55 protein-coding genes (2 of these 55 cut by a window edge) are annotated in these 55,762 nt (G+C 69.4%); 28 read left to right on the top strand and 27 right to left on the bottom strand.

What is annotated here, in order from left to right; translation table 11 throughout:
- Positions 1-734 carry the 3' portion of an ABC transporter ATP-binding protein gene (locus OED01_RS12975; RefSeq protein ID WP_264155700.1) on the top strand. It extends 22 nt beyond the left edge of the window, so the window shows 734 of its 756 coding nt (coding positions 23-756); its start codon lies off the left edge, out of view; it ends in the stop codon at positions 732-734.
- A complete protein-coding gene (locus tag OED01_RS12970; protein WP_413231586.1) occupies positions 731-1,465 on the top strand; it encodes an ABC transporter permease in 735 nt (244 codons plus the stop codon). Before OED01_RS12975 ends, OED01_RS12970 begins: the two co-directional genes overlap by 4 nt.
- Before the next feature lie 48 nt (positions 1,466-1,513).
- Here OED01_RS12970 and OED01_RS12965 read toward each other — a convergent pair whose 3' ends face one another.
- From OED01_RS12965 to OED01_RS12945, 5 genes are all read right to left on the bottom strand, one after another.
- Positions 1,514-3,133, bottom strand: coding sequence for an SPFH domain-containing protein (locus OED01_RS12965; protein WP_264155698.1), 1,620 nt, complete (start codon positions 3,131-3,133; stop codon positions 1,514-1,516).
- 471 nt (positions 3,134-3,604) lie between these two features.
- Complete coding sequence (locus tag OED01_RS12960; protein ID WP_264155697.1) at positions 3,605-4,957, bottom strand: HNH endonuclease; 1,353 nt, start codon at positions 4,955-4,957, stop codon at positions 3,605-3,607.
- Positions 4,958-5,020: 63 nt separating this feature from the next.
- The gene (locus OED01_RS12955; RefSeq protein WP_264155696.1) at positions 5,021-5,449 is read right to left on the bottom strand and encodes a MarR family winged helix-turn-helix transcriptional regulator; all 429 of its coding nucleotides are present in this window, start codon (positions 5,447-5,449) and stop codon (positions 5,021-5,023) included.
- Between the two features lie 196 nt (positions 5,450-5,645).
- Complete coding sequence (locus tag OED01_RS12950) at positions 5,646-7,214, bottom strand: MFS transporter (protein ID WP_264155695.1); 1,569 nt, start codon at positions 7,212-7,214, stop codon at positions 5,646-5,648.
- A gap of 106 nt (positions 7,215-7,320) precedes the next feature.
- Positions 7,321-7,953 (bottom strand): methyltransferase domain-containing protein, encoded by a 633-nt coding sequence (locus tag OED01_RS12945; protein ID WP_264155694.1) that lies wholly within the window; start codon positions 7,951-7,953, stop codon positions 7,321-7,323.
- Positions 7,954-8,039: 86 nt separating this feature from the next.
- On the opposite strand from OED01_RS12945, the gene OED01_RS12940 reads away from it, so the two are divergent.
- On the top strand, positions 8,040-8,636 hold the full coding sequence (locus OED01_RS12940; protein ID WP_264155693.1) for a helix-turn-helix domain-containing protein: 597 nt from the start codon (positions 8,040-8,042) through the stop codon (positions 8,634-8,636).
- Positions 8,637-8,744: 108 nt separating this feature from the next.
- Here the strand turns inward: OED01_RS12940 and OED01_RS12935 are convergent, their stop codons facing one another.
- The gene (locus OED01_RS12935; protein ID WP_264155692.1) at positions 8,745-9,431 is read right to left on the bottom strand and encodes a hypothetical protein; all 687 of its coding nucleotides are present in this window, start codon (positions 9,429-9,431) and stop codon (positions 8,745-8,747) included.
- A gap of 93 nt (positions 9,432-9,524) precedes the next feature.
- Between OED01_RS12935 and OED01_RS12930 the strand changes: the two genes are divergently transcribed.
- The 4 genes from OED01_RS12930 to OED01_RS12915 all read left to right on the top strand — a co-directional run bounded on the left by OED01_RS12930 (position 9,525) and on the right by OED01_RS12915 (position 13,423).
- Entirely contained in the window at positions 9,525-10,559 is a 1,035-nt protein-coding gene (locus OED01_RS12930; RefSeq protein WP_264155691.1) for a helix-turn-helix domain-containing protein, read from the top strand.
- Positions 10,560-10,619: 60 nt separating this feature from the next.
- Positions 10,620-11,735 carry a sensor histidine kinase gene (locus tag OED01_RS12925; protein WP_264155690.1) on the top strand — a complete coding sequence of 372 codons (1,116 nt, stop codon included), beginning with the start codon at positions 10,620-10,622 and terminating at the stop codon, positions 11,733-11,735.
- Entirely contained in the window at positions 11,732-12,415 is a 684-nt protein-coding gene (locus OED01_RS12920) for a response regulator (protein WP_264155689.1), read from the top strand. Before OED01_RS12925 ends, OED01_RS12920 begins: the two co-directional genes overlap by 4 nt.
- 144 nt (positions 12,416-12,559) lie before the next feature.
- Positions 12,560-13,423: a CPBP family intramembrane glutamic endopeptidase gene (locus tag OED01_RS12915; RefSeq protein WP_264155688.1), complete on the top strand. Its 864-nt coding sequence runs from the start codon at positions 12,560-12,562 to the stop codon at positions 13,421-13,423.
- On the opposite strand, the gene OED01_RS12910 is transcribed toward OED01_RS12915, so the two are convergent.
- Positions 13,402-13,896 (bottom strand): DinB family protein, encoded by a 495-nt coding sequence (locus OED01_RS12910; RefSeq protein WP_264155687.1) that lies wholly within the window; start codon positions 13,894-13,896, stop codon positions 13,402-13,404. The two genes, OED01_RS12915 and OED01_RS12910, sit on opposite strands and share 22 nt — an antisense overlap.
- A 77-nt stretch (positions 13,897-13,973) precedes the next feature.
- Between OED01_RS12910 and OED01_RS12905 the strand changes: the two genes are divergently transcribed.
- The 5 genes from OED01_RS12905 to OED01_RS12885 all read left to right on the top strand — a co-directional run bounded on the left by OED01_RS12905 (position 13,974) and on the right by OED01_RS12885 (position 18,867).
- Entirely contained in the window at positions 13,974-14,549 is a 576-nt protein-coding gene (locus OED01_RS12905) for a helix-turn-helix domain-containing protein (protein ID WP_264155686.1), read from the top strand.
- 120 nt (positions 14,550-14,669) lie between these two features.
- Positions 14,670-16,145 (top strand): deoxyguanosinetriphosphate triphosphohydrolase family protein, encoded by a 1,476-nt coding sequence (locus tag OED01_RS12900; RefSeq protein ID WP_264155685.1) that lies wholly within the window; start codon positions 14,670-14,672, stop codon positions 16,143-16,145.
- A gap of 45 nt (positions 16,146-16,190) precedes the next feature.
- Positions 16,191-16,928 (top strand): alpha/beta fold hydrolase, encoded by a 738-nt coding sequence (locus tag OED01_RS12895; RefSeq protein WP_264155684.1) that lies wholly within the window; start codon positions 16,191-16,193, stop codon positions 16,926-16,928.
- 92 nt (positions 16,929-17,020) lie between these two features.
- Positions 17,021-18,424, top strand: a complete 1,404-nt coding sequence (gene thrC, locus OED01_RS12890; protein WP_264155683.1) for a threonine synthase — start codon at positions 17,021-17,023, stop codon at positions 18,422-18,424.
- Positions 18,425-18,483: 59 nt separating this feature from the next.
- On the top strand, positions 18,484-18,867 hold the full coding sequence (locus OED01_RS12885; RefSeq protein ID WP_264155682.1) for a VOC family protein: 384 nt from the start codon (positions 18,484-18,486) through the stop codon (positions 18,865-18,867).
- 2 nt (positions 18,868-18,869) lie between these two features.
- Here the strand turns inward: OED01_RS12885 and OED01_RS12880 are convergent, their stop codons facing one another.
- On the bottom strand, positions 18,870-19,943 hold the full coding sequence (locus OED01_RS12880; RefSeq protein ID WP_264155681.1) for an S-methyl thiohydantoin desulfurase domain-containing protein: 1,074 nt from the start codon (positions 19,941-19,943) through the stop codon (positions 18,870-18,872).
- Positions 19,944-19,965: 22 nt separating this feature from the next.
- Complete coding sequence (locus OED01_RS12875; RefSeq protein WP_264155680.1) at positions 19,966-21,606, bottom strand: OPT/YSL family transporter; 1,641 nt, start codon at positions 21,604-21,606, stop codon at positions 19,966-19,968.
- Between the two features lie 175 nt (positions 21,607-21,781).
- Between OED01_RS12875 and OED01_RS12870 the strand changes: the two genes are divergently transcribed.
- Positions 21,782-22,552, top strand: coding sequence for an IclR family transcriptional regulator (locus OED01_RS12870; protein ID WP_264155679.1), 771 nt, complete (start codon positions 21,782-21,784; stop codon positions 22,550-22,552).
- A gap of 12 nt (positions 22,553-22,564) precedes the next feature.
- On the opposite strand, the gene OED01_RS12865 is transcribed toward OED01_RS12870, so the two are convergent.
- Together OED01_RS12865 and OED01_RS12860 are read right to left on the bottom strand one after the other, a co-directional pair.
- Positions 22,565-23,248 carry an AroM family protein gene (locus OED01_RS12865; protein WP_264155678.1) on the bottom strand — a complete coding sequence of 228 codons (684 nt, stop codon included), beginning with the start codon at positions 23,246-23,248 and terminating at the stop codon, positions 22,565-22,567.
- Between the two features lie 67 nt (positions 23,249-23,315).
- Positions 23,316-25,046: an L-aspartate oxidase gene (locus OED01_RS12860; protein WP_264155677.1), complete on the bottom strand. Its 1,731-nt coding sequence runs from the start codon at positions 25,044-25,046 to the stop codon at positions 23,316-23,318.
- A 71-nt stretch (positions 25,047-25,117) separates the two neighbouring features.
- On the opposite strand from OED01_RS12860, the gene OED01_RS12855 reads away from it, so the two are divergent.
- Positions 25,118-26,047 (top strand): LysR family transcriptional regulator, encoded by a 930-nt coding sequence (locus OED01_RS12855; protein WP_264155676.1) that lies wholly within the window; start codon positions 25,118-25,120, stop codon positions 26,045-26,047.
- On the opposite strand, the gene OED01_RS12850 is transcribed toward OED01_RS12855, so the two are convergent.
- From OED01_RS12850 to OED01_RS12820, 7 genes are all read right to left on the bottom strand, one after another.
- Entirely contained in the window at positions 26,048-26,314 is a 267-nt protein-coding gene (locus OED01_RS12850) for a glutaredoxin family protein (protein ID WP_264155675.1), read from the bottom strand.
- Positions 26,315-26,352: 38 nt separating this feature from the next.
- The gene (locus OED01_RS12845) at positions 26,353-27,351 is read right to left on the bottom strand and encodes an FUSC family protein (RefSeq protein ID WP_264155674.1); all 999 of its coding nucleotides are present in this window, start codon (positions 27,349-27,351) and stop codon (positions 26,353-26,355) included.
- Between the two features lie 4 nt (positions 27,352-27,355).
- Positions 27,356-28,141: a 23S ribosomal RNA methyltransferase Erm gene (erm, locus tag OED01_RS12840; RefSeq protein ID WP_264155673.1), complete on the bottom strand. Its 786-nt coding sequence runs from the start codon at positions 28,139-28,141 to the stop codon at positions 27,356-27,358.
- A gap of 210 nt (positions 28,142-28,351) precedes the next feature.
- Complete coding sequence (locus OED01_RS12835) at positions 28,352-29,164, bottom strand: acyl-CoA thioester hydrolase/BAAT C-terminal domain-containing protein (RefSeq protein WP_264155672.1); 813 nt, start codon at positions 29,162-29,164, stop codon at positions 28,352-28,354.
- Positions 29,165-29,168: 4 nt separating this feature from the next.
- Positions 29,169-29,909 (bottom strand): SDR family oxidoreductase, encoded by a 741-nt coding sequence (locus OED01_RS12830; RefSeq protein ID WP_264155671.1) that lies wholly within the window; start codon positions 29,907-29,909, stop codon positions 29,169-29,171.
- A 12-nt stretch (positions 29,910-29,921) separates the two neighbouring features.
- Positions 29,922-30,326: a VOC family protein gene (locus OED01_RS12825; RefSeq protein ID WP_264155670.1), complete on the bottom strand. Its 405-nt coding sequence runs from the start codon at positions 30,324-30,326 to the stop codon at positions 29,922-29,924.
- 37 nt (positions 30,327-30,363) lie between these two features.
- Complete coding sequence (locus OED01_RS12820; protein WP_264155669.1) at positions 30,364-31,131, bottom strand: siderophore-interacting protein; 768 nt, start codon at positions 31,129-31,131, stop codon at positions 30,364-30,366.
- A gap of 78 nt (positions 31,132-31,209) precedes the next feature.
- Here OED01_RS12820 and OED01_RS12815 point away from each other — a divergent pair, with 78 nt between their 5' ends.
- The 4 genes from OED01_RS12815 to OED01_RS12800 are packed head-to-tail and all read left to right on the top strand — an operon-like array spanning position 31,210 to position 34,996.
- Entirely contained in the window at positions 31,210-32,226 is a 1,017-nt protein-coding gene (locus tag OED01_RS12815; protein ID WP_264155668.1) for a siderophore ABC transporter substrate-binding protein, read from the top strand.
- A 16-nt stretch (positions 32,227-32,242) separates the two neighbouring features.
- On the top strand, positions 32,243-33,262 hold the full coding sequence (locus tag OED01_RS12810; protein ID WP_264155667.1) for an ABC transporter permease: 1,020 nt from the start codon (positions 32,243-32,245) through the stop codon (positions 33,260-33,262).
- Positions 33,252-34,244, top strand: a complete 993-nt coding sequence (locus tag OED01_RS12805) for an iron chelate uptake ABC transporter family permease subunit (RefSeq protein WP_264155666.1) — start codon at positions 33,252-33,254, stop codon at positions 34,242-34,244. The genes OED01_RS12810 and OED01_RS12805 overlap by 11 nt, the downstream gene beginning before the upstream one ends.
- Complete coding sequence (locus tag OED01_RS12800; protein WP_264155665.1) at positions 34,241-34,996, top strand: iron ABC transporter ATP-binding protein; 756 nt, start codon at positions 34,241-34,243, stop codon at positions 34,994-34,996. Before OED01_RS12805 ends, OED01_RS12800 begins: the two co-directional genes overlap by 4 nt.
- 4 nt (positions 34,997-35,000) lie before the next feature.
- Here OED01_RS12800 and OED01_RS12795 read toward each other — a convergent pair whose 3' ends face one another.
- Genes OED01_RS12795 through OED01_RS12785 form a run of 3 tightly spaced genes read right to left on the bottom strand, consistent with a single transcriptional unit; the run spans position 35,001 to position 36,930 of the window.
- A complete protein-coding gene (locus tag OED01_RS12795; RefSeq protein ID WP_264155664.1) occupies positions 35,001-35,213 on the bottom strand; it encodes a hypothetical protein in 213 nt (70 codons plus the stop codon).
- 15 nt (positions 35,214-35,228) lie between these two features.
- Positions 35,229-36,185, bottom strand: a complete 957-nt coding sequence (locus OED01_RS12790) for a DNA-3-methyladenine glycosylase family protein (RefSeq protein WP_264155663.1) — start codon at positions 36,183-36,185, stop codon at positions 35,229-35,231.
- Positions 36,186-36,234: 49 nt separating this feature from the next.
- Complete coding sequence (locus tag OED01_RS12785; protein ID WP_264155662.1) at positions 36,235-36,930, bottom strand: winged helix-turn-helix domain-containing protein; 696 nt, start codon at positions 36,928-36,930, stop codon at positions 36,235-36,237.
- 326 nt (positions 36,931-37,256) lie between these two features.
- Here OED01_RS12785 and OED01_RS12780 point away from each other — a divergent pair, with 326 nt between their 5' ends.
- From OED01_RS12780 to OED01_RS12765, 4 genes are all read left to right on the top strand, one after another.
- Positions 37,257-37,565, top strand: a complete 309-nt coding sequence (locus OED01_RS12780) for a GNAT family N-acetyltransferase (protein ID WP_264155661.1) — start codon at positions 37,257-37,259, stop codon at positions 37,563-37,565.
- A 192-nt stretch (positions 37,566-37,757) separates the two neighbouring features.
- The gene (locus tag OED01_RS12775; RefSeq protein WP_264155660.1) at positions 37,758-39,209 is read left to right on the top strand and encodes an MFS transporter; all 1,452 of its coding nucleotides are present in this window, start codon (positions 37,758-37,760) and stop codon (positions 39,207-39,209) included.
- An 81-nt stretch (positions 39,210-39,290) separates the two neighbouring features.
- Positions 39,291-40,445, top strand: a complete 1,155-nt coding sequence (locus OED01_RS12770) for an exonuclease SbcCD subunit D (protein WP_264155659.1) — start codon at positions 39,291-39,293, stop codon at positions 40,443-40,445.
- Positions 40,445-43,480 (top strand): AAA family ATPase, encoded by a 3,036-nt coding sequence (locus tag OED01_RS12765; RefSeq protein ID WP_264155658.1) that lies wholly within the window; start codon positions 40,445-40,447, stop codon positions 43,478-43,480. Before OED01_RS12770 ends, OED01_RS12765 begins: the two co-directional genes overlap by 1 nt.
- Positions 43,481-43,486: 6 nt before the next feature.
- On the opposite strand, the gene OED01_RS12760 is transcribed toward OED01_RS12765, so the two are convergent.
- The gene (locus OED01_RS12760) at positions 43,487-44,440 is read right to left on the bottom strand and encodes an aldo/keto reductase (RefSeq protein ID WP_264155657.1); all 954 of its coding nucleotides are present in this window, start codon (positions 44,438-44,440) and stop codon (positions 43,487-43,489) included.
- A gap of 124 nt (positions 44,441-44,564) precedes the next feature.
- Between OED01_RS12760 and nadE the strand changes: the two genes are divergently transcribed.
- The gene (gene nadE, locus OED01_RS12755) at positions 44,565-45,392 is read left to right on the top strand and encodes an ammonia-dependent NAD(+) synthetase (RefSeq protein WP_264155656.1); all 828 of its coding nucleotides are present in this window, start codon (positions 44,565-44,567) and stop codon (positions 45,390-45,392) included.
- Positions 45,393-45,462: 70 nt separating this feature from the next.
- Positions 45,463-48,936 (top strand): TM0106 family RecB-like putative nuclease, encoded by a 3,474-nt coding sequence (locus tag OED01_RS12750; RefSeq protein WP_264155655.1) that lies wholly within the window; start codon positions 45,463-45,465, stop codon positions 48,934-48,936.
- Positions 48,937-48,997: 61 nt separating this feature from the next.
- Here the strand turns inward: OED01_RS12750 and upp are convergent, their stop codons facing one another.
- A complete protein-coding gene (gene upp / locus OED01_RS12745; RefSeq protein ID WP_264155654.1) occupies positions 48,998-49,630 on the bottom strand; it encodes a uracil phosphoribosyltransferase in 633 nt (210 codons plus the stop codon).
- 44 nt (positions 49,631-49,674) lie between these two features.
- Here upp and tadA point away from each other — a divergent pair, with 44 nt between their 5' ends.
- Positions 49,675-50,130: a tRNA adenosine(34) deaminase TadA gene (gene tadA / locus OED01_RS12740; RefSeq protein ID WP_264155653.1), complete on the top strand. Its 456-nt coding sequence runs from the start codon at positions 49,675-49,677 to the stop codon at positions 50,128-50,130.
- Positions 50,131-50,164: 34 nt separating this feature from the next.
- Here the strand turns inward: tadA and OED01_RS12735 are convergent, their stop codons facing one another.
- Positions 50,165-51,136: a cation diffusion facilitator family transporter gene (locus OED01_RS12735; RefSeq protein ID WP_264155652.1), complete on the bottom strand. Its 972-nt coding sequence runs from the start codon at positions 51,134-51,136 to the stop codon at positions 50,165-50,167.
- Positions 51,137-51,216: 80 nt separating this feature from the next.
- On the opposite strand from OED01_RS12735, the gene proC reads away from it, so the two are divergent.
- Positions 51,217-52,056: a pyrroline-5-carboxylate reductase gene (proC, locus tag OED01_RS12730; RefSeq protein ID WP_264155651.1), complete on the top strand. Its 840-nt coding sequence runs from the start codon at positions 51,217-51,219 to the stop codon at positions 52,054-52,056.
- 1 nt (position 52,057) lies between these two features.
- Positions 52,058-52,345, top strand: coding sequence for a DUF1905 domain-containing protein (locus OED01_RS12725; protein WP_264155650.1), 288 nt, complete (start codon positions 52,058-52,060; stop codon positions 52,343-52,345).
- A gap of 18 nt (positions 52,346-52,363) precedes the next feature.
- Here the strand turns inward: OED01_RS12725 and OED01_RS12720 are convergent, their stop codons facing one another.
- Positions 52,364-53,035 carry a potassium channel family protein gene (locus OED01_RS12720; protein ID WP_243232707.1) on the bottom strand — a complete coding sequence of 224 codons (672 nt, stop codon included), beginning with the start codon at positions 53,033-53,035 and terminating at the stop codon, positions 52,364-52,366.
- Positions 53,028-54,458 carry a TrkH family potassium uptake protein gene (locus tag OED01_RS12715; RefSeq protein ID WP_264155649.1) on the bottom strand — a complete coding sequence of 477 codons (1,431 nt, stop codon included), beginning with the start codon at positions 54,456-54,458 and terminating at the stop codon, positions 53,028-53,030. The genes OED01_RS12720 and OED01_RS12715 overlap by 8 nt, the downstream gene beginning before the upstream one ends.
- A gap of 87 nt (positions 54,459-54,545) precedes the next feature.
- Here OED01_RS12715 and OED01_RS12710 point away from each other — a divergent pair, with 87 nt between their 5' ends.
- Positions 54,546-54,953, top strand: a complete 408-nt coding sequence (locus OED01_RS12710) for an ArsR/SmtB family transcription factor (RefSeq protein ID WP_264155648.1) — start codon at positions 54,546-54,548, stop codon at positions 54,951-54,953.
- Between the two features lie 57 nt (positions 54,954-55,010).
- On the opposite strand, the gene OED01_RS12705 is transcribed toward OED01_RS12710, so the two are convergent.
- On the bottom strand, positions 55,011-55,762 hold the 3' portion of the coding sequence (locus OED01_RS12705) for an ABC transporter permease (protein ID WP_264155647.1). The gene runs 64 nt beyond the window's last position; only the last 752 of its 816 coding nucleotides appear in the window; its start codon lies off the right edge, out of view — the gene reads right to left on this strand; the stop codon is at positions 55,011-55,013.

Below are 55,762 nucleotides of genomic sequence, written 5' to 3'. Positions count from 1 at the left end.
TCGTCGGACTCCACGTCCGGCGCGGGCGCACCCCGGTCTTCGACGGTCTGGATGTCGCGATTCCGCGCGGGCAGATCACGGGGCTTCTCGGACCATCGGGCTGCGGCAAGACGACGCTCATGCGGTCGATCGTCGGAGTGCAGCGCATCGCGTCCGGTACGGTGACGGTGCTCGGCGAGCCGGCCGGCGCGCGTCGGTTGCGCACCAGGGTCGCCTACGACACGCAGGGTGCCGCGGTCTACGCCGACCTGACCGTGCGGCAGAACCTGCGGTATGTGGCGCGCCTGCTCGGGGCCGCGCGCAGCGACGTCGACCGCGTCATCCGCGAGGTCGGGCTCGGCGATCAGGCGTGGCAGACGGTCGATTCGCTCAGCGGCGGTCAGGAGACGAGGGTGTCGCTGGCGATGGCCCTGCTCGGCTCTCCGGAGCTCATCGTGCTCGACGAGCCGACGGTCGGACTCGACCCCGTCCTGCGGGCCGAACTGTGGGCCATGTTCCGAGCGCTGTCGGATCGGGGTGTGACGCTGCTGGTGTCCAGCCACGTCATGGACGAAGCGCTGCGCTGCGACCGCCTGCTGCTCATGCGCGCCGGGCGCATCATCGCCGATACGACGCCCGCGGCGCTGCTGGCCGATACGCAGGCGGATGACCCGGACGCCGCGTTCCTGGCGCTGATCGAGCGCGACCAGCGGTTGCATGCGCGCCGCGAGCGGCGGACGGAGGGCGAATCGTGAACGGCGGGCGGATGGCCGCGACGGCCGGGCGGGTGCTGGCGCAGCTGCGGCACGATCCGCGGTCGATCGCCCTGATGCTGATCGCGCCGAGCCTGCTGGTCGGCCTGTTCGCGTGGCTGTTCAGCGATCAGGAGGGCGTGTTCGATCAGTTCGGGGGAGCGATCCTCGCGCTGTTCCCGTTCATCGTGATGTTCCTGATCGCGTCGATCACCACGCTGCGGGAGCGTCGGTCGGGGACTCTGGAGCGGCTGATGACGACGCCGCTCGGCAAGGCGGACTTCATCCTGGGCTACGCGCTCGCATTCGGGCTGATGGCGCTCGTGCAGGCGGTCGTCACGGTGTCGTTCGCGGTGTGGGTGTGCGGGCTGGGGGTGGACGGTCCGCTCTGGCAGCTGGGGCTGGTCGCCGTCGTGGATGCCCTGCTCGGCACGGCGTTGGGGCTGCTGGCCAGCGCGTTCGCGCAGACCGAGTTCCAGGCGGTGCAGTTCATGCCGTTGCTGGTGTTCCCGCAGATCATCCTCGGCGGGCTGTTCATGCCCCGCGACCAGATGCCGGACGTGCTGTATGCGATCTCGGACTGGTTGCCGCTGAGCTACGCGATCGACACGATCAACGCCGTCGCGGCCGGTGACGAGGGCTGGGACCTGTTCGGTCCGCTTCTGGTCGTCGTCGCCTTCGCGATCGGGGCGCTGGTGTTGGCGTCGCTCACGCTTCGGCGCCGAACTCCGTGACACGACGAAGGCGCCGGCCGCATGATCGCGACCGGCGCCTTCGGACGCTCACTCCGCTGTCGCGGGGGAAGCGACGGGGGATTCGACGGCGGTCTTCGCGCGCTTCTTCGTCGCGGCGGTAGCCGGTGCCTGGGGCTGTGTCTGTTGCGCCTGTGCGACGCCTTCGCCGATGCCGCGTCCGACGGCCTGGCCCTGGATGATCGCGGCGAGGTCGAGGCCGGTGGCGGAGCTGACGCTGTCGAACACCGACTTCAGCGCCTTCGCGCTGTCTCCGCCGATGACACCGGATGCGCCGTCCTCGCCGGAGCTGCCGATGATCGAGATGTTGCCGATCGCCGCGTAGCCCTTCGCGAACTCGCCCATGATGGTCGGCAGCACGTCGATCACGCGCTGCGAGAGGAAGGCGTCCTGGTTCGAGGCGATGGCCTTCGCCTCGGCCTCGACGGCGGCCGCGCGGGCTTCACCCTCGGCGCGGATGGCGTCGGCTTCGGCGTTGGCGCGCAGGCGGCGTGCCTCTGCTTCGGCTTCGGCCAGGGCGCGCAGCGCGACGGCCTCACCTTCGGCTTTGGCCTGTGCTGCCGTCGCCTCACCCTGGGCGCGGGCTTCGTCGGCCTTCGCCTGCTGCTCGGCGATGCGGGTGCGCGCCTCGGCCTGCTTGACCTGCTCGATCGCGGCGGCTTCGGCGGCGCGCTCACGCGTGTAGAGCTCGGCCTGCGCGCGGGTCTCGGCCTCGTAGCGCTGCGCGTCGGCGACGCGCTTGACGTCGGCGTCGAGCTGCGCCTGCTTGTTCTCGGCCTGCTGCTGCAGGACGGCCTGCTCGGCCTGCGCCCTGGCCAGGTACTCGGCCTGCTCCGCTTCGGCGCGGGCGCGGCCGATGCCGGCATCCGCGTTGGCCGTGTTCGTGTCGAGCGCGGTCTGCTCGATCAGGTTGGCTTCCTTGTTGGCGATGTTCTTCTGGTTGATCGCGCGGTCGGCGTTCGTCTGCGAGATCTCGGCGGCCTGGCGCTTGGCCTGGATCTCGGGGGCGCCGAGCGATTGGATGTAGCCGACGGCATCCGTGATGCCCTTGATCTGGAACGAGTCCAGGATCAGGCCCTGCTCGGCGAGTTCCTGCGAGACGTCGGCGGCGATCTGGTCGGAGAACTTCTTGCGCTCGCGCATGAGCTCGACGACCGAGAGGGTGGCGACGATGCCGCGGAGGGCGCCCTCGAGCTGCTCGGTGGTGAACTGCTCGATGGCGGCGTCCTGCGATGCGAAGCGCTCGGCGGCGCGGCGGACGTAGAGCGGATCGGAGCCGATCTTGACGATCGCGACGCCGTCGACGTTGAGCGTGACGCTGTCGAGCGACTGCGCTTCGGCGTTGAGCGAGACCTGGCGCGAGCGCAGCGAGATGATCTCGTGCCGCTGCGTGATCGGGTTGACGAGGGACTTGCCGTTCACGATAACGGTGACGGGCGATTCCGACATCTCGGAGCTGCTGGTGCCGTCGGCGGCGATGATCGCTCGCTGCACCTTCTGCTTGCGTCCTGAGATGACCAGCGCCTCGTCGGCGCGTGCGACCTTGATCCAGCTGCGTGCGAACAGCAGCGCGATCAGGGCGAAGACGATCAGGATGACGACCCCGATGCCGACGAGAACGAGGATGCCGACGATTCCGGCGAGCTCCATGTTTATGTCCCTCCCAGCCGATCGCGGTCGTCGCGATGGCTACATATGGTGTCGACTATGCCAGATGGGTCGGCGGGGCGTCGGAGGCGGACGTCGTGCATATCGCTGGCACGGGCCTGCGGTCCGGGGCCCGGGGCGGCTGCGTTTCCCGCGAGATCAGTGTCAGGCGACGAGATTGTGGTGGGCGGTGCCGCCGGGGCGTGGGGTGCGCGCGGCGCCGCCGGGGCGTGGGATGCACGCTGGCCGTGGGGGCGGGTGGATGTGTGCTGGCCGTGGGGGCGGGTGGACGTGTGCTGGCCGTGGGGGCGGGTGGACGTGTGCTGGCCGTGGGCGTGCCCCGACCGTGGAAGTGACTCGACCGTGGAAGTGACTCGACCGTGGACGTACCCCGATCGCGGGTGCGCCCTGGCGGTGGCGTGCGCGCGGGGCTGTGGAGGTGTGCTCTGGCCGCGAGGCGCGCTGGCGGGGTTGTCAGGCGGCGAGGTTGTAGCGGGCGGTGCCCCCGAGGCGTGGGGTGCGGGTGGGGTCGATGTGTGGGGGTGGGATGAACCAGACGTGGGCGGCCAGGCCGGTGCCGTCGATGCGGATGTCCCAGTCGTTGTCGTGGATGCGGTGGTGGCAGGACTCGCAGAGGAGGATGCCGTTGTTGAGGTCGGTGGGTCCGTTGTCGCGTTGCCACCAGTCGATGTGGTGGGCGCGGGTCATGGATGGGGGCAGGGTGCATCCTGCGCATCCGCCGTCGCGTTCGGCGAGGGCGAGTCTTTGCGCTCGGGTGAAGAGGCGTTTCTCGCGTCCCCAGTCGAGGATCTCGCTGTCGGTGCCGAGAACGGCGGGGATGATGCCGCCGCCCGCGGCCATGCGGCGGGCCGCTCCGATGCTGACGGGCTGGTCGATGCCGTCGATGGTGGCGTATCCGGTGCCGGTGGTGAGGTCGTGCAGTCCGACCCGGACGATCACGGTCGCCCCGGCCAGCAGGGGCGCGTCGTTGTCGCAGCCGAGGGCGTGGGCGCAGAGATCGGCGAGCCCGTCGGCCTGGATCTGCGCGACGGTGCGCCGGTCGGCGTCGGGGGCGTCGGGGTCCAGTGCCTTGGCGCGTGCGTGGAACACGGCGGTGACGTATCCCTCGAGTGCGGTCTTGATGGGGGCGGCGGTGGCGACGTCGATGTCGGCGTCGAGGTGCAGGCGCCCGTCGCGTTCGTAGATGACCATGCGGTTCTGCGCGCGTGCGGCTTCTTCGCGGGGCAGGACCCCGTCGGGGTCGAGGTGTGCTTCCGCGTGGGTGAGGAGCTTTCGGACTTCGTCCAACGACAGCCCGGCCGCTTTCTCGGCCAGCAGGGCCTCCACCTCGACGAGTCGGTCGGTGTCGATCTTCAGCCGCACCCGGTCCAACAACCCGATGATCAACCCCGCTGCCGGGGCACCGATCGCACCGGCCGCCAGAGCCCCCTGCACGGCCGCGTACTTCGCCGGCAACCGTGCCCCGAGCAGGTCCGTGCGGGGGGCGGGCGCTTCACCGACCTTCACCAGCCGCGACGCCTCGCCGGAAGACCTTCCGGTCACCGTCGCGACGAACTGGGCCGCCGTGCGGAACCCCTGCTCCTTCGCGAGCGAAGCGGCCCCGAGATCGGCACGCGACTCCCGAGCGATTCCGGCGGCGACTTCGGCCTCGAGCGCATCCACCAGCCGATGCAGGGCGCCCAACGCCGCATTCGCCGCGACCAACCCCGCCCGATCCAACTCCGTCGCATCCGCGGCCTCCGCCCACACCGCATCGAGGCGGGTGACCGCCTCGTGCAGAGCATCCAGATGCGTCGTCGTCGACATGCTCCCAGACTACCCCGCCCACGACGAAATGGGAAGATATTTTCGGAAGAAATATTCGAAAGTCTAGCGCTTGCGGAGTCGCTCGGTCAGCGCGAGGAGTGTACGCAGCTCGTCGTCATCGAGGCCTGACATGCGCTCGGCGATCGAGCGCCCGTGGATCATGGCGATGCGACGGAACGCGCGCGCCCCGGCATCCGTCGCGCGGATCAGCGCACCCCGGCCGTCCTCGGGGTCGGGGTGCTTGGTGACCAGATGGCGGCTCACCATACGGTCGATCAGGCGGGACACGCTGGGCTGGCTGATGAGCATGTTCTGCGTGACGTCTCGGAGCTTCGCGGTCATGTCGGGCGCGCGGGTGACCGTGAGGAGGACGTCGTACTCGCCCTGTGCGAGGTCGGAGCCGTCGAAGTCGGCGGACATCTGCGAGAACAGCTCGTGCTGGGCGCGGAAGAGGCTCTCCCATGCGGCGATGGCGAGGTTCCGGTCGGTCACGATCTCAGCGTAGCGGCAAGGTGAAGGGCCGGTCGGAGAGGCTTCCGACCGGCCCTTGTCCCTTGCACCAAGAGTGTCCTGCAATCACATGCGGTGGATGCCACAGCAAACATTCACCGTGCGATAACTGTATAACGGGGCGGTAACGAATGCAACGGTTTGATTACGGAAATCTCGCCGTCGAACCCACTGATGGCTATCTCGATTCCGCGATGGTCGACTCCGAGGGCGTGGATGAGCCGGGGCCGCGGAAGAGGACGAAGATCACCAGAACCGTCATCACGGCGACGCCGACCCACATCGCCTGCTGCCAGCCGGCGATGAACGCCTCGTTCGCGGCGGTGATGATCTGCTCCGCATGCGCTCCCGCGTTCCGGCTGATCGCGGCGGCGTTGGCGAGGCCCTCGCGTGCTGTCGCCGCGAACTCTTCGGGTACACCCGAGAGACGTCCGACGATCGCGCTCTGGTACCCGGCTACCAGCACACCGCCCAGGAGCGCGATGCCCAGGGCTGCTCCGAGTTCGCGAGAGAGGTCATTCAGAGCCGAGGCGACACCCTGCTGCTCGCGAGGAAGCGATGACGTGATGGCTTCGGTGGAGGGCGTCATCGCCAGGCCAGCGCCGAGTCCCATCGCGATGAGTCCGGGGAGCACGCTGAGGTATCCGCCGTCGGCGGACACGAGCCAGGCCATGAGTGCGAGCCCCGCGGTGGAGATGGCGAGTCCGACGACCATGCAGGCCCGGGCTCCGATGCGGGCCGCCAGGCGAGGGGCGAGTCCGGAGGCGAGCATCATCAGCAGCGCCATGGGCATCATGCCGAGTGTGGAGAGCAGTCCGCTCCATCCGAGAGCGACCTGGAAGAACGGGTACAGCACCAGGGATACTCCGCCCAGGACTCCGAACCACACGAGCAGGACCGTGGTGCCGGAAGAGAGGCCTCTGGTTCGGAAGTGTCGGATGTCCAGGAGAGGCGAAGGGGTGCGCAGCTCCCACAGAATGAACCCGGCGGTAGCGAGCGCCGCCGCGATGAGCGCGATCGAGACGATCGGGTCGGCCCAGCCGTGAGACGGTGCTTCGTGCAGGGCGAAGGTGAACCCGACGGTCGCGACGATCGAGGTCAACGCACCCAGGGCGTCGAACCGGCCGGAGGCTTTCTCGCGCGAGTTCGGAACAGCGCGGGCGCCGATCAGCAGTGCCGCGACGGTGAGTGCGATGGGGAGTGCGAACAGCCACCGCCAGGTTGCGATGTCGACCAGCACGGCCGAGAGGTACATCCCCAGGATGCCGCCGCCTCCGGCGACTGCGCTCCACATCCCGATGGCTCGGGATCGGTCCTCGTCCGGGAACGAGGAGGTGATCACCGACAGGGTGACGGGCATGATCAGGGCCGCACCGATGCCGCTGAGCATGCGTGCAGCGATCATGACCTCCATGACCGGGGCCACGGCGGCGGCGGTGTTCGCGATCCCGAACACCGCCAGCCCCACGATGAGCACCGGCTTGCGACCGAGCCGGTCGCCCAGCGCTCCCAATGGGAGGAGGAGGGCGGCGAGGGTGAGGGTGTAGGTGTTGATGATCCACAGCACCTGCCCCTGGGAGGCGTCGAAGGTCGTCGCGAGCTGCGGCTGAGCGACGTTGAGACCGCTGACGGAGGCGACGACGGCCATCAATGCGATGCAGACGGCCCACAGGATGGCGCGTCTGCGTCGTGCATCTTCGATGACAGGCGCGGCATCCTCGGCACCGGCGCGAATGGTGGAAGTCATGGCGGATTGTGTTTCCTTTCGTGGGGTGTTCCGCCCGACGCTGATCGCGGGCAGGCTGAAGCAGCGCCGCTGCGGAGAGGCCGCGGCGCGCGAAGGGGGAGATGGGTCAGGTAAGTCGGTGGACGCGGACGATCACGTCACGCAATTGCATCGCGGAACCGCCGGGATGGACGGTGCGGGTGTGCTCGTAGGCCGAGTCGATCCGCCATCGCGGAGAACCGAACAGGTTCGTGATCCCATCCAGCGTCGCTGTCGCTGCCTCGGGATGGTCATGGCCGTGGTGGACGTCGCGGTGCTGGCCGTGGAGGTGCGCCACGATGAGGAGCGTTCCACCGGGGGCGACCCAGGAGGAGATGCGCTGGTACAACGGAAGCTGCCCGATCTCCGCGTGGGCGTAGTTGGTGACCACGAGGTCCCAGGTCTGTTCCGGCTCCCAGCGCGACAGGTCGGTTTCCACCCAGTCGACGTGCTCGCCGGCATCGGCGACAGCGGCGCGAGACTTGGCCTCCGCCAGCGCGGTCGCGGAGATGTCGGCAGCCGTGACGGCCCAGCCCTGCTCGGCCAGCCAGAGCGCTTCGGTTCCGGTTCCACAGCCCGCATCCAGAACCGTGCCGACCGGCAGGTGCGCGATCTCGGTCATCAGGTAAGGGTTGACGGGGAGTCGGCGGTCGCGGCCCGCCGCGGACGGGCCCCACTGATCCTCCCAGTATTCCTTGTCGAAGTCGTGTGTCGCGCCCATCGCGATGCCTCCCGCTCGTCGGTGATGTCCGTATCAAGGATCATCCAGATCCACGCAACTGGCAATCTTTCTTGCCGAATGGCAAAATGGAGGACGTGAGCGAACACGCCGATCAGACCCTCGACACTGTGGGCCCCCGCCTGAAGCACCTTCGTCTCCGCCGCGACATCACGCTCACGACGCTCGCCGAGGAGACCGGGATCTCCACGAGCACGCTGTCCCGGCTGGAGGCGGGCCTGCGGCGCCCCACTCTGGAACAGCTGCTGCCGCTGGCCCGCTACTACGGCGTCACGCTCGACTCTCTCGTCGATGCGCCGCGCACCGCCGACCCCCGAATCGATCTCCGTCCCATGGCCTGCAGCGACGGGTCGATCATCATCCCGCTCACACGCCGCCCCGGGGGCATCCAGGCGTTCAAGTTCGTCCTCCCGACGGGCAGCGACGACACGGCTCCGGACCTGCGCTCCCATGAAGGGTTCGACTGGGCCTATGTGCTGAACGGCACCCTCCGCCTGGTGCTCGGCGACCAGGACCTGCTCCTGCAGGCGGGCCAGGCCGCCGAGTTCGACACCCGCACCCCGCACTGGTTCGGAGCCACGAGCGCCGGCCCGGTCGAATACCTCAGCCTCGTCGGACGCCAGGGCCAGCGCGCCCACGTGCACGCCTCTGTCGGCGACCATTGACACCGTTCGTCCAACGGCACGACTATCTATCTGCACGTTCGGTCGGCCGGGGGCGGCGCTGAGATAGCCGACGCGCGACGCCGTCGCCGAGCGTCTACGCGCACGTCGTCAGTCGTACGTCGTCAGCGACAGGTCGATGAACGGCAGACTTTCTCGTGGAAGAACACTCGTGCAGACGATGTGCTCATCGATGCGGAATCCGGCGGCGTAGACGAAGGGATCGGTGTCGATCTGCACGGCGGATCGGTGCCGACCGTCGACGTTGATGGAACCGTCTCGCACGGAGGTGACTGTGGCTTCCCAGTCGGTGCGGGTGCTCGGACCGGCGGGAAGGCCGAGCTCTTCGCGGAAGCTGTTGCGCAGAACATGGTTCGTATGGTCCACGAGCTGCTGTTCCAGTGAGTGCCGTACGCGATCCGGTGAGGCATGCCGGGCCGTGCGGACCGCGTCCCAGAGCATCGGGTACCGGAACAGTTGAACCTGCTCGATGAGCCATGCGGGGCGACCCCAGGCGGGCTCTTCCTCGATGTCGCGACGCGTCTGCTCGTCCAGTTCGATCTCGTTGCGGGTGTCGGAGTGGTCGTCGGGGTGCTTCCACAGCGTGTAGGTGAAAAGCACCGACAGTTCCTCCAGCTCGACCGCCCCACCGATTTCCGTGAAGCCGACGACCGGTGCGCGTGTCAGCGAGGGTTGTGGTGTGAGCTGGAACACAGGGAAGTCGAGCGTCCGCAGTCGCGCCTCGGACTCGACGCTCGGATCGGGTGCATCCGCAGGTAACACTCCGCCGTATTCCATTCACACAGTCTGAACCAGCCCACGGCAGATTCCCAGGAGCACTCTGACGCTTCCACTTGCATCTCAAGCGGCTTGAGGTTGCATGGTGAGGACATGACCACTCCAGAAGACACCCTTTACTCCATCGGCGAAGTCGCGCACCGCACCGGACTCAGCGTCACCGCCATCCGCTACTACGCCGATGAGGGACTCGTGCCCCCGACGGACTCGACGGATTCCGGCCATCGCCTCTACGACGTAGATGCGATCGCCCGCCTGGAGTTCGTGCGCACGCTGCGAGACCTCGAGACCGGCCTGGACCAGGTGCGGCGCGCGCTCGCCGGCACGACCTCGCTGCGCGACGTCCTCGCCGAGCATCTCGACGTCATCGAGAATCGGACGACGGATCTGCAGGGGAAGCGGGCCGTGCTGCGCGCGCTCGTCCGGCAGGAAGGGACGGCGCAGCGCGCGATCCTGCTGCGAAAGCTGGTGACGATGCCCGACGCCGAGCGCCGACGTCTGGTCGACGACTTCCTCGACGACGTGACCGCAGGCCTTCCGGATGCGGCGATCGACCGCATCCGTGCCGTGCAGCCGACTCTCCCGCACGACCCCACCCCGGAGCAGCTCGATGCCTGGATCACCCTGGCGGAACTGCTGCGCGATGACCGGTTCCGCGCGGCGACGCGGTCGTACCTGCGCGAGACGTACGCGCAGTTCCCCGGCTCTGAGATCGCCGCACCTCGCGTGCAGGAGTTCTTCCACTCCGCTGGGGCCGACTTGATGCCGAAGCTGATGGCCGCGCACCGGGCGGGATTCTCCCCGGACGACGTCCACGTCGCTTCCTTGGCCTCCGAGCTGGTCCGACAGCTCGCGCAGACCTTCGGGGTCGAAGCAGACCAAGACCTGCGGCGTCGGCTCGCGGGCCGCTACCACGACCTCGACAGCCTCACCCTCGAGGCGCTTCAGGATGCGGAGTACACCGCGACCGAGGGATGCTACCTCGAGCTGGTGTCGATCATCAACGACCAGCCGCATCCCGATGGCGCCCTTCTCGACGACGCTCGCCGAGAGCGGACCGACGGCGACGGACCCAGCTTCGGTGACTTCGGCCGATGGCTGTCCGCGGCGATCCTCGCATCGCGGTGATCGCGGGCGGCGGAGGGCGTGCGCGAACCCCGGGTGCGACGGTCCCCGTACGATGCACCCATGAGGCTCGCCCGTTTTCTCGTGACGCACGTCGCGTGGGATGCGGCGACCGCAGTCGTGCTCATCGGATTGTCCTTCGTGCCCGGCGTTGCTCAGCAGGGCCTCGCGCTGGCCGAGGCATCCGGTCGATCACTCGATCCGCTCGGCGTCGTGCTCATCGTGGTCCAGGGCGGCGCGGTCGCGCTGCTGCGCCGGTGGCCGCAGTGGTCATTGGCGGCGACGTTCGCGACCTTCTCCGTGTATCAGCTGCTGGGCTACCCCACGACATTCGCCGCGCTCGGTCTGCTCGTCGCCCTGGCCGGTGCCGGAGCCCTCGTCCAGCGGCACCGGATCCTCACGCTGACGATCACCGTTGCGGCCTACGTCGCCCTCGTCGCGGCGCTGATCGCGCGGGATGCCGATCTCACCGTGCTCGACGCCGTGGTATTCGGGGCCCTGCTCACGGCGCTGTGGATGTTCGGATCCTGGCTGCGCTCGCAGGCGGCTCTGCGCCGCAGCCGCGCCGAACAGGTCGAACGCGAGACCATCGCCGGCGAACGGGCCCGCATCGCGCACGAACTGCACGACGTGGTCACGCATCACGTGACGGCGATCGTCGTACAGGCCGAGGCAGGACAGTTCCGTGCCGGCGTCGACGAGACGACGCGCGGGCTGCTCGCCTCCATTGCCGACGGCGGCAGGACGACGCTCGTCGACCTGCGGAGCCTGCTCGGGGCACTCGACGGGGGTGCCGACATCACCCGCTCGCCGGTGGAGCAGCAGATCAGGGACATCGTGGCCCGTGCCCGCTCGGCCGGTCAGCGCGTCGAGCTCGTGGAGCACGGTCGGCGTCGTCCCTTGGCCGGCGCCATCGGACTCGTGGTCGTGCGGGTGGTGCAGGAGAGTCTCACGAACGCCCGGAAGCATGCGCGCGACGGCGCGGCGTCCGTGGAGATCTCCTACGACGACCGTGAGATCCTGGTCGACGTGGTCAGTTCCGGCCGCACGAGTCCGGCTTCGGCGACGGGCGGCCGGGGGATCATCGGAATGCGTGAGCGGGTGGAGTTCGTGGGCGGAGAATTGCAGGCCGGTCCGGAGGGCGATCGATTCGCGGTGCATGCCCGGATTCCCGCATGAGCGTGGAATCGAACCAGGTACCCATCCGCGTCGTCGTCTGCGACGACCAGGAGCTCGTGCGCACGGGATTCGTCACCATCATCGATGCCCAGCCCGACCTCGTGGTCGTCGGCGAGGCCGCGGACGGAGAGGAGGCCGTGCGCGTCGCGCGACGCGAACGTCCGGATGTCGTCGTGATGGACGTGCGGATGCCGATCCTCGACGGCATCGAGGCGACGCGAAGGGTCGCAGGTCCCGATGTCCTCGATGCGGTGCGCGTGCTCGTGGTGACGACGTTCTCCCTGGACGGTCTCGTGTACGACGCGCTGCGAGCCGGAGCGAGCGGCTTCCTCCTGAAGGACGCGAGGCCCGCAGAGCTGACAGCGGCGATCCGGACGATCGCGGCGGGGGATTCCCTGATCGCCCCTGCGGTGACCCGAGCGCTGATCGGTCGCCACGGCGAGCGGCTTCGACCCGCGGCGCAGGACGATCCGGTCTTCGCAGCGCTCACCTCCCGCGAACGGGAAGTGCTCATCCTTATCGCCGATGGACTGTCGAACGCGGAGATCGCCGCGCGGCTCGTCATCGGCCACGAGACCGTGAAGACCTATGTGTCGCGCATCCTGACCAAGCTCGACCTGCGCGACCGGGTCCAGGCCGTCGTTCTCGCGCATCGCACCGGACTCGCACGCTGGCCCTGACCCCGTGCACGGGCATCCGCGTCGGGTCAGGAGTGTCCCTCTGCCGGGGGAGCCGCACTGTCCACCACGGGGTGATTCGCGCAGGTCCTGGCCTCCGTAGCGTCGATCTCGACCCCGTGAACGGGGAGAGACGAAGGAGCAGGGATGCCGAATTCCACGCAGGATCAGCCTCGGTCGAGCACAGCCGCGACCACGCCGCACCGCATGCGCGGCCGGCTGAGAACGACAGTTCTGGTCATCGGCTTCGCCATCGCGATGCTGGTCACGAACGCCGTCGCCGCGGCTATGCGCAGTCCGGTGCCCGCGCTCATCATCGGGCCGGCACTGGCCGTCGCGATGGTCGCCCTGTACCGCTGGGCGGGAAAGCACGTCGAACGGCGCCGGGTGTCGGATCTGGCGCCGGGAAGCTCCGTCCGGCACCTGCTGCTGGGAGTGGCGGGCGGGGTCGCCCTGTCGGCGGTGACCGTCGCCATCCTCGCCGTCTTCGGCGCCTACACGATCACGGGCTGGGGGTCGCTCGCGGGCGCGCTGGCCGTCGTCGGCATGATGTGCGCGATCGCCGTCTCGGAGGAGGTGTTCTTCCGGGGGATCGTGTTCCGGCTCCTCCGAGGCCGGTGGGGTGCCGGCGTCGCGCTCGGCGCGTCAGCGGTCCTCTTCGGGCTCGTCCACCTGCTGAACCCCGGTGCCTCCCTCTGGGGTGCGGTGGCGATCGCGATCGAAGCCGGCCTCATGCTGGGGGCCGCCTATCTCGCGACCGGATCGCTGTGGCTGGCCATCGGCCTGCACTTCGGATGGAATGTCGCCACCGTGGGCATCTTCGGCACCGTCACGTCGGGTGCGGAGGCGCGTGATTCTCTCGTGACGGCGGTGACGAGCGGGCCGGAGTGGCTCTCCGGCGGCAGTTTCGGCCCGGAGGGGAGCGTCGTCGCCGTCCTGGTCTGCTCAGCGGCGACGTTCCTGTTCCTGCTGATGGCTCGCCGTCGAGGTCAGCTCTCGGCCGGGCGCTGAGCGGCATCAGCGAGGGGCCTCAGAATGTCGAGTTGTCCGGTGTTCCACGCGAGCTCGATGAGCACGTGCGTGTACAGGCTCCGAACAGTTCGCCGGCCGCGCCCGGTCACCATATCGTCGAGACCGAGGCCCGCGAGATTCGATCGGGAATGCTCATGGATCCGCTGGCAGAGCTGGGTGACGGATGCGATGGTGTCGGTCCTGCGCGTCTTCCAGGAGTTCGCCGTGGCGACGGGGAGGCCCAGCTCGGCGCGGGGCCGGCCGGTGACCGCTTCGCCGAACCACACCCCTTCGACATAGGCCGTGTGGCGGACGATGCCGAGGAGCGACGGTTTGCCGGGGACCGGAACCGCGCGGGCCGGATCCTCGGCGAGTCCGTCGAGGCTGCCCAGGATGAGTCCGCGGTGCTGGTCGAGACGGCGGTCGAGATCCTGCCGCGTGGTCAGGCCGGAGTCGGCGCCGTGCTGGTGCATGGTTTGATGATCGCGAAGACGTCGTGAGCTTCGCGAGCCGTGTCCCAGATCTGCAAGATCCTCGGAAGGAGGCGATGATGCCGACACCGGACGAGACGCTGCTCGAGCGGGTCGGACCGCGTCTGCGCGCCCTCCGGCAGGCTCTCGGGCTCACACTGTCGGAGCTCGCGCGGCAGACCGGCATCACTTCCAGCACGCTGTCCCGTCTCGAGACGTCGCAGGTCCGCCCGACGCTGGAGCAGTTGCTGCCGCTCGCGCGCGTCCACGGACTCCCGCTCGACGAGCTGGTCGCGGCACCGTCCCACGGGGATCCCCGGGTGCATCTGCGTCCGGTCCGCAGGGACGGCCTGACCTTCGTGCCGCTCGGGATCAACCGTGGTGAGCTTCAGGCGTTCAAGGTGATCTATCCGGCTGCCGCGGCACTGCCGCCGGCGACGTTCCGTTCGCACCAGGGCCGGGAGTGGCTGTTCGTCCTCGCCGGAAGCATCCGACTGATGCTCCCGGACCGTGTGACCGAGCTGTCCGCCGGGGAGGCGACCGAGTTCGATACGAGCGTTCCGCACTGGATCGGCAACGCACACGTCGACATCCCCGCCGAAGTCATCTCCATCTACGGCAGACAGGGCGGCCGGATGCATGTCGCGGATGTGTGAGATCCGATGGGGCCTTGGATGCCGCGTGCGGAGGCGAGTGCGGTGCAGGCTCTGAGCCCCGAGACCGTGTGGCGGACAGGGCGCTCTGACCCCGGTTCCGTCGCATGCCACACTGGGCCTATGCCGCAGACGACGGATGATCCCCGCCAGCAGCGCCGGGTCGCTGAGACGCTCGACGCGTTCCAGCTGACCGAGGGCCACCCGAACTTCCGCGTCGATGTCGAGCGCATCCGGTTCTCGCCGTACTACTCGCGACTCTCGGCCGTGACCCAGGTGATCTCGCAGACGGGCGCCGGGCTCGCGGTGCACAACCGGCTCACGCACTCGATCAAGGTCGCCGCCATCGCGCGGGCGATCGCGAGCCACCTGTCCACGCGCGCGGATGACGCCGGTCGCGTCGTGCAGGAGCTCGGCGGTGCGCATCCCGTCGTCGTGCAGGCGGCCGCCGCTGCGCACGACCTCGGGCATCCGCCGTTCGGCCACCTCGGTGAGCAGACCCTGGATCGCCTTGCGCGCCACCGCTTCGGCCTGGCGGAGGGGTTCGAGGGGAATGCGCAGACGTTCCGCATCATCTCCCGTCTCGATGAGCACGACCGGCCGGGCGTCGGACTCAACCTCACCGCGGCCGTGCGCGCGGCTGTGCTGAAGTACCCGTGGCTGCGTGGCCAGGGCGGACCCAGCCGCGGCGGCGCGAGCAAGTTCAACTTCTACGCGATCGACGAACCCGACGCCAGGGAGGCGCTCTCCGCCTACCCCCTGATCGAACGCGGGCAGCAGACCGTCGAGTGCTCGATCATGGACATCTCCGACGACATCGCGTACTCGCTGCACGACCTCGACGACTTCTACCGTGCCGGGCTGCTGAACGCGGCGACCCTGTCGGCGGAGTTCCGCAACTGGCATCGCGATCTCTCCCGCCTCCGCACCCTCGATGACGACGCGCTTTCGGCCGGCAGTCGGACTCCGGGGCACTCGCTTGAGCTGCTCTGGCGTCGGCTGCAGAGCAAGGATGCCTGGATCGCCGACGCGGATGCCTTCAGCGAGGCGGTCGCCCGGGTCAAGACGGAGGTGATCGAAGGGCTGCTCGCTGAACCGTTCGACGGCTCGCTGTCGAACGAACGAGCGCTGGCCGGGTTCACGACGGCGTGGATCGCGCGGCTTCAATCGTCGGTCGAGGTGCACAGGCATCCCGACATCCGCTCCGGGCACGTCAGCCTCGATCCTCGCGCCTGGCACGAGGTCGCGGTGCTGAAGTTCCTGCACCAGCGATTCATCCTCGAGCGACCGGACCTCACGGTCTACCAGCGCGGGCAGGCCAGCGTGCTGGAACGGCTCGTCGACGGCTTCGCCGCATGGCTCGACGACCCCCGCGACGCCCGTCGCGCACCGCGTCGACTGATCGACCTCGTCGAGCTCGCAGCGGAGGACCATCGTCGGTCGGGCGGTTCGGAAACGGATGCCGACCGGCGCCGGCTCGCCCGCGGTCGAGGGATCATCGACTACGTGGCTTCGCTCACCGATGCACAGGCCGGCTCTCTCGACGCCCTCCTCGCCGGCCAGACCGAGCGGCTGTGGGAAGCAGGGCAGGGGCTGTAGCCCGCGCGGGACGGGCATTCCGGCCGTGTGCGCATCCTGCAGAATATGCAGATGCGACTCCATACGAGCACCACGGGTTCCGGCCCTCTCCATGTCGGACTGATTCACGGACTCGGTGCATCCGGGGCCACGTGGCAGCCGTTCGTCGAGCGCATGCACGATGCAGGCGGCTACACCGTGACCACAGTCGACCTGCGCGGGCACGGAGAGAGCGAACGCGCGTCGTCGTATTTGCTCGACGACCTCGCGGCCGACGTTGCGGAGACGCTCCCACGTGGGCTGCACAGTGTCGTCGGGCATTCGCTCGGGGGCTCGGTGCTGGTGCGAGCTGTCGGACATCTACAGCCCGAGCATGCGATCTACCTCGATCCAGGTTTCGGGCTCTCCCTTCCGACCACGGGCTTCGCCGGGCGCGCGTTCTGGGCGGTCCCGCCTCTTTCGCTGGGCGTGATGGGCCTGATCCAGGCCCGCCGGAGCTCAGTGCAGCGCGCGGCGTACGATCCGAGCATCCATGAACTCTTAGCGCAGAGCCGCCAGCAGTTCGACGCCAAGATGGCCACGGACGTCTTCCGCGAGGTTGCCTTTCATCCGATCCCCATCGCCCCGCCGGAGGTGCCATCGACCATCGTTCTCTCGGACGACTCGCCGGCCGTGCTGCCTGATTCGATGGCAACTGCTCTCGAACGCGAGGGGTGGGGGGTCCGGAGCTTCTCCGACATCCACCACGACATGCACCTCGAAGACCCGGACCGGACCTTCGCGGCGATCGCCGACGTGCTCTAGGTCGAGGCGAGCCTGTTCTGACGCCCCGCGTCATCCGCTCCGTGCACCTGCGAGAATGGAGACCCGTGCCGAATCCAGACCGAGGAGCCGACGTGCAGTACATCTCCACCCGAGGCGGCATGCAGCCGCTGCCGTACTGCGAGACCCTGCTCGAGGGCCTCGCGCCCGACGGCGGCCTGGCCGTTCCGGAGACGATGCCGACGGTCGACGGCGAGACGCTCGAGCGCTGGCGTGCGCTGACGTACCCGCAGCTCGCCACCGAGGTGCTGGGTCTGTTCGCCACCGACATCCCGCGTGAGGACCTGGCGCGCATGACGGCCGCCGCCTACGCCGACTTCCCCGGCGAGGTCGTGCCGCTGCGCCGCATCGACGACGACCTGACGCTGGTCGGGCTCTCCGAGGGGCCGACCCTGGCGTTCAAGGACATGGCGATGCAGTTTCTCGGCCAGGTCGTCGAGTACGCGCTGGAGCGCAAGGGCTCGGTGCTCAACATCCTCGGCGCCACCTCGGGGGACACCGGCTCCGCCGCTGAGCACGCCCTCCGCGGCAAGGAGCGCATCTCCGTCTTCATGCTGTCCCCGCAGGGACGGATGAGCGCGTTCCAGCGCGCCCAGATGTTCTCCCTCGACGACGCGAACGTCCACAACATCACCGTCGACGGCGTCTTCGACGACTGCCAGAACCTCGTCAAGGCGCTCGCCGGGGATCTCGACTTCAAGCGCGCCCAGCACCTCGGCGCCGTCAACTCGATCAACCTCGCCCGCATCACCGCTCAGGTCGTGTACTACTTCTGGGCCTGGCTGCGCGCCACGGATGCCGGTGGCTGGACCGAGCTCAGCTTCACCGTGCCGTCGGGGAACTTCGGCAACATCCTGTCCGGGTTCTTCGCGAAGCAGATGGGGCTGCCCATCCGCCGCCTCGTCCTCGCGGCCAACGAGAACAACGTGCTCGACGAGTTCTTCCGCACCGGCATCTACCGGCCTCGCAGCGCCGCCCAGACGCTCGCGACCTCGAGCCCGTCGATGGACATCTCGAAGGCCTCCAACCTCGAACGGTTCATCTTCGAGCTGGTCGAGCGCGACGCCTCCCGCGTCCTCGGCGCCTGGCGCGAGCTGGACGAGCAGGGTTTCTTCGACTTCTCCGCCGACCAGGCGCGCTTCGCGGAGGAGTTCGGCATCGTCAGCGGTACCTCGACGCATGCGGATCGGCTCGAGACCATTCGGAGCGTCTACGAGGCGTCGGGCGACATCATCGATCCGCACACCGCCGACGGCGTGAAGGTGGCCCGCGAGAACGTGGAGTCCGGCGTGCCGATGCTCGTCCTCGAGACGGCCAAGCCGCAGAAGTTCGCCGAGACGATCCTCGAGGCCATCGGCGTGCAGCTCGAGTACTCGCCCGAGCTGCAGGCGATGCTCGACGCACCGCAGCACGTGACCGAGCTGCCAGACGACGCGCAGGTGCTCCGCGCCTTCATCGAGGAGCACGCTCTGCGCTGACCCTTGCCCCGGGCCTCGCCCGGTGCAAAGGTGGGGTCAGACCCACCGAAGGAGCAGCGATGTTCGAGAACTCCGACGCGTTCAGCGGCATGTCCTCCGATGACCTGGCTGCCTCGCGCGCCTTCTACGAGGGCGTGCTCGGCCTCGCCGTCGAAGAGGCGGGCGGGGGACTGATCTCGGTGCAGTTGCCGAAGGGCGGCGCCGTGCTGATCTACCCGAAGGACGATCACCGACCTGCCACGTTCACGGTGCTCAACTTCCCCGTCGACGACATCGACGCTGTCGTGGACGAGCTCGTCGCCAAGGGCGTCACGATGCAGCGCTACGACGGCATGCCGCAGGACGAGAAGGGGATCGTGCGCGGGAAGGCCGCAGGGCAGGGGCCGGACATCGCCTGGTTCACCGACCCTGCAGGCAACATCCTCTCGGTGCTGTCGGCCTGACGCTACGCGAGGATGCCGGCGACCTCCGGCTGCGGCGCGAACCCGAACCCGAGCAGATCCTCGAGCGGGGCATACAGCTCCGGCATCCACATGGTCGCTGCCAGCGGAAGGCGCGATGCCGGGGCGACCAGCACGCTCACCCGCTGACCCACCGTCACCTTCGCGGACGGCAGCGGAGCACCGGTCTCGTCGAACGTCGAGATCAGATCGGGGAACGTCCCGAGGCGCTGACCGTCGAGATCCGCCGTCATGTACTCGTTGACGAAGCGCAGCTCGGTCGCGTTCGCGTCGTCGAGCACGACGCGTCCGACATCGAGGCCCTCGCGCTGCTCGCAGTCGAACACGGCCACCGCGCCGCTGGCGACGATGGTGCCGCCCAGCGCCTCGGCGACGGCCTCGATCCCGCCGTCGAGGAAGCGACGACCGAGATCGATCGCGAAGCTGATCGCACCGGGGGCTCCGTGCTCGGCGGCGTAGCCGATCTCGACGGGGTTGCGCGCCACGGAGACCCAGCCGCCTGCTTCGACGGATGCCCGGCGCACCACCCCGCTCGTCGCGTCGAGTCCGCCGGTGGCCGACCCCTCGACGTACGTCTCTGGGTGCCCGCCGGCCCATCCCTGCACCGACCGATAGCCGGGAACGAGATGCAGGCCCATCGCGCCCATCACGCTGGTGGGGTGCGCCCGGCCGTTGCAGGCCAGATCGATGACGGGGAGCCCTGTCATCGCAGCGTGCAGCCAGCCGTTGATCGTCGTCTCGGCGCCGTTCTCGTTGGTGTGGATCGCGGCCAGGCGGCGCCCGTCGAGGCCCTGGCGCAGCAGCTCGAGCGCCCGCAGCGAGTGCACCGGCTGCACGAGCGGATTCGGCGCGGCGGGAGCTCCGACCAGAGCGACGGTCGCGACCAGGTCGTCCTCGTCGAACTCGTCGACGGACCAGAGCTCGGGGGAGCCCGCCTGCAGGGCGAGCTGAGCGGTCACGCGACCGCGTTCGACGAACCCGCCTCCTCCTCCGCCCAGGATCGCTCCGCCGAGGACCGCCGCTTCCAGATCGTCCGCCGTCAAACGCGTCTTCATCATGTCTCCCGTATGCGTGTCGTGATCAGAACCGGATCGCCTTGAAGGCGCCCGAGAAGAAGGAATAGAGCGCGTCTCCTGCGATGATGCCGCCCGCCGACACCTCGATCGCGTCGTTGACGGATGCCGGGGCGAAGCGCTTGAGCAGCACCCGCAGCGTCACGCCGACCGCGACGAGGATGCCCGCGAGCGGGCTCGAGATCAGCAGCCCGGTGGCCAGCAGCACGCCGATCTGACGCTTGGCACCGCCCAGCAGCTGCAGGATCGCACCGGGGATCGCCCAGAGCAGCAGATTGATCGCGGTGTCGCCGTCGATGCCGGCGTTGATGGCAGCGACGTACGCGGCGTTGATCGGGGCCGTCAGCCCGTTCGCGAAGAAGATCGGGTACGCGACCGCCACGACGACGATGGCGACTCCGAAGCCGATCATGCCGGCGATGAGCTGTTGACGGCGACCCTCGAGCTCGAACGCCGGATCCGTGCCCTCGCCGCGCAGGATCCAGCCGGCCTTGAAGTCGTACCCCATGTCGGCGAAGGCCGGTCCGGTGGCAGCCGTGAAACCGGCCAGCACCACGAGCGCTTCAGGCGGGAAGCCGATCATGATGCCCGCGAGCAGGGTGATGAGCGCGACCGCGAACGCGGGGAACCAGCCGGAGTGACCGGCGGCGATGCCGACGATGAGTTCGTGCACGAAGGCGGCGGCGGCGGCGAACGCCACGAACCCGATCAGCGCGGGCACTTCCATCTGCGTGAAGAGCCCTGTCCCGAGTGCGAGCCCTGCCGCGATGACGACGTATCCGATGCTGCCGAGCCCGAACGCGCGGCCCAGGCGGCGGTCCGCGATCGCGATCGCGGCGGTCTCGGTGAGATTAGCGCTGGGTGCGGCGGCGACCGCGGCGCTCCTGCGCCTGGCCTTGACGATGATCCAGGCGACCTGGACGAGGGCGACGATGCCCGCGCCGATCATCATGCCCTGCGGCAGGTACATCGCACTGAGGTTCAGGCCGAACAGTGGCATCGCGAAGCCGCCGGTCAGCAGCCCGATGCCGAACGCGATCATCGCGGCGAGCCCGCCGATCAGCGCGACGCCGAGCGCCGACATCGGCAGGGAGAAGATCGCACCGGCGACGCCGACGCCCACACCGCCGAGCAGATACCAGGCCTGGCGTCCGCCCTTGTCGCCGGCCTTGATGGCCTCGGCTGCTGCGATGCCGAGCGGCCACGGCAGCTTCGCGGGGAAGATCGACGTGTCGAACATCTTGTACAGCAGCCAGGCGTCCAGCAGCATCGCGCAGGCGACACCGATGAGCATCGGCCCGATCATCTCCGGCAGCCCGAACAGGAACGGGATGCCGATCGGGAGGAACAGGCTGTTCGCGGCACCGAACGTCGCGGAGCTGATGCTGGTCTGCGCGAGGTTCTGCGCGTGCACGGACCGGAATCCGCGCAGCATCGTGAGCGGGATGCGCGCGAGCGCCATCGCCACGAGCGCGCCGATCAGCGACGTGCTGGGGGTGATGCCGAGCGTCGCCAGCACCTGCACGCCGACGAGCGCACCGAGGACGCTGAGGAGGATGGTGAGGATGAGGTTCGCCGGGGCCAGCGCTCGCGGATGACGCGGGGAGGACACCTGCTGGCGCATCGGTGCGTCGACGTGTTCGCTCATGACTGCTCCTGGGGCCGGGGATCGGGTGGGCTGATGGTTCGAGAGAGGGTGTTCTATAATCTCGAACCAAGTACCAGTAAGTGGAATCATTGCGCTCGACCGGACGTTTGTCAAGGTTCGAGCGCGAGGGCACCGAGGTCCGGTCATCTAGGATCGGTGGGATGAAAGGCGGGGTATGAGCACTCTGGCCAATGCGCGCGACGTGCTGCGACTGCTGGCGCGCCGTCGGCGGAGCCTCACCGTGACCGAGGTCGCGGCCGAGCTCGGGCAGCCGAAGAGCTCCGTGTCGCGGACGCTCGGGCTCATGGCGGAGTTCGGATTCCTGCAGCGCGATCCTGTCACGTTGGCGTACGGCCCCGGCGAGCTCGTGGCGGCTGCGGCGTACCGCAATCGCCCCGCCGGGTCCGTGGTGTCCCTGCTCGGTGACGCGCTCGCCGACCTCGTGCACGAGACCGGATGCACCGGATACCTCAACGTCCTCGACGGGGCGAACACCCTCGTCATCCAGATGCGAACCAGTCCGAGCAACCCGCTCCAGGCATACACGCCGGAAGGGACGCGTGCGCCGGCGTATTCGACATCGATGGGGCGGGCGCTGCTGGCCCGACTGGAGGACGAGGCCGTCACCGCCCTCATCGACGGCCGGTTCGACGAGGCGGTCGGTTCGGCGCCCCGCGACGACGCCCAGCTGCTCGAGTCCCTCGCTGTGGTGCGTGCGCAGGGATGGGCGCTGTCATCGGGCGAGATCGTGCCGAACGTCGCCGGGGTGTCGTCGTCGGTCGTCGACCCCGGCGACTTCCGCCCGTACGGGATCGGCGTCGCCTTCCCGTCCCGCGACTTCGACCGCGCTCAGGCCGAGCAGCTCGGCTTCACCGTGCGCCGGGCGGCGCAGCGCGTGGGGGAGCGGATCGGCGATCCGTACTGGCTGGAGTTCGAGTCCGACTGATGCCGGCGCCCGTCAGAGCGCTGCGCCGAGCGCTGCGCCCAGGACGCTTCCCGACACCAGCACCGGCGCGGTGATGCCCGCAGCGCGGATCGCATCCCGGTGGTGGGGCGCGTACCCCATGCAGTCGAGGATCAGCGCATCGGCGCCGTCGTCCACCAATCGCCGCGCCGCCGCGATCACGGCGGCATCCGACCCGTAGGGAGAGGCGGCGGCGAAACTCGGCTCTTCGAGTGCGTGCCACTTGCGGGACGCTGCATCGATCTGATCCGGCATCGGGACCAGGATGCCGACGGGACGACCGCCGAGCAGTCCGGCCGATGTTGCGGTGACGACGGCATCCGGTTCGACGAGCCAGGCGTTCTCGGTGTGCAGGTCGGGGAACCCGCCGGTGCACAGCACGACGATCGTGCCGGCGCCGGACACCTCGGCCGCGGTGACGGCGTCCTGCAGGCCGCGATCCACGGCCGCCGCGTCCAACGTCACGACCGTGCCGTCGGCCAGCTTGGTCACGAGCAGTTCGCCGCCGGGGCGGGAGCCGTATCGGGCCGTGACCTCATCAGCGCTCAGCCCGTCGAGTACGCCGCGCTGCGAGATCTCGATGCCCGCGGGCAGGCCGTCGATCACGGCCGCTGCCAGGTCGTGCCGTGGGGCCTGCCCGATCGTCACGAGGGCGAGTGCAGGAAGAACCGATGACATACGAGTCCTAAATTCTAGAAACAGATCAGAAATATAGAACTCCGGTCACGGGTCGCTGTCAAGCGCCTCACTCCACGAGCTTGCCCTCCGTATCGACGTCGCGCATGAGGGCGGCGATCTCAGCGGGCACCGCGGGGATCTCCTCGCGGGTCACCCCCGTCGTCGGAGACCAGACGAGATTCACCTGGAGCGTCGGGTCCATGTCGGGGAAGTCGCTGCGGTTGTGGCAACCGCGGGTCTCCCGACGCTCGCGGGCGGCCTCCAACGTCGCTCGGGCGGCCAGCGCCGACGCCTTCAGGTCGAAGGCATGCGCGAGATCCTGGAAGCCGGCGATGTCCGGGTGGATGCCGACGTCCGCCATGCGTCCCTCGATCATGTCGAGCTCGGCGAGCCCGGCCCGAAGCCCCTCCTCGGACCGCACCACACCCGCGTGCTCGGTCATCGTGTTACGGATCGCGCGCTGCAGGGCCCGCACGTTCTCGCGTCCGTCGGCGGCGAGCAGATCGTCGATCTCCGCTCGCGCGTGCGCCACGGCATCCGCCGACCGGCGCTGCGCATCGAGGCCGGAGGCGTGGGTGATCGCGGCCTGACCGACCAGCCGGCCGTACACGAGCAGCTCGATCAGCGAGTTGCCGCCGAGACGGTTCGCGCCGTGCAGGCCGCTGGATGCCTCGCCGATCGCGTACAGTCCGTCCACGTCGGTGCCGTGATCCTCCGGCCGCACCCAGACACCGCCCATCGAGTAGTGCGCGGTCGGCGCGATCTCGATCGGATCCGTCGTGATGTCGAGCATCTGCAGTTCGAGCATCGTCTGGTAGACCCGGGGGAGCCGGGTCATGATCGTCTCGCGCGGCAGGTGCGAGACGTCCAGCCACACGCCGCCGTTCGAGGTGCCGCGCCCTTCCTGGATCTCGGTGTAGGCGGCCAGCGCCACGCGGTCGCGCGTCGACAGCTCCATGCGATCGGGATCGTACGTCGCCATGAAGCGCTCGCCGAGGGCGTTGCGGAGGATCCCGCCCTCCCCGCGGGCCGCCTCCGAGATGAGCGTTCCGGCCGCGTTCTCCGGTTCGATGATCCCGGACGGGTGGAACTGCACGAGTTCGGGGTCGCGCAGCCGCGCCCCCGCATCCACGGCGAGGCGGAACGAGTCGCCGGTGTTCTCGTCGCGGCGCGACGACGTGCGGCGCCAGATGCGGTTGTGCCCACCGGCGGCCAGGATGACGGCATCCGCATGGATCAGGTAGCGGGTGCCGTCGGCCTGGTCGAAGCCGTAGGCGCCGAAGACCACGTTGTCCTTCACGAGGATGCGGGTGATGTAGACGCCGTCGAGGATCGGGACGTCCAGCTGCTCCGCCCTCCGGACGAGCGTGCGCTGGATCTCGAGCCCCGTGTAATCACCGGCGAAAGCGGTGCGCCGGAAGGTGTGCGCCCCGAAGAACCGCTGCGAGATGCGGCCATCGTCCTCCCTGGCGAAGTCCATGCCCCAGCGCTCCAGGTCCCGGATACCGCGTTCGGCGCCGCGCGTGACGACCTCGACCGTGTGCGGGTTGGCGAGCAGGTAGCTCTCGGTGATCGTGTCGGCGGCGTGCTGCTGCCAGCTGTCCTCGGCATCCATCGTCCCCAGAGCCGCGTTGATGCCGCCCGCGGCGAGCGAGGTGTGCGCGTCGGTGCGATGCCGCTTGCCGACCGCAAGGACGTCGACGCCTTGCTCGGCGACCTCGATCGCGGCGCGGAGGCCGGAGCCGCCGGTGCCGATGACGAGGACGGTGGTGGAGATCTGGCGTTCGCGAGTGCTCATGAGTTCCACGCTAGGAACATCCGAACGATAACTCCAATGAATTGTTCCGATGATCACGATAGCCTGAATGCATGAACCTCGAGCAGTTGCGCGGCTTCGTCGCCGTCGCCGACATCGGTCACTTCACGCGCGCCGCCGAGACCCTCCGTGTCGCCCAGCCGTCGCTGAGCCGGCAGATCGCCACCCTCGAGCAGGAGGTCGGCAGCGAGCTCTTCCACCGGGCCAGGGGCAACATCACGCTGACCTCCGCGGGCGAAACGTTGCTGCCGCGCGCTCGCCGCATGCTGGCGGATGCCGATGCGATCCGTGTCGAGATGGGAGAGATCGCCGGGCTGCAGCGTGGGCGGGTGCGTCTGGGGGCCACGCCGACCCTCTGCGTCAGCCTCGTCGCGGAGGCCATGACGGCGTTCCACCCTGCGCACCCCGGGATCGGACTGCAGCTCACCGAAGCGGGTTCGCGGCTGCTGATCGAACGCCTGACCGCCGGTGAACTCGACATGGCGCTCATCACGCTGTCCGAGGGACTGCCGGCCGGGGAGACGGCGCTTGTTCGTACACCGCTGCTCACCGAGGAGCTCGTCGTGGTGTCCGCTGCGACTGCTCCGCCGATCTCCGAGTCCGCGATCGACATCGCGCTGCTGGCGACGCTGCCGCTGGTCGCGTTCGCGCAGAGCTACGACCTGCGCGCCGCGACGGATGCCGCCTTCCGCTCGGCCGGTCTGGCCCCGACGGTCGTGATCGAGGGGGCGGAGATGGATGCCGTGCTGCGCTTCGTCGAGCGAGGACTCGGCGTCGCCGTGGTGCCGGCGACGGTCCTCGTGGATCGGCCGACCCTGCGCGCGGTGCGGCTGATAGAGCCGCGGCTCACCCGGACGATCAGCATCGCGCACCGGTCGGACGTGAATCCGACCAGGGCGGCGGAGGCCATGCGCGAGCTCATCATCGCCACCGCCGCCGGCCTCGCGGAGGCCTCGCCGGAGACCCTGCGATTGGTGCGCTGATCAGGCGGGCAGCGCCGTGACCGCGGCCGTGAGCATCTGCGGGACGGTCGGCACGCCCTCGGCGCGGAAGGTCTGCTCCCCGGCCGCGTTGCGCACGATCACCGTCGGTGTGAACCTGATGTCGAGAGCCTCTGCGGCATCCGGATCCCTGGCGACATCGATCTCGGTCACGGTCGCGTCCGGAAGGAAGCGCACGGCGTCGGCGATCACGGCCCTGGTGCGGGCGCAGGCTCCGCAGAACGCGGACGTGACGAGGGTGATCTCCATGTTGGATCGAACCGCCCGAAGCCCTCGGCTGTTCCCCGTCAGCGCCGGCGCGGATGCAGGAATCCGGACGCCGCGCCCAGCGCCGCGCCCACGACGGTGTCGATGATCCGCTCCCACGCGATCGACATGTCGCCGATCTCACCGGTCGCGGCACCCGTGAGCAGCAGTACCAGCGGCGTGATGAACACCAGCGCCAACGCGTAATGACGCACCACGACGAGCTCGATGAGGAACTGCAGGATGCCCAGCAGCAGCGCGAGCCAGAGGCCCGCGGGATGCAGCAGCGCCAGCAGGGCGTACAGGCCGGCGCCGACGAGCGTGCCCAGCATCCGGTGCAGGCCGCGCTGCAGCGCAGCCGTGCGGTCGGCCGCGACGCCGATCACGGCCACCGCCGCCCCCACGATCCAATAGCTGCGCGCCGGATCGACGATGAGCGCCAGCAGCACGCCGATCACGGACACGATCACGACGCGCAGCAGGAGCATCCGGGCATCCGCGTCCAGGCCGGGGCCGGGCAGGATCTCGCGCAGAGGGCGCGCCGCGACCGTCCGGGTCCTCGGCACCAGCAACGGCGAGAGGGCGACCAGATACGAGAAGGCGCATCCGGCCGCGAACGCCGCCAGGTACACCGGGCCCGTGACCGGTGCACTGGCGATGACGTGCGCCGACAGCCCGAAGGCGAGTACGAAGAACAGGGGGCCCGGTGGCCCCAGCCGGAAGCCGAACGACAGCGCCGCGCTTCCGACTGAGACGAGCACGACGCCGAGTAGCACGAGCCAGCTGTTCGGCGCTGCCCATACCCCCAGGGCAGCGCTGACGACCAGCCCGCCGGCCACGAACGGCAGCACCTCGGCGCGCTCGACGACGGCCGATGAGCTGGAGAACAGCACGGTGAATGCGCCGGACGCTGCCACGAACCCGAGAGCGGGCTGCCCCAGGAGGGTCATGACGGCGATCGGCGTCGCGAGCCCGATCGCGGCCTGCAGACCGATCGGCCAGCGAGGGCCGCGCGAAGGACCGAACGCGAACAGACTCACCTCTCTATTGTCCCGCGCGGCGACTGTCGTGCGCGTTCAGCCGCTTCCACAAGGTCGCCCACTGCTCCGGCCGCAGATCGCGGGGGAGCGCCCGGTGCGCGACGCCGGCGTCGCTGAGGGCGCCGTGCGCGCGTGAGGGCGGATGGCCGGTGTTCCGCAGCACCTGCAGTATGCCGTGCCCACGGCTGCGGAAGACCGCGGAGATGAACGACTCGTACGGTCGCCGCTCCTGCGTCGCGAGGAGAGCACGCTCGCGCCGCGACACCGTGAGGATGCCGCCGTCCACCGCGGGCATGGGGCGGAAGTGCGCGGCGGGTACTCTTTCGTGCTGCCGGAAGGAGAACCACGGCGCCGCCTGAGCGGTCATCATGGTCGCCCCGCCGACCCCGGCGCGCTTGCGCGCGACCTCCCACTGGGTCAGGAGCACCGCATGCCGCCACCCGTCGTGGTCGAGCAGGCGGCGCAGGATGGGAGTCGTCAGGTGGAACGGGATGTTCCCGACCACCACAGGGCGGTTCAGCGGTTCGTGCAGGGCATCGGACACCTGGACGGATGCCGTGGGTACGCGGGTCCTGAGCCGGGCGACCCGGCGCGCATCGATGTCGATGGCACGCAGGTCACGGCCGAGACGCGCGAGGTGTTCGGTGAGCGCGCCGTCGCCGGCGCCGAGTTCGAGGATGGGCCCGTCTGTTTCGGCGACGAGGTCGGTGAGCCGACGCAGCGTCGGCCGGTGGGTGAGGAAGTTCTGGCCGAGCTCGTGTCGGCCGCCGGTGTGGGAATGAGGTCGCATGGTGCGCTCCGATCGCAGGGAGGGAGCACCCGTGAGCGGGCGTGCGAAGGCACGGCGAACGCGCTTCCGGGTGCAGGACATCCGGGAACGACGCGCGGAGGCGTGGGTGTGCGACCGTCAGCGCGCCGTCAGGCGCGGCGGTCGCGGAAGGTGAAGTAGCGCGCGTCGAACGTCGCGCCGGAAATGATCGAAGCCATGTCGGCGAGTGTATCAGCCCGGGCGTGTCGTCCCGAGAACCCGCGCGAGGACGGCACCCAAGGCCAGAGCACCCAGCTCGGCATCCGCGGCCGGCGAGCCGCCGCGTGCCATGCGGCGCCCGCCCTGCGCGACGGGCTCGCCGGGGAAGGGGACGCGATGTCCCGCCAGCGGATGCCGCCGCACGTCCGTCGCGAGCCCGGCGGCGGCACGGCGCGCGACGATCTCGTCCGCGAAGCGGCCGCTCGGCCATACCCGGTCGTCCTCGCCGACGACGAGGAGCACATCTCCGGCGATCCGCTCGACGGGGATGCGGGCGGCCTCGGTGCCATGGCGATCCAGGCTCTGCGCATACAGTCCGCGGAACTCGGGCGGGTCGTTCGTGGCCGACCAGTCCGCGACGAACGGCACCCAGGGCAGCGGCACGCCGTCCTCGGTCCAGTGCGATGACCACGAGCCGTCGAGCATGCCCGGCCACACCACGCTCGTCGGAGCGACCGCGATCACGGCATCCAGCGTGGTGCGGCAAGCCGTCAGCAGCGCGGCCTCAGCGCCGAACGAGGTGCCGAGGACCGCGACCCGATCGCAGGAGTCGCGCAGCAGAGCGATCTCGTCGACGAACAGCTCGAGCGGCACCTCGTGCGGAACAGGACGCTGCCCTCGGCCACCGAACCAGCGGATCGCGTGCGCGCGGATGCCGTGGCGGGCGAACAGGTCGGCGCGGTCGGTCTCGATCCGACCGCTCGACCCGGCGAGGACGAGCACCCCCGCACCCGTCGGGTGCTGCGGCATCGCGATGTGCCGGTCCGACTCGTCGACGCGTGCCATCGTGTCAGCGCTGCGCAATCCACTCGGCGAACGTCTGCGTGGTGAGATCCGCGTCCGCGCCGGGGAGCGCGAGTCCGGCGCGCATGCCCTTCATCTGCGCGGTGGGCAGACTCACGCGCGGGATCCACCCTCGGTGCCCGCGTGAACGGGCGAACGCGATGATCATGTCGTCCAGGGCCTCCTCGCGGGGGCCGGCGAGGTCGCGGGCGCGTCCCTGCGCGGCACCGGCCGCCAGCGCGACCAGCCGCTCCGCGACGTCCCGTGCCGCCACCGGCTGCGTGCGCGCTCGCGGGGCCAGGTGGAGCGGACCGACCTTCGCGCGCTCGTAGATCTGCCCGGCGAACTCGTGGAACTGCGTCGCGCGCTGGATCGTCCACGGCACGGCCGATGCCTCGACGATCTTCTCCTGCGCGACCTTCCCGGCGTAGTAGTCGACGGGCATCCGGTCCACAGCGACGATCGACAGCACGACGACGTGGCCGACGCCGGCGTCCGCCGCAGCGCTGAGGAGGTTCCCCGTCGCCGCGGTGAAGAACTCGATCGACTCGGCGGCCTTCAGCGTGGAGATGTTCGCGGTGTCGATCACCGCGTGCGCCCCGTCGAGTGCGGCGTCGAGTCCGCGAGCGGTGACGAGGTCGACGCCCGCGGCGCGGCTCAGCACCACGGCCTCGTGCCCCGACCGCCGCACGGCATCCACCGTGAGACGTCCGACGACTCCTGTACCCCCGGCCACGGCTATCCTCATGCGCCCATCCTGTCAGTCCCAGCCCGCCGGGTTGTGCATGAATTCGAGCCGGATGCCGTTGTCGTCCTCGACGAACGACGCGTAGTAGCGCTCGGAGAAGCGCGGGTACTCCTTCGGCTCGCGCACCGCCGTCCAGCCGGCGTCGAGAGCGACGGCGTGCAGGCGCTCGACCTCCTCGCGGGAGTCGACGGCGAACGCCAGATGCTGCCATCCGACCCGTCCGTGCTCGTGCGGACCGGTGCCATCCGTGCGCGCCGGATACAGCAGCACCTCCGGTTCACCCTGCTGGCGCCAGTAGGCGAGATCGTCCGCATCGTGGCCGCGCGTGTAGCCGAGCGCTGCCAGCACGGGGTGGAACTGCGCCGACGCGCGAGGGACGCTGTCGACGGTGATGCCGAGGTGGTCGAGTTTCGCCATGCCACCCAGTGTCCCAGGCGTCGCGGACATCACCCGGTCAGTGCGGCGCGTGGTACTCGGCTTCGCCGCGCTTCCAATACCCCTTGACCACGGCGTGCGCCGTGTCGACGCCCCACCGCTCGAGCAGCGCACGACCGGGCTTGACGATCGCCTGCTCCGCGGCGATGAAGACGAACGGGTGCTCGCCCACGACGTCCTCCGGGCCCAGTGCATCGAGGAAGGCGATGAGCGCCGACCCTGCGGGGGCATCACCGCGGTGCAGCCACTCGACGGCCACCGGTGCATCGATCGAAATCTCGTCCTCCACGCCGCGGACCTCGATCACCATGCGCGCGGGAGCCTCGTCGCTGATCTGCGCAGCGAAGCGTCGGATCGCGGGGATCGCGGTCTCGTCTCCCACGAGCATCCAGCTGCCCGGGGCTCCGGTCAGCACGGCGGAGCCCCGAGGTCCGCCGACGCCGATGCGGGCGCCGAGCGGTGCGGTGGCGGCCCACGGAGCGGCCACGCCCTCGCTCCCGTGCACGGCGAACTCGACCTCGAGCCAGCCGTCGCCCCAGAACAGCGGCGTGTACTCGCGGCTCGGCGCTGAACGCAGCTCCTCGACGGTGTCCGGGATCTCAGCGGGGAAGAAGAGGCGCATATGGTCGTCCGCGCCGGGGGAGTCGAAGCCGGTCAGATCCTCGCCCTCCAGGCGGACGCGCACGTAGTTCGGGGCCAGCTGCTCCCTGGCCGTGAGCGAGACGGTGCGGAAGCGCAACTCGTTCATGCGGCGCTCGAGACTGAAGGGCGATTTCGACGAGGTCATGAAGTTAGGCTAGCCTACCTCTGTAGGTGAGGCTTACCTTACCTGCCAGTTCCTTCGTTCATCGTCTCAGGGAGAACCATGTCCTCGCGCCGGCCGCTCGCCGTAGCATCCTTCGTCCTCATCTCAGCGCTCGCGCTCGCCGGCTGTGCCGGTGCGGAGTCCGCACCGGCCGCCGAGGAGGAGCCGTCCGAGTCGAGCACGGTCACGTACTCGTGGGAGCGCAACACGGCTGGTGAGGACGAGGAGCCGGTCTACGAGACCGAGACCGTCGAGGTTCCGAAGGACCCGAAGAAGATCGTCGCGTTCGAGATGGCGACGGTCGACACGGTCGGCGCACTCGGCGGCGAGATCGCCGGCGCACCGCTGGAGTCCGTCCCCGAGTACCTGCAGGACAGCCTCGCCGACGACGCCTTCAACGCCGGAACGCTCTTCGAGGCCGACCTCATCGAGATCGAGGCGCAGCAGCCGGATCTGATCATCATCGGCGGCCGGTCGTCCGGCCTGTACGAGGACCTCAGCCAGATCGCGCCGACGATCGACCTCGGCATCACCGGCAGCTACCTCGAGACCCTCGAGCGCAACGTGACCTTCCTGGGCGAGGTGCTCGGCGCCGAGGACGAGGCAGCCGAAGCGCTGACCGAGCTCGAAACCGGGATCGACGAGGCCAAGGAGGCCACCGCGGCCGCGGGCAACGGCCTGGCCGTGATCGTGTCGGGCGGCGAGCTCAGCGCCATGGCGCCGTCCGGATCCGAGGCAGGCAGCTCGAACGTGCGCGGCGGCCTCATCTACGACGTCTTCGGCGTCGAGCCGGTCGTCGAGGACGTGGCGTCGGCCACGCACGGCGAGCCGATCTCGTTCGAGTTCCTGCTCGAGCACGACCCCGACACGCTCTGGATCGTCGACCGCGATGCAGCCACGGGCGAGGCGGAGGCCGGTGCCGCTGCACAGGTGCTCGACAACGACATCGTGAAGCAGACCACGGCGGCGAAGGACGACACGATCGTCTACCTCGACCCGGTGGCCTGGTACATCGTGTACGGCGGAATCGAGACGACGCAGCTGCTCATCGACGACGTGATGCAGATCGCGGAGTGACGACCTCCACCCACGCGTGACCGCCACCGCAACCACGTCGACCAGCGCCCCCGCTCCGGCACGCCCATCGCGTCGCCGGGTGGGGGTGCTCATCGGCGCCCTCTTCGTCCTGCTCGCCGTCGCGAGCCTGTTCATCGGCGGGTCCGACGTGTCGCCGGTCGCGTTGTTCACCGATGGACCGGACAGCTCCGCCGCTTTCCTCCTGCTCGTCAGCCGGATCCCGCGCACGATCGCCGTGATCCTCGTCGGCGCCTCGCTCGGCATCGCAGGGTTGATCATGCAGATGCTGGTGCGCAACCGCTTCGTCGAGCCGTCGACCACCGGCGTCAGCGAGTTCGCCACCCTGGGGATGCTGATCACGACCGTGTTCTGGCCCGGCCTCGCGGTGGTCGGCAAGATGGGCGTCGCCGCGGTCTTCGGCCTCGCCGGAACCTGGGTGTTCCTGCGGATCGTCCGTGCGATCCCGGTGCGGCAGCTCGTGCTGGTCCCGCTCGTCGGCATCATGCTCGGTGGGGTCGTCGCATCCGTGACGACGTTCTTCGCGTATCGGCTCGACCTGCTGCAGTCGCTCGGCCAATGGTCGCAGGGCAGCTTCGCGACCGTCATGCAGGGACGCTACGAGTTCCTCTGGATCGCCGCCGCCATGGTCGTGGTCGCCTGGATCGCCGCCGACCGGTTCAGCGTGATCGGGCTCGGGGAGGAGTTCGCCACGAACCTGGGCCTGAACTACCGTCGCGTCGTCGCGATCGGGATGGTCATCGTCGCCATGATCACGGCGGCCGTGCTCGTGACGGCAGGCATGATCCCGTTCCTCGGTCTCGTCGTCCCGAACATCGTCAGCCTCATCATCGGTGACAACGTGCGTCGGTCGATCCCGTGGGTCGCGGGTCTCGGTGCCGTCTTCGTCCTCGGCTGCGACATGCTCGCGCGCGTCGTGCGCTTCCCCTACGAGATCCCGCTGTCGGTGATCGTCGGCATGGTGGGCGCCGTGCTGTTCCTCTGGCTGCTGCTGCGGAAGGGGAGCCGTGCCCACTGAAACTCTCCTGAAGGCACAGGCTCGGAGGCTCCGCAGTCGCCCGGCGCTGCGACTGAGTGTCCTGGGCGCGGTCGTGCTCGCCCTCATCGCCGTCTATCTCTTCACGGACGTCCCCGGTTCGCTCGCCTTCGCGGTGCGCATCCGGTCGCTGACCGTCCTGGCGATGCTCGTCGTCGCTGTCGCGGTCGGGGTCTCCACGGTCGTGTTCCACACGATCACGCAGAATCGCATCCTGACGCCGTCGATCATGGGCTTCGACGCGTTCTACGTCCTGATCGCGACGACCATCGTGTTCTTCTTCGGATCGGCGTCGTTCCTGCGCGCGAACGAACTGCTGCTGTGGGTGGTCCAGGTCGTCGTGATGGTGGCCTTCAGCGTCTTCCTCTTCACCTGGATGTTCGGCGGCAGGCGGCGCTCCCTGCACCTGATGCTGCTGGTCGGAATCGTGCTGGGCACGTTCTTCCGCAGCTTCTCCGAGTGGATGCAGCGGATGCTGGACCCGCTGGACTTCCAGGTGCTCAGCGACGCCATGTTCGCGTCGCTGACGCGCCCCGATCCGATGCTCCTGCTGTTCACCGGCGTGCTCGTCGCGGCATCCTGCGTCGCGATCGTCCCGCTGGTGCGGAAGCTGGACGTGCTGACGCTCGGAGAACCCGCGGCGATCGGGCTGGGCATCGACCATCGCCGCCTGGTGATGCTGCTGTTCACCCTCATCTCGGTCATGATCGCGGCATCCACCGCGCTGGTCGGACCCATCCTGTTCTTCGGACTCATCGTCGCGAACCTCGCATACTCCTGGGCCGGCACGTTCCGCCACGCCTGGACCCTGCCGACGGCCGCGCTCATCGGGATGCTGTGCCTGCTGGGCGGACAGGTCGTCCTCGAGCAGGTCTTCGGATTCGGCGGGAGCATCTCGATGATCATCGAGTTCGCCGGCGGACTCTTCTTCCTCTTCCTCGTCCTCAGAAAGGGGGCGCGATGATCGCGCTCGAGAACGTCACCAAGCGCTACGGGAAGACGGTCGTGCTCGACGACGTCTCGCTCGAGTTCGGCGCCGAGGGGGTGACCGCGCTGATCGGGCCGAACGGGGCGGGGAAGTCGACCCTGTTCGGTCTCATCGGACGGCTCATCGCGGCCGACGACGGCCGGGTCACCGTCGACGGGGTGGACGTCACGACGGCGTCATCGAGTGACCTGGCGAAGGTGCTCGCCGTGCTCCGGCAGGACAATCACATCGCCGCCCGCCTGACCGTGCACGACCTGGTTGAGTTCGGGCGCTTCCCGCACTCGAAGGGCCGCTTCACGATCGACGACCGAGCGCACATCGATCGTGCGATCGACTACCTCGATCTCGCGCCGTATCGCGATCGCTTCCTGGACGAGCTGTCCGGCGGGCAACGGCAGCGCGCGTTCATCGCGATGGTGCTCGCTCAGGACACCCGGTACGTGCTGCTGGACGAGCCGCTCAACAACCTCGACCTGCGTCACGCCGCAGAGATCATGCAGCTCATCCGCCGTATGGCCGATGAGCTCGGCAAGAAGGTGATCGTCGTCCTGCACGACATCAACGTCGCCGGCCACCACGCCGATCGGATCGTCGCGATGCGCGGGGGCAGAGTGATCGCCGACGCGGCGCCGGAAGACATCGTCCGCGCCGACGTGCTGCGTGAGATCTACGACCACGAGGTCGACGTCAGAATGATCGACGGACGGCCGGTCGCGCTGACGTTCTGACGCGTCAGACCTCGATGCCGTGCGTCTCGTCGTTGACGCCGGTGTTGTTGTCGCCTTTGCGGGACTCGACGAGCATGAGCCAGCCGATCGACACGATCGCCGCCAGCAGGACGCCGAGCCAGACGTTCTGCAGGATCAGGCCGACCACCACGCCCAGCGCGAGCAGCACGGTCGTGCCGCCGAGCCAGGTCCATCGCTGCTTCTTCGTCGCTGCCATGGCGTCAGCCTAGCGTCAGTGGCGCCGATGATCCTGCGGTGCGAGCCGAGGGCCGCGGCGCGCTTCGCGGGGCCCGCCGGCGAGGATCAGGCGGATGACGCGCTGCCGGTGGCCCGCCCAGGGCGCGAGCAGCTCCAGCATCCCGTCGTCGTCGACGCGCGCGCCGGTGAGCGCGTAGCCGACCTGATGCGCGAGGTGGTAGTCCCCGACGCTCACCGCATCAGGGTCGCCGAGCGCCCTGATGCGCGTCTCGGACGCCGTCCACGCGCCGATGCCGGGAAGGCTCGTGAGCACGCGGTCGCGATCGGCGCCCGTCGGAGAGGCCAGGACGGCGTCGGCGATCCGCTGTCCTCGTGCGGCGGCGGCGACGATCGTGCGGGACTGCGGCGGCTCGAGGCCGGCCTGATGCCACGCCCAGGACGGGATGGCGCGCCAGCCGTCGATGCTCGGCGGCGCGAACATGGGCCGCGGCGTCGGTCCCGGTGCCCGTGCGCCGAAGCGCGTGACGAGGGCGCGCCATGCGCCGAAGGCCTGGAACGACGTGACCTTCTGCTCGATGACCGAGCTCGCGAGGGCGTCGAACACGAGATCGGTGCGCGTCAGCCGAGTGCCGACGGTCCGCCGTGCGATCTCGGCCAGCATCGGCATCGCTGCGACGTCGAAACCGGTCGCGTCGTCGTCGGCCCCGCACAGGGCAGGCAGCTGTGCGAGGGCCCAGCCGGCGCCCGGGCCCCATGCCGTCGCGTGCACCTCGCCGGCGACCGAGCGCAGGGCGAGTGTCGCGACGCCCTCCGGGGTGCGACTGGCGCGCCACAGCGTCGTCCCCTCCACCAGCATGGTCGGGTCCTTCGGCCCGCGCATCAGCACGCGCACGGTGCGCAGGAGATCGAGCGGATGGCCTGGCCGGTACACGGTGGACAGCGGTGCGTCCGAGTGCGCGCGGCTCGCCGCGGCATCCGCTGTCATGGTCATGCGAACACCCTACGCCGCGCGGCTGACATCGCAGCCGGACGGTTGCGGGTCAGAAGCGGTCGGGCGAGGGGGTGCCGTGGCCGTAGCGGATCACGACGTCCGCGTGACGGTCGAAGCGGTAGCCGACGCCGCGCACGGTGCGCACGATGTCCTCGTAGCGGCCGAGCTTGGCACGCAGGCGGCGAACGTGCACGTCGATCGTGCGCTCTCCAGGCGTCTCGTCCTCTGGCGACTGCCACAGCGCGCCCACGAGTTCGGTCCGCTCGATCGTGCGGCCCTCGCGGAGCACGAGGTACTGGAGCAGCTCGAACTCCTTGTAGGTGAAGGCGGCGGAGTCGCCGTCGATGAGGACGCGCTTGCGCGAGATGTCGACGACGACGCCCTCTTCCTCTTCGGTCTCCTCGTCCTCGGCGGCCTTGGTGCGGGCGATCGCGCCGGGCTCCTGCAGGGCGAGGCGGACGACATCGAGGTCACGGCCGCCCGCACCGTGCGGGGCGAGGGCGACGGTGGCGTGGGTCTCGGCGCCGGGGGCGAGCTCGGCGAGGGTGCGCCGCAGGGCGTCGACGAGCAGCGGCAGGCTGACGCCGGCCTCTGCGGCCTTGATCTCGTCGAGACCGACGTAGAGGGCGAAGCCGCGGGGCGAGCGGGTGGCAGGCAGATCGGCGGCCGGCGCGTCAACGACGGGACGGAGGCGGGAGGAGGCTGCGGAGGCGGAGGGACGCTCGAGGGTAGCGATGTTCGACATGATGATGAAGTCCTTGGGAGGGTGAGCCGACGGGCTCGGATGCGTTGCGAGAATGACCTTGAGGGCCGGTGACGAGCACGCAGGTGGGTGCTCGGGGGCTCAGGCGTCGCAGATGGCGAAGGCCGAGCCGGGCGGGGTGGGCTGAGGTGTCAGCTGCACATTCGGCAACACATGGCAACGCGGCCGGGCATCATCATCCCGGCAGTCCCGTTCGCCTCCTGGGCGGACAAAGGGCGTGCGTTGGTGGTCATGGGGGGATTATGTCGGATCGTGTCGCTCCGTGTCAAAACGGAGCCTGTGTCGGCCGCCGGGCGTAACGTGGGGACGTGACCGATTCGACCCTGACAGACGGCTTCGTCCTCACCGATGAGAAGGACGCATCGCGCTACACGCTGCTGCACGACGGACAGCTGGTCAGCGTGCTCGACTACCGCGACGACGGCAGGACGATCGCGCTGACGAGAGCCTTCACAGTCCCGACTTTCCGCGGGCAGGGGCATGCCGCGCGCGTGGTCGAGGGGGCCGTGGCCGACATCCTCGAGCGCGGCGATCGGAAGGTCGACGCGGTGTGCTGGTACGTCGCCGAATGGTTCGCAGCGCACCCCGAGCACGGTGCGCTGCTGCGCCGTCGCTGACGTGTAGCAGATTTCTCGGCGTGTGACGCATTGTTACGGTGCGGTCGGGTGCCGATCGCGCCGGTCCTCCGCCTCCGTCCGAGAGAATGGAGCTCTGCTCAGCACCGTTCGCTGAGGCGGTCGGCCTCGGGAACGGGGCCGGTCCGAGGCTTGAAACCTCCGGCATCCTCACCAGACACCGGAGGTTTTTCCATGTCATCGACCCTGCGCGCCCACCCCTCAGCGAAGTGGTGGGCCCTGGCGATCATCTCTCTGACGCAACTCGTCGTCGTCCTCGACGGCACCATCGTCAACATCGCTCTTCCGCAGGCGCAGGCCGCCCTCGGGATGGACGACCACATGCGTCAGTGGGTCGTGACGGCCTACGCGCTCGCATTCGGAGCGCTGCTGCTGCTCGGCGGGCGCATCGCCGACTACTGGGGGCGCAAGCGCACGTTCCTGGTCGGGATGGTGGGCTTCGGTCTCGCCTCGCTGTTCGCAGGAATGGCGAACGCCGGATGGGAGCTCGTCCTCGGCCGTGCCCTGCAGGGCGTGTTCGCGGCCATGCTCGCCCCGGCGGCGCTCGCGTTGCTGACGACGCTGTTCCCTTCCGGCAGGCAGCGCAACACGGCCTTCGCCGTGTTCGGCACTGTGGCCGGTGCCGGCGCAGCGGTCGGTCTGGTGCTCGGAGGCTTCCTCACCGAGTTCCTGGACTGGCGGTGGTGCCTGCTTGTCAACCTTTTCTTCGTGATCGTCTGCCTCGTGGGCGGCGCTCTATTCATCACCGAGAGCAAGGCCGAGGGCGACAACCGCTACGACCTGTGGGGTGCCCTGCTGGTCACCGTCGGCCTCGGATCGCTCGTCTACGGCTTCAGCATCGCCGAGACCGGCTGGGCGAACCCGCTCACGATCGCCTTTCTCGCCGTCGGCGTCGTGCTGCTCGGTGTGTTCGTATGGGTCGAGACGAAGGTCGGCAATCCGCTGCTGCCGTTGCGCGTCGTCGCCGACCGCGTCAGGGGCGGCGCCTTCCTGATCCAGGCGGTCGCGGGCAGCGTCATGATCGGCGCGACGCTCTACCTCACGCTCCACCTGCAGATCGTCCTCGGAATGGGGGCGCTGCAGGCGGGCCTCGCGAGTCTTCCGCTGCCCCTCGGGACGATGGTGCTCGCACCGATCGCGACGCGGATGCTGGGGACCGTCGGCCCCCGGCCGATGCTCATCGGCGGCCCGCTGGTCGTCGCCGCGGCTCTCGTCTATCTGTCGTTCATCACTCCCGGCGGCGACTACCTTGTCGAGATCGCCCCCGCTCTGCTCGTGATGGGCTTCGGCATGGCGTTCGTCTTCATCCCTCTGCAGAACGTCGCCCTCACCGGGGTCGCGCCGCACGATGCCGGCGTGGCCTCCGCGGTGACGAACTCCGCCATGCAGATCGGCGGCTCGATCGGCCTGTCGGTGTTCACGGCGGTGTACGCCGCCCGCGTCGGCGCTCATGCGCCGGCCGATGTCGACGCCGCGGTGCTGACGTCCGGCTACGGGGCGACGTTCCTCGCGGCCGCCGTCGGCATGGTCGTGGCGTCCGTGATCGCGATCACGATGGTGCGAGGGCGTGCGGAGGATCTCCTCCCGCGGGGCGCTGACGAGCAGGCTGCGGTCCTCGCGCACTGAGCGCGGTGCCGCGGCGTCCGAACGACGGATGCCGCGGCACGCCTCTCGGCCGATGTCCGAGGTCCTCCGTACCGTGTGAACATGCGCATCCTGCACACCTCCGATTGGCACATCGGCCGCACGTTCCATGGCAACTCCACCATGGATGCGCTGGCCGAGGTGCTCGGCGCGCTCGTGGCGCAGGTGCGTGCGCACGATGTCGAGGTCGTCATCGTCGCCGGCGATGTCTTCGACTCGGCCACGCCTGCCGGCCCCGCGTACACGCTTCTCGGCGACACGCTCGTCGCCCTGCACGACGCCGGCGCCGCCGTGATCGTCACCAGCGGCAACCACGATTCCGCCGCACGGCTCGGTTTCCAGGCGCGGCTGCTGCGCGACGGCATCCACGTGCAGACCGACCCGGTCGCGATCGGCGTGCCGATCACGATCGCCGATGCCCACGGTCCGGTGCACTTCTTCGGCATCCCGTACCTCGAGCCGGCCCTCGTGCGCCAGTACTGGCCGGATGCCGTGCTCCGCACGCAGGCGCAGACGATGGCGCACGCCATGGAACTGGTGCGCGCCGGCATGGCGGCGCACACCGGCCGCTCGGTCGCGATCGCGCACTGCTTCGCCGCCGGCGTCGACGCGACCGCAGGGCTCGAGCGCGAGGTCCGTCAGGGCGGTCTCGACGTCGTTCCGCTGTCGGTGTTCGACGGTCCGGACTACGTCGCTCTCGGCCACATCCACGGCCGGCAGCAGCTCAGCGATCGCGTCCGGTATGCGGGGGCGCCGCTGCACTACAGCTTCGGCGAACAGGACAAGCCGCGCGGCTCCTGGCTGATCGACCTCGACGCCGAAGGGCTCGCCACCGTCGAATGGCTCGACCTGCCGGTTCCGCGCCGCCTCGTGACGCTGACCGGAGCCCTCGACGACATCCTGTCGGCCGAGAACGTCGCGGCCCACGCCACGGACTGGGTATGCGCGGTGTACACCGACGCGCTCCCGCAGGCTGAGCCGATGCGCCGGCTGAAGGAGCGGTTCGCGTTCTGCGCGCTGGTCCAGCACGAGCCGGAACAGACCGTCGCGCGGCTCGAGCAGTCCTACTCCGCGCGGCTGCGCACAGCGGTCACCGACACAGACCGCATCGAGGCCTTCCTCGAGCACGTACGCGAGGGCCACGGGGCGACCGAGCGCGAGCACGAGCTGATCCGCGAGGTGCTCGACGAGCGAGTGGCCGCGGAGGCACTGGTCTAGTGCGCCTGCATCGCCTCGAGGTCGAGGGCTTCGGTCCGTTCCTCGAACGCCAGACGGTCGACTTCGACGCGTTCGCGGCCGATGGCATCTTCCTCATCGCCGGCCGGACAGGGGCGGGAAAGTCCAGCATCCTCGACGCGGTCTGCTTCGGGCTCTACGGATCGGTGCCGCGCTACGACGGCGGCGAGAAGCGGCTGCGCAGCGATCATTGCGAGCCGGACGACCCGAGCGAGGTGGTCGTCGAGTTCAGTACGACCGCCGGACGATTCCGCGTGACGCGTTCGCCCGAGTACATGCGACCGGCCAGACGCGGCGGCGGCATGACCAAACAGGCCTCGGCGGTCGCACTCGACGAATGGACCGGCGACGCGTGGCTCGGACGCGCGGCGCGGGCCGTCGATGTGGCGAACGAACTGGACGCGATCCTCCAGCTGAGCCAGTCGCAGTTCCTGCAGGTGATCCTGCTGGCGCAGAACCGGTTCGCCCGTTTCCTGCTCGCCGACAGCAAGGAGCGCCAGGCGCTGCTGCGACGGCTGTTCGGCACGGAGCGCTTCGAAGACATCCAGGTGCGGTTCGACGAGCGGCGGAAGGCGTCTGACAACGCGCTGAGCGCACGACTCATGACCGTCACGACACGTCTCGAGGAGGCCGAGACCGTCGTGGTGGACGCAGGCCTGCAGGGCACGACGGCGGATGCCGGCGATGGATCGGAGTCGCCGGATGACTCGCCGCCGGAGGTGGGCGCAGGCCCGACCGAAGAACGGCTGGAGGCGCTGCGGCGTGCGCTGGCCAGGGCCGAGTACCGCGCGGAGCGCGCTCAGGCAGACGCGGACGATGCCGAACGGCGCTCCACCGACGCCGACGCGGCGCTCGCCGCCCGGCGTGAGGAGCAGGCGGCGCAGCGGGAGCGCGATCGTGCGCGCGCGGCGCTGCGCCGACTGGACGACGAAGAACCGCAGATCGCGACGGCCAGGGCCGAGCTGGATCGCGCGCGCAGTGCCGAGGGTCTTCGACCGGCGATCGCCGCCGCGACGAGGGCCCGATGCGCGCTGGACGCGGCCGCCGAAGCCGAAGCCGAGGCGCGAACGCGCTGGAAGGCGCTCGGCATCGCCCTGCCCGAGCTCACCGCGACCATGCTCGAGGACTGGGCGACGGCGCGCTCCGAGCAGCGCGGCAGCTGGCAGCGCGCTCAGGAGTACGAGCAGCGGTCTGCGCAGCGCGCGGAGGAACGGGCGGAGGCGACCCGGCGAGTCGCCGAGGCGTCGGAGCGGATCGCCGCGGACGACGTGGAGCGCTCCGCCCTGCCACAGGAGCGTGCCGCAGCCTCCGCTGAACGGGAGGCCGCGCGCCGAACGGCCGACCGGATCGACGCCCTCGCCCAGGAGTGCGATCGGGCGCGATCGCGCCGCGCCGCAGCCGTCGAGGTCGCGCGGCTGTCGACGGTCATCGAGACCGTCGACGGCGAGTTCGCCGCGGCGAACACCCGGCTCGCGCGCAAGCAGACCGAGCTGTCGACTCTGCTGCAGCGCCGGCTGGACGGCATGGCGGGCGAGCTCGCCGAGGCGCTGGTCTCAGGGCAGGCCTGCGCCGTGTGCGGCTCGACGACGCACCCCGCGCCGGCCGCGCACACCGATCCGGTCTCGGGCGATGACATCGCCGAGGCTCAGTCCGAGCGCGACGATGCGGCGCGCTCGGAGCGCGAGACCGCCGATCGGCTCACCGCGCTCAGAGCCGAACTCGCCGCGGCGACCGCGCTGGCGGACGGCCGGGACGCCGAACAGGGCGATGCCGAGCTCGCCGCCGCCGTCGCCGCCCACGACGAGGCGCTGTCCGCCGTCGGTCGGGTCGCCGAGACCGAGGAGCGTCTCGCGGCCATCGAGGAGCGCATCGCCAGGCTTGAGCGCGAACGCGACGATTCCTCCGCGGCTCTCGCGACGGCGAGGGAGGCGCTCGCCGTCCTCGAGGAGCGCGAGCGCGAGGCCGAGGCGATCATCGCCGAGGCACGCGGTCCGTTCGCATCCGTGGCAGAGCGCGTCGCCGATTCCGCCGAAGGCATCGCGGCAGCCCGTGCGCTCGCCGCGGCTCTCGCCGAGACAGCGCGACGCGGAACCGCCGCGGACGAGGCACGCAGCGAACGCGACGCCGCGATCGCGCTGTCCGTTTTCGATGACTCGGACCACGTCGAGACCGCCCTGCGCTCCACGGCCGAGCGCGACGCCCTGGAGGGCCGGATCACCGCGCACACCGTGCAGCGTGAGACCGAGAAGGCGATCCTGCTTCCCCTGGAGATGCGCACCCTCCCCGAGGAGCCGATCGACGTCGGCCCCGCCGAGGAGGCGGCGCGGGTCTCCAGAGACGCATGGAAGAACGCCGTCGACAGCTCCGCGCAGGCGTCCGCCGTCGCGCGGCGACTGGGCGCGCTGATCGACGGCGCCGCCACGGAGCACGCCCGCAGCGCGGAGCAGATGCAGGAGCACGAGCTGCTGAAGGGCCTGGCCGACACGATCGCCGGGCGCGCGGGCAACACGCGCCGCATGACTCTGGAGACCTTCGTCCTCGCCGCCGAACTCGAGGAGATCGTGGATGCCGCGAACAGGCGCCTGAGCGACATGTCGACCGGCCGCTACCAGCTCCGCCACTCGGACGCGCTCGCCGCCCGAGGCGCGGCATCAGGACTCGGAATCGTCGTGTTCGACGCCTTCACCGGCCACACACGACCCGCGCAGTCGCTGTCCGGGGGAGAGACGTTCCTCTCCTCCCTGGCGCTCGCGCTGGGGCTCGCCGAGGTCGTCACGGCGCGCGCAGGTGGCATCACCCTCGACACGCTCTTCATCGACGAGGGCTTCGGCTCACTGGACGCGGACACGCTGGACGTCGCCATGCGCACGCTCGACGAACTGCGCGCCGGCGGTCGCACGGTCGGTGTGATCAGCCACGTCGAGGCCATGCAGGAGCAGATTCCCGCGCAGCTGCGCGTCGAGCAGACCGACGCGGGGCCGAGTCGGATCGTCGGCCCCGCGGGCAGCCGCGGCTGAGACCGTTCAGCGACCGGCGTACGACCAGGCGGATACCGCGCTGAGGGACGCGATCTCCTCCGGACTCAGCTGGACGCGAGCGCTGGCGAGCAGGTCGGCCACCTGCTCGACACGCGATGCGCTGGCGATCGGGGCGACGACCGTGGGCTGCGACCGCAGCCAGGCCAGCGCCACGGACGCCACCGAGGCGCCGTGCGCCGTGCCGATGCGCTCGAGCTCGTCGATGATGCGCAGGCCGTGCGAGGTGGCGTACTTCGCCGCTCCGCCCGCACGAGCCGATGCGACGGCGGTCGGGTCGTCCGAGCGGTATTTCCCGGTGAGGAATCCGCTGGCCAGCGCGTAGTACGGGATCAGGTCGAGCCCGAACTCCTCCGCGACGGGGATGATGCTCTCCTCGACCGCATTGCGGTGCACGAGGTTGTAGTGCGGCTGCACCGCGACCGGCAGTGCCGTCCCGGCATCCTGCGCGATCGCGATCCACGAGCGGATGCGGTCGGCGGAGTAGTTGGAGACGGCCGTGTGGCGCACGAGCCCGTCCGTGACGAGCTGGCCGAACGCCGCGACGGTCTCCTCGAGCGGAACCGATTCGTCGTCGAAGTGCGCGTAGTACAGATCGATGCTCTCGACGCCGAGCCTCCTCAGCGACGCCTCGGCCGCCGCGCGGATGTTCTTCGCCGACAGGCCGGGGAAGTCCGGATGCGTGCTCACTTTGGTCGCGATGACGACATCGCGCGGCTTGCGCGATGTCAGCCATTCGCCGATCAGCGTCTCGCTCTCGCCGCCGGAGTTGCCTGGAGCCCAATGGCTGTAGCCGTCCGCGGTGTCGATGAAGTCACCGCCGCCCTGCGTGAAGGCGTCCAGGATCGCGAAGGAGGCATCGCGATCGGCGGTCCAACCGAACACGTTGCCGCCGAGGGCGAGCGGGAACACATCGAGGTCGCTGCGGCCGATCAGGGTCATGGGGGGGTCTCGCTTTCTTCGTCTGCTGAGGACAAGTCCGTCGCCGGTCGAGGTATTCCGCCGCGTCGTCATCCGCTCGTCACATGCGCACGTGATACTGGACGCAGACAGAGTGGAGGATTCCGTGTCGCTTCAGCAGCAGATCGCCGACGACCTCGGCGTGCAGCCCGAGATCGACCCGCAGCCCGAGATCGACCGTCGGGTGCAGTTCCTCGCCGACTATCTGGTGACCACCGGCGCGCACGGGTTCGTGCTCGGCATCTCCGGCGGCCAGGACTCGACGCTCGCAGGCAGGCTCGCGCAGCTCGCCGTCGAGAAGGCGCGGGAACGGGGCGCACGCGCCTCGTTCATCGCCGTGCGGCTTCCGTACCGCGTGCAGCTGGACGCGGACGACGCGGCAGCGGCGCTGGCGTTCATCGCGGCCGATCGAGCGATCGAGGTCAACATCCAGTACGGCGTCGACGGTGTCGAGAAGGACATCGAGCAGGCCGCCGGAGCGGACATCTCGGACTTCAACCGCGGCAACATCAAGGCGCGCATTCGCATGGTCACCCAGTACGCCCTCGCCGGGCACGACCGGATGCTGGTCATCGGCACCGATCACGCGGCCGAGGCCGTGACCGGCTTCTACACGAAGTTCGGCGACGGTGCGGCGGACCTGCTTCCGCTGTCCGGTCTCACCAAGCGCCAGGGCAAGGCGCTGCTGCGCACGCTGGGCGCCCCCGACCGGCTGTGGCTCAAGGTGCCGACGGCCGATCTGCTGGACGGTCAGCCAGGCCGAGCCGACGAGGACGAACTCGGCCTCACGTACGAGCAGATCGACGACTACCTCGAGGGGCGACAGGTGGATGCCGACGTCGCCGCTCGCATCGAGAGCAAGTACCTCGCCACCGAGCACAAGCGCCGCCTGCCCGTCACGCCGACCGACACCTGGTGGCGCCCCGCTCCTTGAGCGAGCGGACGAGTCGAGGCGTCGCGTACCGCCGGCGGACCGTGTCCGACCCCGGAACTAGTCTCGAAGCATGAGGATCGACACCGCGGCGCGACGAGTCATCTGGAGCGCCAGCGACCTGAAGCTGGCCGCCGAGTGCGAGTTCGCCTGGTGTCGAGCGATCGATGCGAAGCTCGGTCGTGTCCCTGCCGTCGACGAGCCGGAGGATGCGACCCTGCGCCGCGCTGCCGAGCTCGGGGACGTGCACGAGCAGAACGTGCTGCAGGCGTATCGCGACCGTTTCGGCACGGCCGTGCACGAGGTGGCGAAGGTCTCCTCGCGCGAGGCCGAAGCGCTCGCGGCCGCCGTGGCGGAGACGGGCGAGGCACTGCGTTCCGATGCCGCTGTTCTCTTCCAGGCCGCCTTCTCAGCCGATGACTTCGTGGGATTCGCCGACTTCCTGCTGCGAGAGGACGACGGGCGCTGGCGAGTGCAGGACTCCAAACTCGCCCGCACCGCACGCGTCACCGCGCTCATGCAGCTCGCGGCATACGTCGATCAGCTCGATGGCCTGGGCATCCCGCGAGCGGACGAGGTCGATCTCATCCTCGGCGACGGCACGCTCAGCACACACGCGGTCGACGATCTGCTGCCGCTGTTCCGGGTGCGCCGTGCCCGGCTGCGCGCGCTCATCGCCGATCGCCGGGTCGAGGACGGCTCAGCGGGATCGCCCCTGGCCTGGGGCGATGACCGTGGCGACCTGCAGGTGCGGGCCTGCGGCCGATGCGCGACGTGCGACGAGCAGGTGATCGCCCATCGCGATCTGCTGATGGTCGCGCGGATGCGTCCGGTGCAGCGTCAGAGGCTCCGTGCGGCCGGTGTGCAGACGCTCGACGATCTGGCAGCCGCGACGCAGGCGCCGGACGGCATGAACCCCGACGTCTTCGCCGCGCTGCGTGCTCAGGCGCGGCTGCAGTCCGGCGCTGCGATCGACGCCGATGTCCCCCCACCGTTCGAACTCGTCTCCGCCCACGCGATCGGTCTCATGCCGCGTCCCAGTCATGGCGACATCTTCTTCGATTTCGAGGGAGATCCGCTGTACACCGAATCGATCGCCGACGACACGGGAAGGCCCGACTGGGGCATCGACTATCTGTTCGGCTGGCTCGACAACACGGAGCAGTACTCCGCGCTCTGGGCGCACACGTTCGCCGAGGAGAAGCGCGCACTGCTCGACTTCCTGGAGTTCGTGAAGGTGCGCAGGCAGACGCACCCCGACATGCACATCTACCACTACGCGCCCTACGAGACGTCGCATCTTTCGGCGATGGCGGCCAGACACGGCGTCGGCGAGGCCGATGTCGACCGCCTGCTGCGCGACGGGGTGTTCGTCGATCTCTACCCGCTCGTGCTGCGGTCGGTCAGGGTGGGGTCGCGGTCGTACTCGATCAAGAAGCTCGAACCGCTCTACATGGGCGCCGAGGTGCGCACCAGCGACGTGCAGAAGGGCGATGACTCCATCGTCCGGTACGTGCAGGCGCGCGAGCTGCGGCAGGCGGGTCAGGATGCCGAGGCCGATACGATCCTCGAGGATCTCGCGGACTACAACCGCTACGACTGCGTGTCCACTCGGCGACTGCGCGACTGGTTGATCGGGCTCGCGAAGCAGGCGGGCGTGCTGCCGGCGCCGCCGGATGAACTGGAGGCCCGCGCGTACGAACCGTCCGCGCTCTCGCTGGCCCTTCTCGCGGACGGCGAGGAGGCCGCCGCAGCAGGAGGCGACGGGGAGGTGCATCGCGTCGCGGCCGCCGCCATCGACTACTACCCCCGTGAGGCGAAGAGCTTCTGGCAGGGGCACTTCCAGCGTCTGCGCGAACCTGTGTCGGTGTGGGAGCAGACGCGCGATGTGCTGCGCGTGGACGTCGGGCGATGCCGGTCCCTCGAGGACTGGGGGATCGCCGAGGGCACCAGGACGCTGACCCGGCTCGTCGAGCTGCGCGGCGAAGTGGCGCCGGGCAGCACCCTCGGCGTCGGGGCGCGGCCGTTCGCGCTCTACGAGACGCCTGCCCCGTTCGCGGTCGACAGCCTGTCGCGCGTGATCCACGTGCCGCACGAGATCGAGATCGTCGCGGTCCTCGACGACGGCTACGTCGTGCGCGAACGCGCTGTGCAGGGCGAGACATGGCACGACATGCCGCTCGCGCTGACGCCGGCATCCCCGCCGAACGTCGCCTCGCAGCAGAAGGCCATCGAGGAGTGGGCGCAGTCGGTGCATGCCGCAGCCCCCGGCTTCCCGAGCGATGCGGCGACCGACATCCTCCGACGCGCCGTTCCGCGCACTCGGTCCGGCGCCGCACTGCCGCAGAACCCCGTCGACACAGTCGATGCGATCGTCCGGGGCGTTCTCGATCTGGATCGCAGTTACATCGCCGTGCAGGGTCCGCCCGGTACGGGGAAGACCTTCACCGGTTCGCACGTGATCTCCCGCCTCGTGCGCGAGCACGGCTCCAAGGTCGGCGTCGTCGCGCAGTCGCACGCGATCGTCGAGACGCTCCTGTGCCGTGTCATCGAAGACGGCGTACCAGCTTCCCAGGTCGCGAAGCATCCGAAGGACGCGTCCGTCGAGCCGCCGTACACCGTGATCCCCAAGGACGGAATGGCGTCGTTCATCGGCGAGCATCCGGAGGGCTTCGTCGTCGGAGGCACCGCGTGGGACTTCAGCAACACCAGACGCGTCGATCGGGCGGGGCTCGATCTGCTCGTGATCGACGAGGCCGGACAGTTCTCGCTTGCCTCCACGATCGCCGTTGCGTCGGGGGCGAAGAGCCTGCTGCTGCTGGGCGACCCCCAACAGCTTCCACAGGTCAGCCAGGGCACGCATCCGGAGCCGGTCGACACCTCGGCGCTGGGATGGGTCATGGCGGGGCAGCAGGTGCTGGATCCGGCGTACGGCCACTTCCTCGCGACGTCCTGGCGCATGCACCCCGCGGTCGCGGAGCCGGTCTCGACACTGGCGTACGCCGGGAAACTGGCCTCCGCACCGGGTACCGAGTTGCGCCGTGTCGACGGCGTCGATGCCGGCCTGCATGTCGTTCCGGTGCGCCATCGCGGCAACGCGACGCAGTCGCCGGAGGAGGCGGCCGAGGTGCTGCGGATCGTGCGCGATCTGCTCGGCCGTACCTACACCGACGGGATGACGGGCGCGCCTGCACGCGCGCTCGGCCAGGAGGACATCATCGTCGTCGCGCCGTACAACGCGCAGAAGCAGCTCATCCACCAGGTGCTCGGGGACGCAGGATTCGACCGGATCCCGGTGGGCACCGTCGACAACTTCCAGGGCAAGGAGGCCGTCGTCTCGATCACCTCGCTGGCGGCGTCCAGCGGCCGGGATGCGCCGCGCGGACCGGAGTTCCTGCTGTTGCAGAACCGGCTCAACGTCGCGATCTCGCGCGCCATGAGCGTCGCCTACCTCGTGCACTCGCCCGCTCTGCTGGACGATCTGCCGTGGACGGCCGACGGCGTCGCGAGGCTGAGCGCCTTCGCGCGACTGGTCGGCGCGCCCTGAGCCGGTCAGCCCGCGACGATCGACCGGAGGCCATCAACCCGAGCCGGTCAGCCCGCGACGATCAGACCGTGCCGTAGAGCCGGTCGCCGGCGTCGCCGAGCCCCGGGACGATGTAGCCCTTCTCGTTGAGACGCTCGTCGAGCGCCCCGAGGACGAGCGTCACGTCCTGGGTGCCGACGAGCTTCTCGATCGCGGCGACGCCCTCCGGCGTGCCGAGCAGGCAGATGGCTGTGACGTCCTTGGCACCGCGGTCGAACAGGAACTGGATCGCAGCACCCAGCGAGCCGCCGGTGGCGAGCATCGGGTCGATCGCGAAGCACTGACGGTCGCTGAGATCGTCCGGAAGGCGCTCGGCGTACGTGGTCGGCTCGAAGGTCTCCTCGTCGCGGACCATGCCGAGGAAGCCGACCTCGGCGGTGGGGAGCAGCTTGACCATGCCCTCCAGCATCCCGAGTCCGGCGCGCAGGATCGGCACGACGATCGGGCGGGGCTCGGAGATCTTCACACCCATCGTCGTCGTCACAGGGGTCGTGATCTCGATGGGGGAGACCCGCACGTTCCGTGTCGCCTCGTAGGCGAGCAGCGTCACGAGTTCCTCGGTGAGCTGGCGGAACACCGGCGATGGGGTGCGCGCGTCGCGCAGCACCGAGAGCTTGTGGGTGATGAGGGGGTGGTCTGCCACGTGAACACGCATGGATCAAGGGTAATGCCCCCGGCGCTCGGCAATAGAGTCGAGATATGTCGGCATCCGATTCGCAGGGGATGCTGCGTGCGCTCGAGCTCGCTCGAGACGCCGCAGCGGGCGGCGACGTACCCGTCGGCGCGGTCGTGCTGGACCCGTCCGGCCGCATTCTCGCCGAGGGGCGCAACACCCGCGAGCAGACGCACGACCCGACCGGACACGCCGAGATCGTCGCGCTGCGCGCCGCCGCGGCAGCCGCGGGGTCGTGGAATCTGGAGGGTCACACGCTCGTCGTGACGCTCGAGCCGTGCGTGATGTGCGCCGGCGCGATCCTGCAGGCGCGCATCGGTCGCGTCGTGTTCGGGGCCTGGGATGACAAGGCCGGCGCCGCCGGTTCGATGTACGACGTGCTGCGGGACAGGCGACTGCCGTACCGCGCGGAGGTCGTCGGGGGGCTCCTCGAGGAGGCCGCTTCCGACCTGCTGCGCGATTTCTTCGAAGCCCGTCGCTGACGCCGCGCGCGCGAACCAGACGGCGCGACGCTCGTCAGTCGGACGACTTCAGCACGAACACATCCGTGGACGGCTCCGGGTCGAGCGACGGACGATAGATGTCCGGCTCGATGTAGATGGCGCGCGCCACCGGGACGGCCTCCCGGATCCGCTTCTCGATGTCGTCGATGTCGTCGGCGGCCTCGCGGACGGTCTTGTCGGCGGGCAGCGCGATCTTCGCGGCGACCAGCAGCTCGTCCGGACCCAGGTAGAGCGTCTTCAGATGGATCAGCTTCTCGACCTCCGGGCCGTAGACGATGGCCTCGACGATGCGGTCGTGGTCGGCCTGGTTCGCTCCTTCGCCCACGAGCAGGCTCTTCGTCTCCACGCCGAGGATGATCGCGATCACCACGAGCAGCGTTCCGATCATCAGGGTGCCGAGGGCGTCGAACAGCGGGTTGCCCGTGATCACGGTCAGCCCCACCCCGAGCAGGGCGAAGGTCAGGCCGGTCAGCGCCCCGATGTCCTCGAGCAGGACGACGGGAAGCTCCGGCGCCTTCGCGCGGCGTACGAAGGACACCCAGGACTGGCCCTTCTCGCGCACGAGGTTGCTCTCTCGAACGGCCGTTCGCAGCGAGAACGACTCGAGCCCGATCGCGACCACCAGCACCACCAGCGGCAACCACCACCACACGGGGTCGAGGGCGTGCGGATGCGTGAGCTTGTCGATGCCCTCATAGATGGCGAACACGCCGCCGACGGAGAACAGGATGATCGACACGACGAACGCGTACACGTAGCGTTCCCGGCCGTAGCCGAACGGATGCTCGCGGTCGGCCACGCGCTTCGCCTTGCGCCCGCCGAGCATGAGCAGCAGCTGGTTGCCGGAGTCCGCGACGGAGTGGATGGCCTCGGCGAGCATGGATGCCGAGCCCGAAAGCGCCCAGGCGACGAACTTCGCCAGAGCGATGCCCATGTTCGCCAGGAATGCCGCGAGAATCGCCTTGCCGCCGCCGGATGCACTCATGTCCCGAGTCTAGTTCCGCCGCCTCACTGACGCAGGAGCGGCGTCGGGGCGTCCGCCACTGCCCGCCTTAGGATGACGTCATGGCTGACTCCCTTCCTTCTCTGGCGTTTCTCGGTGCGGGTTCGATGGGCGGCGCGATCCTGCAGGGGGTCGTCGCCTCCGGCATCCCCGTGGAAGGAGGCATCGTCGCCACCAACCGCACCGCGGGCAAGGCCGAGGGCCTCGCCGGCCTCGCGGGTGTCACCGCGGTCGCGCTCGACGAGCACCCCGAGGGGAACAGGGATGCCGCAGCGGACGCACGCATCATCCTCATCGGCGTGAAGCCCGCGATGGTGCCCGACCTGCTCCGCGAGATCGCCCCCGTGCTGCGTCCGGACGCGATCGTGGTCAGCCTCGCCGCCGGCGTCACTCTCGCGACGTTCGCCGAGCACCTCGGCGACGGCGTGCGCGTGGTCCGGTCGATGCCCAACACCCCTGCCACGGTCGGCAAGGCGGTCACGGGGATCGCCGCCGGCGCTGCCGCATCGCCGGACGACCTCGCAGTCGTGCGGCGGCTGTTCGAACTCGTCGGCGCCGTCGTCGAGGTCCCTGAGGAGCAGATCGATCCGCTCTCGACGATCTCGGGCTCCGGCCCGGCGTACGTGTTCCTGCTCATCGAGGAGCTCACCAAGGCGGCGATCGGCAAAGGCTTCGGCGAGGCGGACGCGCGCCTGATGGCGGAGCAGACGTTCATCGGCGCGACGGCTCTCCTGGAGGCATCCGGTGAGGATCCTGCCGAACTCCGGCGCCGCGTGACCAGCCCGAAAGGAACCACCGAGCGGGCCATCGCCGTGCTGCAGGACGCACGCCTGGACACGGTGTTCGCCGATGCCACGGACGCCGCGCTGGCGCGTGCCAAGGAGATCGCGGCCGGGGCCTGAGATGGAACTGCGCTTCGCCGGGACGGTCTGGTACTGGCGCGGGCCTGCGCCCTTCCACTTCGTCACCGTGCCGCCTGCCGAGAGCGAGATGATCCATGACGTCTCGGGCATCGTCACCTACGGCTGGGGAATGATTCCCGTGCGGGTCACGGTCGGACGCACGACGCTGTCGACATCGCTGTGGCCCAAGGACGGCGGCTACATCGTGCCGATCAAGAAGGCGCTGCAGGATGCCGAGTCCATCGCCGTGGACGACGAGATCGAGCTCACGCTGGACATCGACGCCTGAGCGGACGCCGCAGCAATCTCAGCGGTCGAGGCTGGCGAAGCGCTCGATGTCGACGTTGGTCCCCGACACGATGATGAGGTCGTGGTTCGTGACGACGGTGTCGGCCTCGGCGTAGCGGAACGGCTTGCCGGGGCTCTTCACGCCGACCACGGTGACGTTGTACTTCGTCCGGACGCCGGACTGGTTCAGGCCGACGCCGCGGATGAACTTGGGCGGGTACATCTTCGCGAGCACGAAGTCGTCGTCGAAGCGGATGAAGTCCAGCATCCGGCCGCTCACCAGGTGAGCGACGCGCTCGCCGGCCTCGCGCTCCGGGTAGATCACGTGGTTGGCGCCGACGCGGGCGAGGATCTTGCCGTGCGACTGCGAGACGGCCTTCGCCCAGATCTGCGGGACCTTGAGGTCGACGAGGTTGGCGGTGATGAGGACGGACGCCTCGATCAGCGATCCGACCGCCACGACCGCCACCTGGAAGTCCTGCGCGCCGATCTGACGCAGCGCGTCGATGTTGCGGGCGTCCGCCTGCACGGTGTGCGTGACCCGATCGGACCACTTCTGGACGAGTTCGAGGCTCTCGTCGATCGCGAGCACTTCGCGGTCCAGCCGATCCAGTTCGCCTGCGCACGCGGCGCCGAAGCGTCCGAGCCCGATCACGAGAACGGGGGCGTCGCCCCGGATGACGTCAACCAACGATGGGCCTTTCCACGGGCAGCGAATAGAGCTGCGTTCGCGACGTCGCGGCGACCGCCGCGGCGAGAGTCACTGTACCAACGCGTCCCATGAAGATCGTCGCAGCCATGACATAGGACGCCGAATCCGGGAGCTCGCCCGTGAGCCCCGTGGACAGCCCGACGGTGCCGAAGGCGGAGATCACGTCGAACAGGACGTGACTGATGTCCGCCTTGGTGATCTGCGCGATCACGATGGTCGAGAGGGCGACGATCGTGGCGCCCCAGGCGACGACCGAGAGTGCGACGCGCTGCACGTCGCTGGGGATGCGGCGGCCGAAGACCTCGACCGACTGGCGTCCCTTGGCCTCGGACCAGACGGCGATGGCGAGCACCGCGAGCGTGGTCACCTTGATGCCTCCGGCGGTGGATGCCGACCCGCCGCCCACGAACATGAGCATGGATCCGGCGACGAGCGACGAGCCGTTGAGGTCGCCGATCTCGACCACGCTGAATCCGCCGGAGCGGGTCATGGCGGACAGGAAGAACGCCTGGAACGTGGTGTCCACGGCATCCATGGACCCGAACGTCCCCGGGTTGTCGTACTCCAGGATGAGGAAGACGGCCGCACCGGCGAAGAACAGGATGACCGTCGTGATGAGCGTCAGCTTCGCGTGCAGCGACCAGCGCGCGACGTGCCAGTGGTGCTTGGCCAGCGTGTAGATCACCGGGAAGCCGATGCTCCCGAGGAACACGCTCACCATGAGGACGGTCAGGACGAAGTAGTCGTCGGCGAAGACGCCGACGCCTCCGACGTTGGGACTGAAGCCGGTGTTCGTGAAGGACATGGCCGCGTAGTACGGGGCCTCCCACAGCGCGACGAGCGGATCGATGCCCGCCATGACCAGCCCTGGGTACAGGAGGATCGCGACGACGCCCTCGATCACGAGCGTGGACAGTGCGACGGTCGTCAGCAGCTGACCGACCTCGCCGAGCCGGACGGTCTGTCCTTCGTTGACGGGGCCGCCGTGCGCGCGCAGCGGATTCGTGTCTCCCGCGGCGATGAGCTTGGCGCGCAGGCCGAGGCGCTTCGAGATCACCATGCCCATGAGCGATGCCAGCGTCAGCACGCCCATGCCGCCGATGTTGACGCCGATGAAGATGACGACGTGGCCGAACCCGGACCAGTGCGTCGCCATGTCGACGGTCGCCAGGCCCGTCACGCAGATCGTGGACACCGCCGTGAACAGCGCATCAGCCAGTGGAGTGACCGTGCGGGAGGCGGAGGCGATCGGCAGAGACAGCAGCGCCGTGAACACGAGGATCAGCGCCGCGAAGATGACGATCGCGAACCGCGACGGCGATGAGGTGATCACGTGCTTCACGAACTGCAGAGCGCGCTGCAGTCCGCGCCGGGGAGAGACGACAGACGATATGCCCGACATCGTTCCCCTTCCTGTTCGACCGGTCGACTCGCTCCGTGCGGAGCCTTCGTCATGGTACTCCGCGCGGCGGACGACTACCCTGATCACATGACCGACATCTTCGACGTGATCGCGGACGGCACGAGGCGAGACATCCTCCAGCTCCTGCTCCGGCGGTCCTCCGATGGGGATGCCGGCACGAGCGTGACCCAGATCGTCAGCGAGCTGGGCATCAGCCAGCCGACCGTCTCGAAGCACCTCAAGGTGCTCCGCGAGGCGGAGCTCGTGACGGTGCGCGAGGACGGTCAGCGCCGGTACTACAGCCTGGCGATCGAGCCGCTCGAGGTCGTAGACGACTGGCTGATGCCGTTCCTCGTCGACGCGTTCGACGAGCGGACGGATCTCGATCTCGTCCCGCTGCCGGACGGCGCCGCCCACGCGGCCGAGGCTGTCGGGCGTGCGGCGGCATCCGCCAAGCACGTGGTGCAGAGCGCCCTCAAGCGACTGGGCGGCTGAGACCGCGAACCCGCCCGGCGCCTGACGCGCCGGACGGGTCCCGATCGGATGCCGCGTTCAGCGGCGTCCGGCCTTGCGGCGGAACAGCCACGCGCCCCAGGCCGCGGCGACCGCCAGGATCACGAGGCACCAGAACACGGCCCAGAACGGCTCGGTGTCGACCGACGTGCCCATGAGCAGCGCGCGGATGGTCTCGATGATCGGCGTGATCGGCTGGTACTGCGCGATCGGCTGCAGCCAGTCCGGCATGCTCTCGACCGGCACGAAAGCACTGGACAGATACGGCAGGAACAGCAGCACGAAGCCATAGCCGTTCGCGCCTTCGGGCGATCCGGCTGCCAGACCGATCGCCGCGAACAGATACGTGATCGCGAGGATGTACAGCGCGATGAGCGCACCCGTCGCCACCCACTCGCCGAAGTCGGCCGTCGGGCGGAAGCCGACGAGCACGCCGACTCCGATCACGATGGAGGTCGCGACGAGGTTGCGGATGAGGCTCGCCACGACGTGCCCGGTGAGCACGGCTCCGGCACGCAGCGGCATGGTGCGGAATCGGTCGATGATCCCGGTGCGCATGTCGTTGGCGACGTACACCGCCGTCGCTGAGGCGCCGAATCCCGCACAGGTCAGGATGATGCCGGGGACGACGTAGTCGACGTATGCGCCGGACGGATCGATCGCGCCGCCGAACACCCAGGTGAACATCAGCATCAGCATCACCGGCAGCATGATCGCCATGAGAAGCGATTCGCCGTCGCGCAGCGAATGACGCATGCTGCGTCCGACGAAGATCATCTCGGCGGTGGCGC

This window comes from Microbacterium sp. M28 (genome assembly GCF_025836995.1).
In the GTDB taxonomy this organism is placed as follows: Bacteria; Actinomycetota; Actinomycetes; order Actinomycetales; family Microbacteriaceae; genus Microbacterium.
The sequence above is the reverse complement of the archived record's forward strand: the minus strand, read 5'-3'. Positions and strand labels throughout refer to the sequence as shown.

What these genes read in the sequence shown, in the direction of transcription:
- OED01_RS12965 (WP_264155698.1), bottom strand. Translation starts at nt 3,133, where the DNA reads ATGGAGCTCGCCGGAATCGTCGGCATCCTCGTTCTCGTCGGCATCGGG.
- OED01_RS12960 (WP_264155697.1), bottom strand. Translation starts at nt 4,957, where the DNA reads ATGTCGACGACGACGCATCTGGATGCTCTGCACGAGGCGGTCACCCGC.
- OED01_RS12950 (WP_264155695.1), bottom strand. Translation starts at nt 7,214, where the DNA reads ATGACTTCCACCATTCGCGCCGGTGCCGAGGATGCCGCGCCTGTCATC.
- OED01_RS12945 (WP_264155694.1), bottom strand. Translation starts at nt 7,953, where the DNA reads ATGGGCGCGACACACGACTTCGACAAGGAATACTGGGAGGATCAGTGG.
- OED01_RS12940 (WP_264155693.1), top strand. Translation starts at nt 8,040, where the DNA reads ATGGAGGACGTGAGCGAACACGCCGATCAGACCCTCGACACTGTGGGC.
- OED01_RS12935 (WP_264155692.1), bottom strand. Translation starts at nt 9,431, where the DNA reads ATGGAATACGGCGGAGTGTTACCTGCGGATGCACCCGATCCGAGCGTC.
- OED01_RS12930 (WP_264155691.1), top strand. Translation starts at nt 9,525, where the DNA reads ATGACCACTCCAGAAGACACCCTTTACTCCATCGGCGAAGTCGCGCAC.
- OED01_RS12925 (WP_264155690.1), top strand. Translation starts at nt 10,620, where the DNA reads ATGAGGCTCGCCCGTTTTCTCGTGACGCACGTCGCGTGGGATGCGGCG.
- OED01_RS12920 (WP_264155689.1), top strand. Translation starts at nt 11,732, where the DNA reads ATGAGCGTGGAATCGAACCAGGTACCCATCCGCGTCGTCGTCTGCGAC.
- OED01_RS12915 (WP_264155688.1), top strand. Translation starts at nt 12,560, where the DNA reads ATGCCGAATTCCACGCAGGATCAGCCTCGGTCGAGCACAGCCGCGACC.
- OED01_RS12910 (WP_264155687.1), bottom strand. Translation starts at nt 13,896, where the DNA reads ATGCACCAGCACGGCGCCGACTCCGGCCTGACCACGCGGCAGGATCTC.
- OED01_RS12905 (WP_264155686.1), top strand. Translation starts at nt 13,974, where the DNA reads ATGCCGACACCGGACGAGACGCTGCTCGAGCGGGTCGGACCGCGTCTG.
- OED01_RS12900 (WP_264155685.1), top strand. Translation starts at nt 14,670, where the DNA reads ATGCCGCAGACGACGGATGATCCCCGCCAGCAGCGCCGGGTCGCTGAG.
- OED01_RS12895 (WP_264155684.1), top strand. Translation starts at nt 16,191, where the DNA reads ATGCAGATGCGACTCCATACGAGCACCACGGGTTCCGGCCCTCTCCAT.
- OED01_RS12885 (WP_264155682.1), top strand. Translation starts at nt 18,484, where the DNA reads ATGTTCGAGAACTCCGACGCGTTCAGCGGCATGTCCTCCGATGACCTG.
- OED01_RS12880 (WP_264155681.1), bottom strand. Translation starts at nt 19,943, where the DNA reads ATGATGAAGACGCGTTTGACGGCGGACGATCTGGAAGCGGCGGTCCTC.
- OED01_RS12875 (WP_264155680.1), bottom strand. Translation starts at nt 21,606, where the DNA reads ATGAGCGAACACGTCGACGCACCGATGCGCCAGCAGGTGTCCTCCCCG.
- OED01_RS12870 (WP_264155679.1), top strand. Translation starts at nt 21,782, where the DNA reads ATGAGCACTCTGGCCAATGCGCGCGACGTGCTGCGACTGCTGGCGCGC.
- OED01_RS12865 (WP_264155678.1), bottom strand. Translation starts at nt 23,248, where the DNA reads ATGTCATCGGTTCTTCCTGCACTCGCCCTCGTGACGATCGGGCAGGCC.
- OED01_RS12860 (WP_264155677.1), bottom strand. Translation starts at nt 25,046, where the DNA reads ATGAGCACTCGCGAACGCCAGATCTCCACCACCGTCCTCGTCATCGGC.
- OED01_RS12855 (WP_264155676.1), top strand. Translation starts at nt 25,118, where the DNA reads ATGAACCTCGAGCAGTTGCGCGGCTTCGTCGCCGTCGCCGACATCGGT.
- OED01_RS12850 (WP_264155675.1), bottom strand. Translation starts at nt 26,314, where the DNA reads ATGGAGATCACCCTCGTCACGTCCGCGTTCTGCGGAGCCTGCGCCCGC.
- erm (WP_264155673.1), bottom strand. Translation starts at nt 28,141, where the DNA reads ATGCGACCTCATTCCCACACCGGCGGCCGACACGAGCTCGGCCAGAAC.
- OED01_RS12835 (WP_264155672.1), bottom strand. Translation starts at nt 29,164, where the DNA reads ATGGCACGCGTCGACGAGTCGGACCGGCACATCGCGATGCCGCAGCAC.
- OED01_RS12830 (WP_264155671.1), bottom strand. Translation starts at nt 29,909, where the DNA reads ATGAGGATAGCCGTGGCCGGGGGTACAGGAGTCGTCGGACGTCTCACG.
- OED01_RS12825 (WP_264155670.1), bottom strand. Translation starts at nt 30,326, where the DNA reads ATGGCGAAACTCGACCACCTCGGCATCACCGTCGACAGCGTCCCTCGC.
- OED01_RS12820 (WP_264155669.1), bottom strand. Translation starts at nt 31,131, where the DNA reads ATGACCTCGTCGAAATCGCCCTTCAGTCTCGAGCGCCGCATGAACGAG.
- OED01_RS12815 (WP_264155668.1), top strand. Translation starts at nt 31,210, where the DNA reads ATGTCCTCGCGCCGGCCGCTCGCCGTAGCATCCTTCGTCCTCATCTCA.
- OED01_RS12800 (WP_264155665.1), top strand. Translation starts at nt 34,241, where the DNA reads ATGATCGCGCTCGAGAACGTCACCAAGCGCTACGGGAAGACGGTCGTG.
- OED01_RS12795 (WP_264155664.1), bottom strand. Translation starts at nt 35,213, where the DNA reads ATGGCAGCGACGAAGAAGCAGCGATGGACCTGGCTCGGCGGCACGACC.
- OED01_RS12790 (WP_264155663.1), bottom strand. Translation starts at nt 36,185, where the DNA reads ATGACCATGACAGCGGATGCCGCGGCGAGCCGCGCGCACTCGGACGCA.
- OED01_RS12785 (WP_264155662.1), bottom strand. Translation starts at nt 36,930, where the DNA reads ATGTCGAACATCGCTACCCTCGAGCGTCCCTCCGCCTCCGCAGCCTCC.
- OED01_RS12775 (WP_264155660.1), top strand. Translation starts at nt 37,758, where the DNA reads ATGTCATCGACCCTGCGCGCCCACCCCTCAGCGAAGTGGTGGGCCCTG.
- OED01_RS12770 (WP_264155659.1), top strand. Translation starts at nt 39,291, where the DNA reads ATGCGCATCCTGCACACCTCCGATTGGCACATCGGCCGCACGTTCCAT.
- OED01_RS12760 (WP_264155657.1), bottom strand. Translation starts at nt 44,440, where the DNA reads ATGACCCTGATCGGCCGCAGCGACCTCGATGTGTTCCCGCTCGCCCTC.
- OED01_RS12750 (WP_264155655.1), top strand. Translation starts at nt 45,463, where the DNA reads ATGAGGATCGACACCGCGGCGCGACGAGTCATCTGGAGCGCCAGCGAC.
- upp (WP_264155654.1), bottom strand. Translation starts at nt 49,630, where the DNA reads ATGCGTGTTCACGTGGCAGACCACCCCCTCATCACCCACAAGCTCTCG.
- tadA (WP_264155653.1), top strand. Translation starts at nt 49,675, where the DNA reads ATGTCGGCATCCGATTCGCAGGGGATGCTGCGTGCGCTCGAGCTCGCT.
- OED01_RS12735 (WP_264155652.1), bottom strand. Translation starts at nt 51,136, where the DNA reads ATGAGTGCATCCGGCGGCGGCAAGGCGATTCTCGCGGCATTCCTGGCG.
- proC (WP_264155651.1), top strand. Translation starts at nt 51,217, where the DNA reads ATGGCTGACTCCCTTCCTTCTCTGGCGTTTCTCGGTGCGGGTTCGATG.
- OED01_RS12725 (WP_264155650.1), top strand. Translation starts at nt 52,058, where the DNA reads ATGGAACTGCGCTTCGCCGGGACGGTCTGGTACTGGCGCGGGCCTGCG.
- OED01_RS12715 (WP_264155649.1), bottom strand. Translation starts at nt 54,458, where the DNA reads ATGTCGGGCATATCGTCTGTCGTCTCTCCCCGGCGCGGACTGCAGCGC.
- OED01_RS12710 (WP_264155648.1), top strand. Translation starts at nt 54,546, where the DNA reads ATGACCGACATCTTCGACGTGATCGCGGACGGCACGAGGCGAGACATC.